Annotated in this window: 47 protein-coding genes and 12 pseudogenes; 32 read left to right on the top strand and 27 right to left on the bottom strand. The window is 59.6% G+C overall.

Annotated elements, in window-relative coordinates; translation table 11 throughout:
* On the bottom strand, positions 1-1,118 hold a 1,118-nt coding region (locus tag WS45_RS01915), incomplete at its 3' end, for an IS256 family transposase (protein WP_257140252.1).
* Positions 1,119-1,309: 191 nt separating this feature from the next.
* Between WS45_RS01915 and WS45_RS32855 the strand changes: the two are divergent.
* Positions 1,310-1,591: pseudogene (locus WS45_RS32855) on the top strand (IS66 family transposase zinc-finger binding domain-containing protein); the annotation flags it as partial.
* A 588-nt stretch (positions 1,592-2,179) separates the two neighbouring features.
* Here WS45_RS32855 and WS45_RS32860 read toward each other — a convergent pair.
* The 9 genes and pseudogenes from WS45_RS32860 to WS45_RS34655 all read right to left on the bottom strand — a co-directional run bounded on the left by WS45_RS32860 (position 2,180) and on the right by WS45_RS34655 (position 9,020).
* Entirely contained in the window at positions 2,180-3,067 is an 888-nt protein-coding gene (locus WS45_RS32860) for an aminoglycoside phosphotransferase family protein (protein ID WP_082721806.1), read from the bottom strand.
* 377 nt (positions 3,068-3,444) lie between these two features.
* Positions 3,445-4,401 carry a nucleotidyl transferase AbiEii/AbiGii toxin family protein gene (locus tag WS45_RS01930; RefSeq protein ID WP_059534700.1) on the bottom strand — a complete coding sequence of 319 codons (957 nt, stop codon included), beginning with the start codon at positions 4,399-4,401 and terminating at the stop codon, positions 3,445-3,447.
* Positions 4,349-4,789 carry a DUF6088 family protein gene (locus WS45_RS32870; protein ID WP_082721808.1) on the bottom strand — a complete coding sequence of 147 codons (441 nt, stop codon included), beginning with the start codon at positions 4,787-4,789 and terminating at the stop codon, positions 4,349-4,351. The genes WS45_RS01930 and WS45_RS32870 overlap by 53 nt, the downstream gene beginning before the upstream one ends.
* A 367-nt stretch (positions 4,790-5,156) precedes the next feature.
* Positions 5,157-5,324 (bottom strand): annotated as a pseudogene (locus WS45_RS01935) (UDP-N-acetylglucosamine 1-carboxyvinyltransferase); the annotation flags it as partial.
* Positions 5,325-5,385: 61 nt separating this feature from the next.
* A complete protein-coding gene (locus tag WS45_RS01940) occupies positions 5,386-6,117 on the bottom strand; it encodes a hypothetical protein (protein ID WP_257127706.1) in 732 nt (243 codons plus the stop codon).
* A 123-nt stretch (positions 6,118-6,240) separates the two neighbouring features.
* Positions 6,241-6,663: an NUDIX hydrolase gene (locus WS45_RS01945; RefSeq protein WP_244139241.1), complete on the bottom strand. Its 423-nt coding sequence runs from the start codon at positions 6,661-6,663 to the stop codon at positions 6,241-6,243.
* Between the two features lie 61 nt (positions 6,664-6,724).
* Entirely contained in the window at positions 6,725-7,204 is a 480-nt protein-coding gene (locus WS45_RS34650) for a hypothetical protein (protein ID WP_156436996.1), read from the bottom strand.
* Between the two features lie 325 nt (positions 7,205-7,529).
* Positions 7,530-8,687 carry an IS5/IS1182 family transposase gene (locus tag WS45_RS01950; RefSeq protein WP_059534704.1) on the bottom strand — a complete coding sequence of 386 codons (1,158 nt, stop codon included), beginning with the start codon at positions 8,685-8,687 and terminating at the stop codon, positions 7,530-7,532.
* Between the two features lie 111 nt (positions 8,688-8,798).
* Positions 8,799-9,020, bottom strand: coding sequence for a hypothetical protein (locus WS45_RS34655; RefSeq protein WP_156436997.1), 222 nt, complete (start codon positions 9,018-9,020; stop codon positions 8,799-8,801).
* Positions 9,021-9,606: 586 nt separating this feature from the next.
* Between WS45_RS34655 and WS45_RS01955 the strand changes: the two genes are divergently transcribed.
* The 14 genes and pseudogenes from WS45_RS01955 to WS45_RS32885 form a co-directional block, all read left to right on the top strand.
* Positions 9,607-10,011: a hypothetical protein gene (locus WS45_RS01955; protein ID WP_373557206.1), complete on the top strand. Its 405-nt coding sequence runs from the start codon at positions 9,607-9,609 to the stop codon at positions 10,009-10,011.
* A gap of 537 nt (positions 10,012-10,548) precedes the next feature.
* Positions 10,549-11,370: pseudogene (tnpC, locus tag WS45_RS32880) on the top strand (IS66 family transposase); the annotation flags it as partial.
* Positions 11,371-12,009: 639 nt separating this feature from the next.
* Positions 12,010-13,176: a 4Fe-4S dicluster domain-containing protein gene (locus tag WS45_RS01960; protein ID WP_156436999.1), complete on the top strand. Its 1,167-nt coding sequence runs from the start codon at positions 12,010-12,012 to the stop codon at positions 13,174-13,176.
* Entirely contained in the window at positions 13,163-13,621 is a 459-nt protein-coding gene (locus WS45_RS01965) for a cyclic nucleotide-binding domain-containing protein (protein WP_059534706.1), read from the top strand. Before WS45_RS01960 ends, WS45_RS01965 begins: the two co-directional genes overlap by 14 nt.
* Entirely contained in the window at positions 13,602-14,462 is an 861-nt protein-coding gene (locus tag WS45_RS01970; RefSeq protein ID WP_208456498.1) for an FAD/NAD(P)-binding protein, read from the top strand. The genes WS45_RS01965 and WS45_RS01970 overlap by 20 nt, the downstream gene beginning before the upstream one ends.
* A gap of 1 nt (position 14,463) precedes the next feature.
* Positions 14,464-15,240: an oxidoreductase gene (locus WS45_RS01975; protein ID WP_059534710.1), complete on the top strand. Its 777-nt coding sequence runs from the start codon at positions 14,464-14,466 to the stop codon at positions 15,238-15,240.
* Positions 15,230-16,525, top strand: coding sequence for a Ni/Fe hydrogenase subunit alpha (locus WS45_RS01980; protein WP_059534712.1), 1,296 nt, complete (start codon positions 15,230-15,232; stop codon positions 16,523-16,525). The genes WS45_RS01975 and WS45_RS01980 overlap by 11 nt, the downstream gene beginning before the upstream one ends.
* Positions 16,522-17,049: a hydrogenase maturation protease gene (locus WS45_RS01985; protein WP_059534714.1), complete on the top strand. Its 528-nt coding sequence runs from the start codon at positions 16,522-16,524 to the stop codon at positions 17,047-17,049. The genes WS45_RS01980 and WS45_RS01985 overlap by 4 nt, the downstream gene beginning before the upstream one ends.
* Positions 17,042-17,329, top strand: coding sequence for a hydrogenase/urease maturation nickel metallochaperone HypA (locus tag WS45_RS01990; RefSeq protein ID WP_059534717.1), 288 nt, complete (start codon positions 17,042-17,044; stop codon positions 17,327-17,329). The genes WS45_RS01985 and WS45_RS01990 overlap by 8 nt, the downstream gene beginning before the upstream one ends.
* On the top strand, positions 17,326-19,659 hold the full coding sequence (gene hypF / locus WS45_RS01995) for a carbamoyltransferase HypF (protein ID WP_208456496.1): 2,334 nt from the start codon (positions 17,326-17,328) through the stop codon (positions 19,657-19,659). The genes WS45_RS01990 and hypF overlap by 4 nt, the downstream gene beginning before the upstream one ends.
* Positions 19,659-19,901, top strand: coding sequence for a HypC/HybG/HupF family hydrogenase formation chaperone (locus WS45_RS02000; RefSeq protein ID WP_059534793.1), 243 nt, complete (start codon positions 19,659-19,661; stop codon positions 19,899-19,901). Before hypF ends, WS45_RS02000 begins: the two co-directional genes overlap by 1 nt.
* A complete protein-coding gene (hypD, locus tag WS45_RS02005) occupies positions 19,898-21,043 on the top strand; it encodes a hydrogenase formation protein HypD (protein WP_059534795.1) in 1,146 nt (381 codons plus the stop codon). Before WS45_RS02000 ends, hypD begins: the two co-directional genes overlap by 4 nt.
* Positions 21,040-22,092: a hydrogenase expression/formation protein HypE gene (gene hypE, locus WS45_RS02010; protein ID WP_059534718.1), complete on the top strand. Its 1,053-nt coding sequence runs from the start codon at positions 21,040-21,042 to the stop codon at positions 22,090-22,092. The genes hypD and hypE overlap by 4 nt, the downstream gene beginning before the upstream one ends.
* A 374-nt stretch (positions 22,093-22,466) precedes the next feature.
* Positions 22,467-23,027: pseudogene (locus tag WS45_RS32885) on the top strand (transposase); the annotation flags it as partial.
* 286 nt (positions 23,028-23,313) lie between these two features.
* Here the strand turns inward: WS45_RS32885 and WS45_RS02015 are convergent.
* Genes WS45_RS02015 through WS45_RS02025 form a run of 3 tightly spaced genes read right to left on the bottom strand, consistent with a single transcriptional unit; the run spans position 23,314 to position 24,165 of the window.
* The gene (locus tag WS45_RS02015) at positions 23,314-23,517 is read right to left on the bottom strand and encodes a hypothetical protein (protein WP_059534720.1); all 204 of its coding nucleotides are present in this window, start codon (positions 23,515-23,517) and stop codon (positions 23,314-23,316) included.
* Between the two features lie 12 nt (positions 23,518-23,529).
* On the bottom strand, positions 23,530-23,754 hold the full coding sequence (locus WS45_RS02020; RefSeq protein WP_059534722.1) for a hypothetical protein: 225 nt from the start codon (positions 23,752-23,754) through the stop codon (positions 23,530-23,532).
* 12 nt (positions 23,755-23,766) lie between these two features.
* Complete coding sequence (locus WS45_RS02025; protein WP_059534724.1) at positions 23,767-24,165, bottom strand: GIY-YIG nuclease family protein; 399 nt, start codon at positions 24,163-24,165, stop codon at positions 23,767-23,769.
* Between the two features lie 202 nt (positions 24,166-24,367).
* On the opposite strand from WS45_RS02025, the gene WS45_RS35955 reads away from it, so the two are divergent.
* The 4 genes and pseudogenes from WS45_RS35955 to WS45_RS32895 all read left to right on the top strand — a co-directional run.
* On the top strand, positions 24,368-24,694 hold the full coding sequence (locus WS45_RS35955; protein ID WP_059534726.1) for a hypothetical protein: 327 nt from the start codon (positions 24,368-24,370) through the stop codon (positions 24,692-24,694).
* A gap of 29 nt (positions 24,695-24,723) precedes the next feature.
* Positions 24,724-25,065: a hypothetical protein gene (locus WS45_RS35960; protein ID WP_244139237.1), complete on the top strand. Its 342-nt coding sequence runs from the start codon at positions 24,724-24,726 to the stop codon at positions 25,063-25,065.
* Positions 25,066-25,077: 12 nt separating this feature from the next.
* A pseudogene (locus tag WS45_RS02035) lies at positions 25,078-25,440 on the top strand (ATP-binding protein); the annotation flags it as partial.
* Positions 25,425-25,682 (top strand): annotated as a pseudogene (locus tag WS45_RS32895) (PDDEXK nuclease domain-containing protein); the annotation flags it as partial. The pseudogenes WS45_RS02035 and WS45_RS32895, both read left to right, overlap by 16 nt.
* 617 nt (positions 25,683-26,299) lie before the next feature.
* Here the strand turns inward: WS45_RS32895 and speB are convergent.
* The 8 genes from speB to WS45_RS02075 are packed head-to-tail and all read right to left on the bottom strand — an operon-like array spanning position 26,300 to position 32,993.
* A complete protein-coding gene (speB, locus tag WS45_RS02040; RefSeq protein ID WP_156437003.1) occupies positions 26,300-27,250 on the bottom strand; it encodes an agmatinase in 951 nt (316 codons plus the stop codon).
* Positions 27,251-27,261: 11 nt separating this feature from the next.
* A complete protein-coding gene (locus tag WS45_RS02045; protein WP_257127707.1) occupies positions 27,262-27,897 on the bottom strand; it encodes a cupin domain-containing protein in 636 nt (211 codons plus the stop codon).
* 32 nt (positions 27,898-27,929) lie between these two features.
* The gene (locus WS45_RS02050; RefSeq protein WP_059534734.1) at positions 27,930-28,628 is read right to left on the bottom strand and encodes a DUF1989 domain-containing protein; all 699 of its coding nucleotides are present in this window, start codon (positions 28,626-28,628) and stop codon (positions 27,930-27,932) included.
* A 13-nt stretch (positions 28,629-28,641) separates the two neighbouring features.
* On the bottom strand, positions 28,642-29,901 hold the full coding sequence (locus tag WS45_RS02055) for a M20 family metallo-hydrolase (RefSeq protein ID WP_059534737.1): 1,260 nt from the start codon (positions 29,899-29,901) through the stop codon (positions 28,642-28,644).
* Positions 29,898-30,764 carry an amino acid ABC transporter ATP-binding protein gene (locus WS45_RS02060; protein WP_082721810.1) on the bottom strand — a complete coding sequence of 289 codons (867 nt, stop codon included), beginning with the start codon at positions 30,762-30,764 and terminating at the stop codon, positions 29,898-29,900. The genes WS45_RS02055 and WS45_RS02060 overlap by 4 nt, the downstream gene beginning before the upstream one ends.
* Positions 30,761-31,414, bottom strand: coding sequence for an amino acid ABC transporter permease (locus WS45_RS02065; RefSeq protein WP_059534739.1), 654 nt, complete (start codon positions 31,412-31,414; stop codon positions 30,761-30,763). The genes WS45_RS02060 and WS45_RS02065 overlap by 4 nt, the downstream gene beginning before the upstream one ends.
* A 22-nt stretch (positions 31,415-31,436) precedes the next feature.
* Entirely contained in the window at positions 31,437-32,099 is a 663-nt protein-coding gene (locus tag WS45_RS02070) for an amino acid ABC transporter permease (RefSeq protein WP_059534741.1), read from the bottom strand.
* Between the two features lie 36 nt (positions 32,100-32,135).
* The gene (locus tag WS45_RS02075) at positions 32,136-32,993 is read right to left on the bottom strand and encodes a transporter substrate-binding domain-containing protein (protein WP_059534743.1); all 858 of its coding nucleotides are present in this window, start codon (positions 32,991-32,993) and stop codon (positions 32,136-32,138) included.
* A 79-nt stretch (positions 32,994-33,072) separates the two neighbouring features.
* Here WS45_RS02075 and WS45_RS35965 point away from each other — a divergent pair.
* Positions 33,073-33,264 (top strand): annotated as a pseudogene (locus tag WS45_RS35965) (hypothetical protein); the annotation flags it as partial.
* Here WS45_RS35965 and WS45_RS35970 read toward each other — a convergent pair.
* The gene (locus WS45_RS35970; RefSeq protein ID WP_257127708.1) at positions 33,175-33,393 is read right to left on the bottom strand and encodes a hypothetical protein; all 219 of its coding nucleotides are present in this window, start codon (positions 33,391-33,393) and stop codon (positions 33,175-33,177) included. The pseudogene WS45_RS35965 and the gene WS45_RS35970 sit on opposite strands and share 90 nt — an antisense overlap.
* On the opposite strand from WS45_RS35970, the pseudogene WS45_RS02080 reads away from it, so the two are divergent.
* Positions 33,392-33,888: pseudogene (locus tag WS45_RS02080) on the top strand (GNAT family N-acetyltransferase). The gene WS45_RS35970 and the pseudogene WS45_RS02080 sit on opposite strands and share 2 nt — an antisense overlap.
* Positions 33,889-34,061: 173 nt before the next feature.
* Positions 34,062-34,381, top strand: a pseudogene (locus tag WS45_RS02085) (DDE-type integrase/transposase/recombinase); the annotation flags it as partial.
* On the opposite strand, the gene WS45_RS34665 reads toward WS45_RS02085, so the two are convergent.
* The gene (locus tag WS45_RS34665) at positions 34,365-34,616 is read right to left on the bottom strand and encodes a hypothetical protein (protein ID WP_156437005.1); all 252 of its coding nucleotides are present in this window, start codon (positions 34,614-34,616) and stop codon (positions 34,365-34,367) included. The pseudogene WS45_RS02085 and the gene WS45_RS34665 overlap by 17 nt on opposite strands.
* Positions 34,617-35,004: 388 nt before the next feature.
* Positions 35,005-35,549: pseudogene (locus tag WS45_RS02095) on the bottom strand (IS5 family transposase); the annotation flags it as partial.
* An 845-nt stretch (positions 35,550-36,394) separates the two neighbouring features.
* On the opposite strand from WS45_RS02095, the gene WS45_RS32905 reads away from it, so the two are divergent.
* The 4 genes from WS45_RS32905 (at position 36,395) to WS45_RS36500 (ending at position 38,283) form a co-directional block, all read left to right on the top strand.
* Positions 36,395-36,883, top strand: a complete 489-nt coding sequence (locus tag WS45_RS32905) for a fimbrial protein (protein ID WP_059596270.1) — start codon at positions 36,395-36,397, stop codon at positions 36,881-36,883.
* Between the two features lie 256 nt (positions 36,884-37,139).
* Positions 37,140-37,337 (top strand): GNAT family N-acetyltransferase, encoded by a 198-nt coding sequence (locus WS45_RS36495; protein WP_179949110.1) that lies wholly within the window; start codon positions 37,140-37,142, stop codon positions 37,335-37,337.
* A gap of 30 nt (positions 37,338-37,367) precedes the next feature.
* Positions 37,368-37,841: a GNAT family N-acetyltransferase gene (locus tag WS45_RS02105; protein WP_059534749.1), complete on the top strand. Its 474-nt coding sequence runs from the start codon at positions 37,368-37,370 to the stop codon at positions 37,839-37,841.
* 151 nt (positions 37,842-37,992) lie between these two features.
* Entirely contained in the window at positions 37,993-38,283 is a 291-nt protein-coding gene (locus WS45_RS36500) for a GNAT family N-acetyltransferase (protein WP_082721813.1), read from the top strand.
* Positions 38,284-38,414: 131 nt separating this feature from the next.
* Here the strand turns inward: WS45_RS36500 and WS45_RS35975 are convergent.
* Positions 38,415-38,641 (bottom strand): annotated as a pseudogene (locus WS45_RS35975) (transposase); the annotation flags it as partial.
* A gap of 206 nt (positions 38,642-38,847) precedes the next feature.
* On the bottom strand, positions 38,848-39,930 hold the full coding sequence (locus WS45_RS34670; protein ID WP_156437007.1) for a hypothetical protein: 1,083 nt from the start codon (positions 39,928-39,930) through the stop codon (positions 38,848-38,850).
* A 459-nt stretch (positions 39,931-40,389) separates the two neighbouring features.
* Between WS45_RS34670 and WS45_RS02115 the strand changes: the two genes are divergently transcribed.
* Together WS45_RS02115 and WS45_RS02120 are read left to right on the top strand one after the other, a co-directional pair.
* Positions 40,390-41,367 carry a hypothetical protein gene (locus WS45_RS02115; protein ID WP_257127709.1) on the top strand — a complete coding sequence of 326 codons (978 nt, stop codon included), beginning with the start codon at positions 40,390-40,392 and terminating at the stop codon, positions 41,365-41,367.
* A 166-nt stretch (positions 41,368-41,533) separates the two neighbouring features.
* The gene (locus WS45_RS02120) at positions 41,534-42,544 is read left to right on the top strand and encodes an IS110 family transposase (RefSeq protein WP_059534753.1); all 1,011 of its coding nucleotides are present in this window, start codon (positions 41,534-41,536) and stop codon (positions 42,542-42,544) included.
* A 541-nt stretch (positions 42,545-43,085) separates the two neighbouring features.
* Here WS45_RS02120 and WS45_RS02125 read toward each other — a convergent pair.
* A pseudogene (locus tag WS45_RS02125) lies at positions 43,086-44,027 on the bottom strand (IS110 family transposase); the annotation flags it as partial.
* A gap of 86 nt (positions 44,028-44,113) precedes the next feature.
* Between WS45_RS02125 and WS45_RS32925 the strand changes: the two are divergent.
* From WS45_RS32925 to WS45_RS36360, 4 genes are all read left to right on the top strand, one after another.
* Positions 44,114-44,602: a transposase gene (locus tag WS45_RS32925; RefSeq protein WP_179949210.1), complete on the top strand. Its 489-nt coding sequence runs from the start codon at positions 44,114-44,116 to the stop codon at positions 44,600-44,602.
* The gene (gene tnpB, locus WS45_RS02135; RefSeq protein WP_059534759.1) at positions 44,578-44,931 is read left to right on the top strand and encodes an IS66 family insertion sequence element accessory protein TnpB; all 354 of its coding nucleotides are present in this window, start codon (positions 44,578-44,580) and stop codon (positions 44,929-44,931) included. The genes WS45_RS32925 and tnpB overlap by 25 nt, the downstream gene beginning before the upstream one ends.
* A gap of 13 nt (positions 44,932-44,944) precedes the next feature.
* Positions 44,945-46,525 carry an IS66 family transposase gene (gene tnpC / locus WS45_RS02140; protein WP_059534761.1) on the top strand — a complete coding sequence of 527 codons (1,581 nt, stop codon included), beginning with the start codon at positions 44,945-44,947 and terminating at the stop codon, positions 46,523-46,525.
* 1,169 nt (positions 46,526-47,694) lie between these two features.
* Positions 47,695-47,844, top strand: coding sequence for a tetratricopeptide repeat protein (locus WS45_RS36360; protein ID WP_306459382.1), 150 nt, complete (start codon positions 47,695-47,697; stop codon positions 47,842-47,844).
* Positions 47,845-47,923: the final 79 nt, after the last annotated feature.

Raw genomic sequence — 47,923 nt, forward strand, 5'->3', positions numbered from 1 at the left:
GCGCCGATACGGTGGCCGGAAGCGCGGACATAGCGAACGAGCGAAGTACGGCGTGGGGGCTTGTGTATTTCATCCGTAGTGTAGATAACCTTGCGAACCGCCGGCGGAAACGCGAAGAATGGAATCACACGATCCCAGGCGTTGCGCCACGCCGCGCTGACCGTCGGGAATCTCTGGCCCCATGGCCCGTCGGCAAAGGCATCGAGTTCTGCCCGAGCCGCTTCGGCGCTCGGCGCGGTGTAGATCGGGCGAATCACGGCGGCTAATCCTCGACGGTCTTTCCAACTGGCGTAATCGAGACTGTTGCGGATCAGATGAACGATGCAGGTTTGCAGCGTGGTCGCCGGAAACACGGCGGCCAGCGCCTCGGGCATGCCTTTGAGGCCATCGGTCACGGCGATCAGGATGTCGTGGACGCCACGCGTTTTGAGGTCGTTGAACACCTTCATCCAGAACTTGGCGCCTTCGGTGCCTTCGATCCACAAACCTAGAATATCGCGCGTGCCGTCGGGCAGAATGCCCAGTGCAAGGTAGATCGCCTTGTTGCGGACCACGGCGTCTTCGCGAATCTTGACCCGCAGCGCATCAAAGAACACCACCGGATACATCGGTTCGAGCGGCCGTGCTTGCCAGGCGGTCACTTCGGCCATGACCTCGTCGGTGACCGAGCTGATGAAATCGGGCGAAACCTCGGTGCCGTATTGCTCCTGCAAAAATCCCTGAATCTCGCGCACGGTCATGCCCCGGGCGTACATGGCGACGATCTTGTCGTCGAAGCCCGTGAAGCGTCTATCGTGTTTGGGAATCAGCAGCGGTTCAAAGCTGCCGTCGCGGTCGCGAGGCACCTCGATACGGATCGGGCCGTCCTCGGTCAGGACTGTCTTGGCGCCCGTGCCATTGCGCTGGTTGGTCACGGCGCTCGGCTTGGCAGCGCCTGGCGGGTAGCCGAGATGGTGACTCATCTCGCCGCCCAGCGCCCGCTCGATCAGCGCCTTCTTGAGGGCCAGCGTCGCGGCATTGATCGCGTCTGCGGTCATCGGGCCGTTGCCGAATTGCTCAAGCAACTCGGCGGGAATGGCCGGCAGGTCTACCGGCTTGGCTTTCGGTTTGCGAGGCATACATCCTCCTTCGGAGCATCATATGCCTTGAACACGAAATTACTGACAGGCCCGCTTGTCGCTCGAGGGACACGAGTTTGAGTAACAACAGTATGTCTTGACTTTTCACCGGTCGCCCATGATTTCCGTTCACGGTCCACGGACGGACATCTTCCGCCCCTTACTAGGTCTGTCAACACATTTGAAGAAGCAAACTGCTCCCCGAGCATCTGCCAAGCGAGATCCTGACGTACTGGCCGGAATCGGGTGAAACCTGCGCGGCGTGCGGCGGCCCCGTGAAGCAACTCGGCGAGGACATCTCCGAGCAGCTGGAATATGTACCGGCCAGCTTCCGCGTGATCCGCCATCTGCGCCCGAAACTGACATGCACGTGCTGCGACCACATTACACAAGTTGCTGCGCCGAGCCGCCCCATCGAGCGCGGCCTGGCCGGTCCGGGCTTGCTGGCTCATGTGCTGGTCTCGAAGTTCGCGGAGAGAGGCGTCATTGATGGACCGCATACGATTCGACTTGCCCGACAAACTGCCGCGCCACCAAGTCGTGCGCTTTGCCGCGACGCTTCGATCAAAGGTGGAGGTGGGCCCTCCGAGGGAGTTACCCTCGTACCGCTCCCGGAACGCCAATTCTAGAGGAGGTTGAGGACCCGTGATGAACAAGACGCCACCACGAGAGACCTCGTGGGGGGGGAGTGTGAACAGGAAAACCAAACTACCGACCAATCATGGCAAACAGCTCGTGCCGGTGGAATCGGAATTGGCTGATTTTAAATCGGACTGTTCGGTATTCGACAGGGTCCTCGATGTACATGGAAAGCCGGCTGTCATCTGCGATGAGCGCGTCGCGCCACGCGTACACGCCGGTCGTGACCCTGCCGACCGAGTAGTAGCTCGAGGGGGCAATCATGGCAAACGGGCGGAGCCCACGTGATACGGCCGCAGGTATGCAGTCCCAATACCGACGCCCTTATCTAGGAATCGCTGCATTTGGCTGTTCCAGCGTCTCGCACTGACGAAGACCGTGGACGATTACGACACGCTGTCGCCATGGAAGACGCCCGTCAACTAACGAGAGTCGTTTAGTACTTCGTTGATGACAGTCCAAGACCTTTCCGTCTCGCGTTGATTGCCATCGTGCTGTGCCGCGACAATACACGCTTTCCATAAAGCCCAACCACGTGCACGATTCCACGTGTCTTCGTCAAAAGATAGCTTGTTCTGGAACACTGCACGGCTTGTTCCGGAAAATTGAGTCCAGGCGATTACAAGGTCGCACGCGGGGTCGCCCACTGCCGAGCTACCAAAGTCAATGACTGCACTCAGCCGCCCATCGGTGACAAGCAGATTGCTGAACGCGACGTCTCCGTGAACCCATGCCGGAGTGGCTCGCCACTCAGACTGCAAGGCAACGTTCCACAATTGCTCGACTGCTCTTGTGTCGATATTGCCCTCAAGTTCAGTAAGGGCTGCTCGAATTTCCTGATCGTAAACTGCTAACCGTCCGCCTCGATGAAAATTGTGCGGCCCGGCCAGCGGCCCGCCCTCAACATCGATTTGGTGCAGTGCGTGGAGAAACTCTGCAAGGGAGCTGGCGAATTGATTCATGTCTTCGATCAATTCTGCCTTGGCCGGCACACCCTCGATCCATTTATAAACAGACCATGGCCATGGATAGGTACTGCCGGGCATTCCCTTAACTAGGGGTGTTGGAATCTGGAGAGGCAAATGTGGCGCCAACTTAGGAAGCCACCAATGTTCCTTCTCGACTTGTGCAACGTATGCAGGGCCACTCGGCATCCTGACCACCATATCATTGCCCAAACGGAAGGTCCGATTGTCCCAGCCTCCAGGCTCGATCATTTCTACCGGCAGGCCCTCCCATTCGGGAAACTGCTCCTGGATCAATCGATGAACCAGCTGGTTGTCGATTTGTACGCGATTTGTATTCTGCATCCTGCCTCGGAGTCGTGGTAACAGCAAGCGCTGAAGGTTACCACTCATCCTAACCAATACTCTGAAGGACGTCGTTCGCGGACCGCTTACGTTCAAACCTGAAGTGCGTTTCAGCGTAAGAGGCGTTGCAGCGCCAGACTTCCTTCCCATCCCGATCGAAGATCGCAAGCCCCTTTGTTATCGTGCACCGCACCTGTGGAAACACGGCACTGTGTCCATTCATTGCGGCAGATAGAGCGTTCCGCTCCTTACAGCTTGCCAAGCATTTGCCGTCGCGCAGAGCCATCACCGCTACCAAATCTCTCGAAAATAGCCTTATCTTACCCTGTCAACACGTCAGTCAAGCAGCGCTTACGTAAGGCCACGAGAGCATTGGACTACAGCGTGGCCAAGAGTCGCTCGGCAGTCGCCTTGAACACTGCGAACGCGTCTTTAAAGACAGGGCGATCGGCCCCATAAATCAGTGGGATGAGCTTGTTGGCATACTCGCTCTGAGTTTGCCTATCGTGCTCGATTTCAGCGAGCGCGTCCTTCATGCACTTTGCCGGATCTGCTTCGAACGCCGCATGTTTTGCAAATTCGGCACGGTCAAACTCGACCAAATCTGCGAAATGCGTTGTAGCGCGCTCAACAGCATCTTTGTCGACGGACACGATACGCCAAGTATCGTAGATGTGTCGAACGAGTGCCTCATCCCAATCGTCGCGAACCCTCGCTCGATGCTCTGCGAACCGCCTCATGAACGAAATGACTTTCTCGGCAAGTGTTTCCTCTACTGAGACACAGCACATTGTGAACGGCGCGTTGTCCTGGCCCACCAATCGATAGACCAGATAGTCGAGCGGCTCATCCGAGATGTCAAAGTAGGGTGTGCGCACCGTGAACTCCACGCTCAGATGAGTGCGGAGACTATGGTGCGTCGGATAGACCGATGCGTATCGCCAACTGCTCCCAAAATAGCGGTTTGAATTCCTTGCGATCGCCATATCTTTGATCTCTTCGAATCCTAACCCCTCTAAGACCGTCGCCACCTTACCCTTGAGCGAGGAAAAATGATTCTTCAACTGGTTTTGACTGAGACCGTGCTCAGGTGCAAGGATGATCTTGAGATCGATGTCCTCCGACATTCGTTCGATGAGGTCATGCGCCTTTGAGAGACTCGTACCACCACAGAACACGAGCCGCACGTGCTCGTGTTCGATGGTGGTCAGAGAACGCAAAGCGTCTGTTACATGGATGTCTTTTTCGAGGATTGCGGCTGAAATGTCGCCAAGCGTTTGCTCAGCGAGTAGCTCGTCGATCAAGTCCCGTTGATTGTCTGTAATTGTTTTCATATTTGACGGTTCTGCTACCAAAACCAAGCTTCCGCGAAATGCGCCGGTTACCCGTATTGATCACTACGCCAGCGGGGATCTGTGTCGTCCTCCCAGTGTTGTATTCTGCCGTCAATCGACTCGGGTAAATCTTCACGCCCAGTTTTTCGAGAGCTTGCGAGGCCAGGAACTCGACTGGCATAACCGGAATAGGTTTGCCGCTCAGCTTGCTGCGTTTGGCTTTTGCATATACTCCGACCCCAATTTTTACGACCGTTCCCTCGTCGATCAACTTCCGCAATGCTCTGCTAAGTTGAGCATCACTCCCCATTTTTGCGAAGTCAGCCCGCAGAAAGACATCGGCCTTTCGCCGGCTGACCACATTCCTGAGTTTATCTTCCAGGATCATGACAATCTCCCGCGCACAATAAACTGTAAGGCATTGATTTAAATGCATAAAATACGTCAAACAACACTCATTGAGTATATCACGGCGAGCTTCAGCCGCCACGACGATCCGGGATTTAACAACGGGTCGGTGACGCTCGTGCAGGCGTGGCGAACGCGGTCGGCACGTTGCGGACTCATTTCGGTGCAGCACACGGTTCATCGTGTGGCGCTTGCCAGTGCGATCTCGCGCGAATTCGTCGACGTAGTTCCCATAGAAGGGTATGCAGATAGCCTGCCGGGCTCGTCGCCGCGTCGGAATCGCTGCAACGATCAGGTCATGCTGTGGTTACTGTTGCATCCCGCCGATGAACCTGTGCGCGGCTGGATATCCGAATCATCTTCTGGACGTCGGTGATGTCGGGAACGTGCTGCAACAGCACCGGTTGCTCGGTCAGGAGAGTTGCGCAAAGAATCGGGAGCACCGCGTTCTTGTTTGCCGAGGGTTGTACAACCCCGCGAAGCGGCACCCCACCGTGAATCAACAGATCCGCCATGACAACACCTTTCCATTCGATAATCTCGTTCAGGCGGGTAAGCCTGACTGGATTGCCACCGTCAGAGACAAAGCACATGCAACGAGGCCGCGTCGTCACGTGGTTTCATGCCGTCCGGTGTATGTTGCCGTTCATATCCTCTTAATCGAGCGAACAGCGTTCCCAGTCCCTCGGTGGCGACAAAATCGATCACATCACCGTGGCTCATCAGCCCGTAATGCTCCCACGCACGCGATAAGCCATCGGTGCCAATCAGCATGTGGCACGGTGTGACGACGGTATGGCGCCGGTGAGTGGCGTCGGCCGCGCTGCAAGGATTGAGCGTCAGCGCCGTCGTGCCCTGATTGTGCTGCTGCTCGATTCGCCTCTGGCGCAACGCCTGCAACTTCTCGCCAGAAAATCCCGAACACGGTTGCCACATGGCCTGCGGCTCGAGTGACGACCATGAGCGATCACCGGAAATCGCTCCTCTTCGCTCATGCGGTGCCAATATCGCGAAACAATCCGCGTACTGGTAGACGTCCACCACAATGTGATCCCGCATGTGATGCACATCGGCAATCGTGCAGGCCGCGACGGGATAGGCCCAAAGCGGCGTATTCGGCGCGAGCGACATATATTGGCGCCGGAGCTCCGCGAGCGCCAGCCGCAGCAGGCCAGTATCAAAGCCACCTTGACGCAAGTCGTTCGCCAGAAAGTCGGAAAGTGCAACCGCAAACCAATGCGCATCGGAGCATTGATCGAACGTCGTGAACGGACGTTGCGTCAGATGGGAGCCCCATCGATCACCCATGCCTTGAAGCGCGATTCGGACAGTACATAGCCGACAACATCTTCTGACGGTGTGCATGACGCCGAATCCGATTGCATGGAAAGAATCTGAAACATGTCGTGCAAGATGTGCCTCCGATTGTCATCAAGACAGTTCGTTCCAGCAAAGCTTCCAGTAAAACAATGGGAGATTCATCGGACGGGGTTTCTCGAAGTCGATCCAGGCGGAGTCATCATGCTCGTCGCTGAGCGAAACGTCGCAATCAGCGAATTCGCATTCAAAACATGCAACCAGAACGAATTTTCCGGGAATCACTTCGAACGAGCCGCTACCGACGTAATGCGCGCGCGATACGGTGAGCATGCACTCCTCCTGAACTTCACGCGTCAGCGCCTGTTCAAGCGACTCGCCCATTTCCGGCCGCCCCCCGGGAAGCTCCCACTCTCCGCGTGGGTTTCGTAAAAACAGGACCGACTGCTTCCTGCGGATGATCGCCTTGACGCTGACCGGAACCATATATGAGTCAACCCTGTTCAAAAAATTCGTAGAATCCTGTTCATACACCATCACAAAGGCGATTTTCCTCGCGCATATGCTGGCTCCATTACCAAGCGCCTTTGCCGCTTGGTCAATTTATCTCGATCGATACGTTGCACCAGCGACCTCGAGTGATTTGGTGTCGGTAGCAGCAACGATAGATCGGCATGTTCGGCAGGTCTTCGATAATAGGAATATGAGTTAGTGTAGCGCACGAATATCGCCCGGCGCGGCTCGCTGCTTTCGACATGGTAGGTACCATGTACCAGCGCCTCGAAAAAATTAGCGCATCGCCCGTGGTCAGGAATATATGCTTGATCAGCGGATTGGAATTAGGATTTCGATATTCATCGGGAACTGAAAAATTCGCTCGATGCGATGCGGGAATGCAGCAGAGATGGCTGGCGCCGGAGTTCATGTCGGAGAGTGCGTACAGGACGCCCGTCAAACCGTTAAATATCTTGCCACTCTTCACAAAATAAAACACCCCATCTTCAAACATGTCCGCTTGGTGATGCATCTTCCCGCCAGCGCTAATGAAATTTTCGTCGGCACAGAAGATATGATCCAATCGGAGCCTCGAGGAAAACAAGCGAGCGAGTATTGTGTAAACTGACTCAATATCTATCAGCGATCGCCAATTTTTCGACCAATTTAAATTTACATCATGCAAATAGTGAACAAGGAGATTTTTTCGCCAGAAATCATTGATTTCATCGGTTGGCATTTAATTTGGCGCATTTTTTACAACAATACAGTCATTGACATCGAGCTCGTATGTAAGTCTTTTAATATATTTCATTGTGCCCCTCATTTGAATGATTTCCATGCTTCAAGGAAATTACCCTGACTTTGTGTTTCGGTACCGCCCCAGATGTCATTTCATTTGCTTGGCATTAGGTAAGTATGCTAAATAATGCGTTTTGCACTGCGTTGGCGTCATGCCGCGCTGGTGAAGCATCTCCACGATTGAGCAGGACGGCGAGAATCCAGGCATAAAGAAGCCGCAGCTTCGTGAGGATCATCCGCAGGTTGTGGCCGGCGCCGTATAACGCCGCATGAATTGCATTGCCCAGCGCGCCCTGGAGCCAGTTGCTACCCAGCTTGCCGTCGGCCTTCATGTCTCTGACGGCTGGCTCATTCGCGCTGCGTCGCCGAATCATCGCGCGTGGACCGCAGGTGATGCCGCGTCGCAATCCTGGGTGATAGATCGTCACTCCGTCGATGGCGACGCCTTTGTAACCACGATCGATGTTGGCTATTTCCGGTTGTATATCGCTCAGGATTGCCGCCTGTTCCAGTGCTTCGGCCAGCATATGTCTGTCGTAGGGATTACCCGGCATCGAGCGAGCCCCCACCACCAAGTCTTCCTCGTGCGTCGTTGTGATCGTCTCCTTCACGCCGAACTTGTAAGGCTTGCGTGCCTTGCCCTCCGCCGGGTACTCGACTTGGGGCGCATGCAGCGCGTAAAGCTTGTTTTTGTCCTTCTGCTTTTGCGTCAGAATCCGTTTCGTGCGGTCAATCAGGTTTTCCAACGCCGTGCGGCTTTGCTCAGCGACGGAATCGAGTTGCCATTTGACGTCGCGCATCGCGTGCCCCACCCGCGAACGCAAGGTCTGCAGCGACTTTTTCATGAACTCGTATTGCTTTGCATGTGCGTAGCGGCAGATCTGACTCGCCACGCGGGGTGCCCCGCGGTTGTAGTTCTGCCACAACTCCAGGCCGCGCCGGGCTGCAGCCTTCGCCAGATGCGTGCGACACTGCTCAAGCAACCGCGAATCGGTCGGATGCGCGATCTCCTTCTCGACCCATTGCCAGACGACCTCTTCATTGGACAGGTCGAATCCGTGCTGCAAATAGAGCAAGCCAGCAATCAGGCGCGGCGAACTCGCCGACCACCCACGGCGCGACACGAAGCTTTCGCTCATCGACACGCTTAACCGATTCCAGTCGATTAACTCGACCAAGCGCACCAACGGGTGCGTCAAGTTGATCTGTTCGCGTAGCGGATGCCGGAACAAATTTCCTTCCGGTACGGGCGTCTTGGGACCCATCCACACCCCATCGAAATTAGCGGGATTCGCGCGCCCATATGCCGGCTTCCTGCAATTCTCACAGTCATATATCGAGCTCAACGCCGCGCCGAGCAAGGCTTGCCGGATTATTCAGGGGCGACTATTGAGTTGAGCTGCCGCATTTCGTCGATCTTCGATCCGCATCGGCGTTGAGCTCTGTTGGCCGGAGACTTCAAGGATCTGTCGTCGAATCGATAAAATATCGTCAAGCGCAGTGCCACCTCGAATTGTCGCGGCAGCACTCACTGGCGCAGCCTGCGCAATAGGGCCCATACCTGCCTCCCGCGAAAATTTAACTTTCTCGAAATTCATGAAGCATTGCTGGTCAAATTCGATCATGGCCAGCAGATAAAGCAGTCCACATTCGTCGGGATAACATAGCCTGTTACAGGCCCAACCAGGACAATCAGCACATCGATCTGCGTTTCGAGGCGGCCTACATCCAGGCTGCCGCGAACGTCACAGGCGGGGAGGCGAATGCGCAGGCGACCATCACGATGTCATGCGAGTAGGACGGCGTGCAGTCCTGCCACGCGTGGATGACACGGAGGATTGCGTGCGTCCATGCGTTGGCGGTAGTTCTGACCCTGCCTCGTTTTCACGTTCAGAATTGAAATGAACGCGTCTGTGCGCCGGTCAAAACCGGCAAGGTGTTGCGTAAATGAAAGTGGAGTTTCCAATCGCCACCATGATGCGATTGTTGCCCACACCCGTGACATGAATGCCGATCAGGCCACAGCTCTCGACTGGTCAGTCAGTTGGTATGGCTCTTCACATACACGCGCGCAAGAACACGAGCCCTGCATGTCCGCCGTGGGTCCGAGCGGCTTGCAGAAACAGAATTACGAAGTGGCGATAAGTTTATTGGCTACGTGGCGATGTCGAAGCGGCTGACTGGGTGACGCAGTGGTTCGGAACGCCTTGGCTCAAAGATGCCCCGGTTCATCCGCTGCAACATGCTTTGAAGAACCTGGGGCGGGCATACAGGAATTTCTTTGCAAAGCGTGCAGCGTTCCCGAAGCTTGCCAAGCGCGGCCAGCGCGACAGCTTTCGTTATCCAGATCCGAAGCAATTCAAGCTCGATCTGGCCAATGGTCGGATTTTTCTGCCCAAGCTGGGCTGGATGCGGTTGTCGCGCCAAGTGCCGGGCGTGCTGCGCGATGGCACGGTAAGCCTGTCGGGCGGCAAGTGGTTCGTCAGCATCCAGACCGAGCGAGAGGTTGAGCAGCCGATGCCGCATGCCGAGATACGCCAGTCGTCCATCGATTGCAGTCTCGCGCGAAATACGGACTGTGCAGCGTAGCGAGAAATTGATGAGCGGGCGATTGCGATCCGAACATCTCGCTCACCCGAATGGGACAAAAAGAGGCGACACCTCTGCTGGACGTAGAGGGCGTCTATGGCGAGCGTCTTGCCGCTTTCGGACCAGTTTGAGGGGGCAACGTGCTGATTCGCTATGAGAGGGTGTGCTCTCCGTGGACGCGCTCCACTGGCTTCCCTGTCTGGCATCTTGGAGGTGCACGAGCGAGGGCCCGCAGTTGGTGGGACGGTAGTGCCGCCCGATGTTCCGGGCGGCAGGTTCCAAGCCCCATGAGTTGTAGACAGACAAGCAACTGCCTACAGCGCAATATTGCCCGGCGACGGGAGTGTCGGCTATCGGACGGGGCCGCAATCGGAGTCGGAATGGGCTGATTCAGCGGGCAGTAGCAGTTTAGGATGAGATATCCGCCCGGTACGGGGAGCATGGTGTACCAATTTTGCTGGTCTGTTTGCCGGGGCGCGTGGCCGACCATGACCGTGGCTGCGCTTTGGGAGATGCAGTTCGGCCGATATGGCCACGGCTCCTGCAGTGAAGCGGCCGAGTCGCGAAGGCGCGGGCCGCAAGCTGTTGCCGGATCACCTTGAGCGTGAAGAGCGCATCCATCTGCCGGCCGACGAAGACTGCCCTGATTGCGGCGGGCAACTCAAGCCGCTAGGCGAAGACGTCGCGGAACAGCTCGAACACGTGAGGGCGCACTTCCGCGTGATTCGTCACAGCCGTCCGACGCTGGCCTGCGCGTGCCGCGATCGCATCGTGCCGACTGCGGCACCGGGTCGGCCGATTGATCGTCGCAGCCCGGGTCCGGCACTGCTCGCACACATCGCCGTGTCGAAGTTCGCGTACCACATTCCGCTGTACCGCCAGGCAGCTATGTACTCGCGTGAGGGCGTCGAGATCGATCCGGGCGCAATGGGGGTATTGGACGGACAGCATCACGATGCTGTTCGCACCGCAGGTCGACGCCGTGCGCCGCTACGCGCTGGCTGGCGGGAAGGTTCATGCGGACGACACGCCGCTGCCAGTGCTGGCGCTTGGCAATGGCCGCACGAAGACAGGACGTCTGTGGGTCTATGTGAGTGATGATCGGCGAGTGCCTCCGAAGATCCGGCGGCGGTCTGGTTCGCCTGCACGCCCGATCGACGGGGCGAGCATCCATAGCGCGGAATCTTGCAGACTTCGCCGGCGTGCTGCAAGCCGACGCGTTTGCGGGCTACGCCGCGCTGTATCGCGGCGGCACCATTCAGGAAGCATGCCTGCATGGCCCACGCTCGCCGAGAGATCCATGATCTACATGCCGTCCGTCCCAATGCGGTAACGGAGGAAGCTCTGCGGGGTGTGGGGCACTGCAACTTGGCGGCTGCGCGCATCGCTTTACCGCAAACAGCTTCCGAACGCTTTGCGATCTGGCGAAAATTCACCAGTGACTCCCAGAATCCGTCTGCAGTACGAGAGAATCATTTACGTTCCCACCGAGCGCTCCTTGCAGCCGCCAAGTTGACAGTCCCAGTGGGACTGGTACCGTTCCGGCTCGCGCGTTTCGTGCCGCTGGTGTCAACGGCCGGGCCATCGCGCTGGTGGCTTTGAAGCGCACGCGCGCCGTGCTTCGCGACTACCGCGTCGGCACGCGATCGATTTGAGCTTCGGCGGGTCGATCCGGCTCTACTGTGCGAACTTTTGGCTAATGGTGCGCCCCCACGGGCGATGCGATTCTAGCGTCCTGTGACGAAATCGATTTCGGGGCTGTTGGTACGGGTGAGGCAGCATAGAAATTGCGATGTCAACGCCCCCGACCCGGTGCACATTGAGGGTTGATGCATGTCAAGAAGCTCAGGCACATTCGACTTAACCTCCATACCAGCGAGGTGTTCGACACTTCATAGGAATTCGTCCAGTTGAGGACGAAGACCCTGTCCGGCTGATAGCCGGAGCGGGCCGCCACCATCAGCCATTCAGCCTCCTCGGCGTCATTCTCGGCGTGTCATGATGAAAGCGCATTCGTCTACGCAAGTGCACCCGGTGGCGGTCGATCGGGCAGGGATTCAGACGCTGATCGACGTGCTCGCCGGAATCGGCTACCGGGTAATCGGGCCGACTGTTCGGGATGGGGCGATCATCTATGACGACGTGGCTTCCGTCGGCGATCTTCCCGTTGGCTGGACCGACCGACAGGATGCAGGACACTATCGCATCGAGCGGCGCGATGACGAAGCACTGTTCGGATTTGCGGTCGGGCCGCATTCGTGGAAGCGCTTTCTTCATCCGCCGATCGAGCGTCTGTTTGCGGCCGTCGATACCGATATCGGCGTCGCCATCGTGCCCGGCGCACACGAATCGCGCAAGCTCGCGCTCATCGGCGTAAGAGCGTGCGAGTTGCACGCCATCGCCATTCAGGATCGCGTTTTTTGTGAAGGCCGCTACATCGATCGGCGCTACGCACAGCGACGGCGCGATGTGTTCATCGTCGCGGTCAACTGCGGCCAAGCGGGCGGGACGTGCTTTTGCACGTCTATGCAAACCGGACCGGCGGTCAATTCGGGTTTCGACCTGGCACTGACGGAACTGCCGCCCGGCGAGGGTGGGGCCATTGTCGTCGAAGTCGGCAGCGATGCCGGAGCGGCGCTCGTCGAGCGCATCCCGCATCGCCCGGCAACCGACGCAGAGTGCGACGCGGCGAGGGCAGTGGTCGAGCACACGTCCGGCCAGATGGGACGTACGATGCAAACCGACGGGATCCGGTCGCTTCTCCAGAACAACCCGAATCATCCGCGCTGGACTGACGTCGCAGGGCGATGCCTGAGCTGCGGCAATTGCACGATGGTCTGCCCGACCTGCTTCTGCACGACCGTGGAGGATCATGGCGACCTCGCGGGGTCGAAGGCCGAGCGCGTGCGCAAATGGGACTCGTGTTTCACGCTGGATTTCTCCCATCTGCATGGGGGCAGTGTGCGCAACACAGCGGCCGCCCGGTACCGTCAATGGCTGACGCACAAGCTTGCGAGCTGGATCGACCAGTTCGGCACATCGGGTTGTGTCGGTTGCGGACGTTGCATCACCTGGTGTCCGGTCGGTATCGACATCACGGAAGAGGTTGCGGCAATCCGGGGCACATCTGGAAACGCGCAGGAGCAAACGGATGGAAGGGCTTGAGCACATTCTTGCAGAGCATCCGTTCTTTGCCGGATTCGACGCGCGGCATCTTGAAATCGTTCAAGGCTGCGTGTCCAACCGCCGATGCGAGGTGGACCAATATGTCTTGCGCGAGGGTGAGCCTGCGGACGAATTCTACCTAATTCGCCACGGTCGCATTGCGCTGGAGATTTCCTCTCCCGGACGAAAGCCCGTCGTGGTCGAAACCATCGGCGCAGGCGAGATCGTCGGGGCCTCATGGCTCATTTCTCCCTATCGGTGGATGTTCGATGCGCGGGCATTGGAGTTGACCCGGTTGATCGGCATCGACGCCGCATGCTTGCGCGAAAAGTGCAAGCGCGACCACGATTTCGGCTATCAGATGATGAAGCGCTTCTTGCCGATCCTCGCGAAGCGCTTACATGCCACCCGGATGCAGATTCTCGATGTCTATGGAAAGCACTGATACGGCCGGCGCGCCGTCCTACGATCCGCTCGTGCCACGTATTTGCCGTGTCGCGCGCCGGCATCGGGAGCTTCGGGACACCGCCACGCTCGAGATCGTGCCGTTGTCGGGCGCGCGAGCGCTGATCGGCTCCGGCCAGTTCAACATGCTGTACGTGTTTGGTGTAGGCGAAGTTCCGATCAGCACGAGTGGCGATCCGGCCGACGATGCGGCGTTCGTGCATACGATCCGAGAGGTCGGCGCGGTCAGCCGGGCGCTCGCGCGGCTCTCGCCGGGCGCGACGCTCGGCGTGCGCGGCCCGTTCGGCGTCGGCTGGCCGATTGCCGCTGCCGCCGGCACGGACGTCGTGATCGTTGCGGGCGGACTCGGACTCGCTCCGCTGCGGCCGGCGATTTACGAAATCATAGCCCGCCGCAGCCGGTTTGGCCGGGTCGCGATTCTGTTCGGCTGCCGCCATCCTGACGAAATCCTCTATCGTCGCGAGCTCGAACGATGGGGCCGGTATCTGGACATCGACGTCGACGTGACCGTGGACCATGCGGATGCCGACTGGCACGGCAACGTCGGCGTCGTGCCTGCGTTGATTGCCCGCACGGCGTTCGATCCGCGCGAGGCAACGGCCTTGGTCTGCGGACCGGAGGTGATGATGCGCTTTGCAGTCGCCGCGCTGAAGGAAAGAGGCGTGCCCGACGATCGCATTTACCTGTCGATGGAGCGCAACATGAAGTGCGCGGTCGGCCACTGCGGTCACTGCCAGTTCGGCTCGACGTTCGTTTGCAAGGATGGGCCCGTCATGCGATACGACGCGATTGCCCGCATCTTCGCGGTTCGGGAGATCTGACATGCATGAACGACATCATCCGAGGCTTGCCGTCTGGAAATTCGCGTCATGCGACGGTTGTCAGCTGTCGCTGCTCGACTGCGAAGACGAGCTGCTGGGCCTGGCGGATACCGTCGACATCGCAAGTTTCCCCGAGGCCTCGAGCGCCGTTGCCCGCGGCCCCTACGATCTTTCGCTCGTCGAAGGTTCGATCACGACCGCGCACGACGCGCAACGCATTCGGCAGGTGCGGCGGCAATCGAGGTATCTCGTCACGATCGGCGCGTGCGCCACGGCGGGCGGGATTCAGGCCCTGCGCAATTTCGCCGACGTGAATGCGTTCGTTTCCATGGTCTATGCGTCGCCGCAGTACATCGAGACGCTGGCGACATCCACGCCGATTTCCGAACACGTTCCGGTCGATTACGAACTGCAAGGCTGCCCGATCGACAAGGGACAGCTTCTCGACGTGATTGCCGCGTTCATCGCTGGCCGCAAGCCCGCGATTCCCACCCACAGCGTCTGCATCGAATGCAAGGCGCACGGCGCCGTCTGCGTTCTGGTGCAGGGCACCCCTTGCCTCGGCCCCGTCACGCACGCCGGCTGCGGCGCGCTTTGTCCGTCGTTCCGGCGGGGCTGCTATGGCTGCTACGGTCCGATGGAGACACCCAACACGACGGCGCTGGCGAACGAATGGCAGGCGCGCGGCGCCGCGCCGCGCGACATCCGCCGGGCGTTTCGGACATTCTATGCAGCAGTGGAGCCCTTCACGAGCGAGAGCGAGCGCCATGCCGAATAAGACGCGGACGATTCACGTCGATTATCTCGCGCGCGTTGAAGGGGAAGGTGCGCTCGACCTGCGCATTCGCGGCGATCGTGTCACGTCGGCTCGGTTACGCATCTTCGAGCCGCCCCGTCTGTTCGAGGCGCTACTCAGAGGGCGCGGCTACGCCGAAGTGCCCGATATCGTCACGCGAATTTGCGGAATCTGCCCGATTGCGTACCAGATGAGCGCGGTTCACGCGATCGAGCGCGCGTTCGGCGTCGAGGTCGGCGGGCAATTGCGCGCGCTGCGACGGCTGATCTATTGCGGCGAGTGGATCGAGAGCCACGCATTGCACGTCGTCATGCTGCACGCGCCGGACTTTCTCGGGTTCCCGGACGCGATCGCGATGGCCCGCGTGCACGGCGACGCGGTCCGGCGCGGCCTCGCGTTGAAAAAGGCCGGCAATGCGATGCTGCGCGTGCTGGGCGGCCGCGAGATTCATCCCGTCAACGTCAGGGTTGGCGGTTTTCATCGTGCGCCCGGGCGTTCCGACCTCGCGCCGCTTGCGGCGATCCTCGAGGAGGCGCGCGAAACGGCCGTCGACCTCGTTCGGTGGGTCGCGGCGTTCCCGTTCCCCGATTTTGAGCGCGACTACGAGTTTGTCGCGATGCGCCATCCCGACGAATACCCGCTCAATGAAGGCCGTCTGATGTCGAGTCGCGATATCGACATCGACGCCAGCGCGTTCGAAACCGAATTCGAGGAACGGCATGTTGCCCATTCGACGGCACTGCACGCGCATGTCAAGCGACGCGGTGCGTATCTGGTTGGGCCGCTCGCGCGCTATGCGCTGAACTTCGACCGTCTGCCCGTTTCAGTGCGCGAGTTCGCGCGCGACGCCGGGCTCGGCCCGATGTGCCGGAATCCATTCCGGAGCATCGTCGTGCGGGCACTCGAAATCGTTTATGCGTGCGAGGAGGCACTCAGGCTGATCGCGGCATACGATCCGCCCGAGCCAGCCGCGCTGCCTGTCGAGCCGGTCGCAGGAGTCGGTTTCGGGTGCACTGAGGCGCCACGCGGCATCTGCTGGCACCGGTACGCGTTCGACGCTGAAGGGACGATTCGCGAAGCGCGCATCGTCCCACCGACGTCGCAAAACCAGCCGAGCATCGAAGCGGATCTCGCCGCGCTTGCGGCGCCGCTCGTCGATGCGACCGACGACGTCATCCGCGAGCATTGCGAGCGCGGGATCCGGAATCACGATCCGTGCATCTCGTGTTCCGCGCATTTCCTCAACTTGAATGTGAGACGAACATGACAGGCACGACCGAACGGCAGGTTCGGCGACCTGCAATCCGCAGCGTGCGCGTTATCGGGGTAGGCAATCCGGACCGCGGCGACGATGGCGTCGGTTGTCTCGTCGCGAAGCGGCTCGCCGGCCGCTTGCCGGCCGACGTCTCGCTGCTGGCGCGAGGCGGCGACGTGATGGATATCGGTGAGGACATGACCGATATCGACGCATTGGTCTGCATCGACGCTGCCGCTCCAACGGGTTCGCCCGGCCGGGTCAGCCGGATCGATCTGACAAAGCAGACGATCGAGCAGGGCGCGTCGTTCGCGTCCAGTCACGGGCTTGGCCTCGCGGAGGCGATCGCGCTTGCTGAAGCGCTTGGTACCGCGTCGCGGGACATCGTGATCTATGCGATCGAGGGTGTGTCGTTCGACCCCGGCGCGGCGATGACGCCTGAAGTGGCCGCCGCTGTGGGCGAGGTCGCGGATCGGGTCGTCACGGAGGTGGGCAGGCTCAGGCGGCGCGTGAAGGAGGGTTCAGACGATGCATGAAACAGGACTGGTTCGCGAACTCGTGCGCAGAATCGCCCATGCGGTCCACGAGGCAGGCGCCAACGGAGTGAGCGACGTTCACGTCTGGATGGGTGCGCTGGTGCCATTTTCCCTGGAGCATTTTCGCGAGCATTTCGAAGAGGAAGTGCGCGGAACGCCCGTTGAGGGTGCGGCGCTCCATATCGAATCGTCCGACGATATCGACGACACGAACGCGCAGCACGTGATTCTGAAGCGAATTAGTCTGCGCGTACCACCTGACGAGCAGGACGGGCCATGATGAAGGGCATCTTGCGCTCGGCCAGCGAGGGCGGTGCTCTCCAGCGGTTGCGCGTCACGGTGACCGGTGAGGTGCAGGGCGTCGGATTCCGGCCGTTCGTGTATCGGCTTGCGGCAAGCGAAGGGCTCGCGGGCTTTGTGCGCAATACCGGCGATGGCGTGCTGCTCGAGGTCGAAGGCTCGCGTGTCGCGCTCGCGCGCTTTGTCGAGCGCCTCGATACGGAGGCTGCTGGGCCCATGCACATCCGCGAGCGGCAGATCTGCGAGATTGCATTGCAAGGTGGAAACGTCTTCCAGATCGCACCCAGCACGCGTGAGGCCGGACACTTGCCGGTGATACTGCCCGACCTTGCCGTCTGCGCGGATTGCCTTGCTGAGATGGCCGATCCGGACAACCGGCGTTATCGCTACCCGTTCACGACCTGCATGCATTGCGGCCCGCGCTTTTCCATCATTGAAGGGGTTCCGTACGATCGGGCGCGCACTACGATGCGGCAATTCGCGATGTGCGCCGCGTGCCGCGCCGAGTACGACGACTCTGGCTCGCGGCGCTTTCATGCTGAGACCAATGCCTGCCCGCGCTGCGGGCCGGGGCTGATGCTGTGGGATGCCGACGGACGGGGGAGGGCGACCGGGCAACAGGCGCTGCGCGAAGCGGCAAATGCGCTGCGCAGAGGTGAAATCGTCGCGATGAAGGGCCTGGGGGGCTTCCAGTTGCTCGTCGATGCGCGCGACGAACCGGCGGTGCGCCGTCTGCGCATGCGAAAGAACCGACCGACGAAGCCGTTAGCGATCATGGCACCGTCGGGCGTGGCAGTCATGGCACTCGCCGACACAGACGCCGTGGAGCAACGGTTACTGTCTTGCGCTGCTGCTCCGATCGTGCTGCTGCGCTCGCATGCGCACGCCGGGCTGGTCGCGCCAAACGTTGCACCCGGCAACGCGTGGCTCGGTGTCATGCTGCCTTACACGCCTTTGCATCATCTTTTGATGGGCGAACTGGGCTTTCCGATCGTTGCGACGAGCGGTAATCGCGGCCGCGAACCGATCGTCGCCAGCGAGCACGAAGCTCTCGAGCGCCTTGGCGGCCTGGCGGACTGCTTTCTCGTGCATGACCGGCCGATCGCGCACCCGATTGATGATTCGGTCGTCCGGGTAATCGCAGGCGAGTCGGTCGTGTTGCGGCATGCACGGGGCTATGCGCCGCTTGACCTTGCACTGAGCGATCCGGAAGGGAGCGATGCGGCCGGTTGCATCGCGCTTGGCGGACACGGAAAGAGTGCCGTCGCTGTCTCGTCGGCGGGCCGGGTCGTGCTCGGCCCTTATATCGGCGACCTCGATGCAAGCGCCGTGCGCGAGGCCTTCGCGCGATCGGTCGACGCCATGACGGCGCTGTACGGCGTCGCGCCGGGGACCGCGGCTTGCGACATGCATCCCGACTACCACAGCACGCGGTTCGCCGAGCGTGATCCGACTCGGGTACTGCACGTTCCCCATCACGTGGCGCACGTGCTCGCCGGAATGGTCGATAACGGTCTTGACGAGCCGGTGCTCGGCGTAGCGTGGGACGGCAGCGGCGTTGACGGCGACGGGACGGTCTGGGGCGGCGAATTTCTTGCGATCGACCACCGGCGCTACCGGCGCGTCGCACACTTGCAACCGTTCCGATTGCTCGGCGGTGACGCCGCTGCACGAGAGCCGAACCGTTCTGCACTTGGCGCGTTGCATGCAATATATGGCGGCGCGGCGTTGTCGATGACAAGTCTGCGCCCGGTTGCGGCTTTTGCGGCCCGCGAGCGTCAGTTGTTCGCGGCTATGCTCGGACAAGGCGTCCATTCGCCCTGGACGTCGAGCGCCGGGCGATTGTTTGATGCCGCCGCAGCCATCGTGGGGTTATGCGCGCAATCGAGCTTTGAAGGAGAGGCCGCCATCGCCCTGGAAGGGGCAGCGATGCGCGCAGCGCGTGCGCACCCGCTCGACGCGCCTGTGCTGCGCGAGGAGGGGGGGGCATGGATTGCAGACTGGCGTCCGATGTTTGCGTCGCTCACGGAGGCCACCGGCGAATGTGTTCCCGCGGAGGCGCTCGCGCGCGCATTCCACGATGCCTTCGCATGCCTTGTCGTCGCTGTCGCGCGCCGGATCGGTATTCGTTGCGTGTTGCTGACCGGCGGATGCTTTCAGAATGCAGTGCTCGCGGGCACTACCCTTTCGCAGCTTCGGGCCGAAGGATTCGACGCAAGGTGTCATTGCCGCGTGCCGCCTAATGACGGCGGGTTGGCCGTCGGACAGGCGGCATTCGCCGCGCGGCGCCTGATCGAGGAGAAATGCTGATGTGTCTTGCTGTTCCAGGAGAACTTCTCGGTATCGACGATGACGACGCGCTGACGCGTCACGGACGTGTTGCGTTCGGCGGCATCGTCAAGCAGGTGAACCTTGCCTACGTTCCGGACGCTCGCCCCAGAGACTATGTGCTGGTTCACGCAGGTTTCGCGATCGCCGTGATCGATGAAATCGAGGCATCGAGGATGCTTGACGCGCTCGGCGCTCTCGATCCCGAGGAGCCATGCCCGTGAAGCACATCGACGAATGGCGCAGCCCCCCCGCGGCACACTGCTGGGCGGAGGCCATCGCGCGAATGACCACACGTCCATGGACCATCATGGAGATCTGTGGCGGCCAGACACACTCGATCATACGCTACGGAATCGACCGCATGCTTCCCGATGGCATATCGCTGCTGCATGGACCGGGATGCCCCGTCTGCGTAACGCCGTCAGGTGTCATCGATGCCGCCATCGCCATCGCGAGCCGGCCCGGCGTCACATTGTGCTCGTTCGGCGACATGGTGCGCGTGCCGGGCGGGCGTGGCAGCCTGCAGAGTTCCCGTGCGCTCGGCGCGGACGTCAGGATCGTCTATTCGCCACTGGATGCCCTGACCGTCGCGCGAAAGGAGCCTGATCGCGACGTCGTGTTCTTCGCGATCGGATTCGAAACTACTGCGCCTGCTACCGCGATGGCTGTCCTGCAAGCCGAGCGTGAAGACATCGGGAATTTTTTCCTGCTGGCGTCGCACGTGCTTGTGCCGCCGGCGATCGAAGCGATACTCGGCGACTCGACGAGCGGCGTGCAGGGATTTCTCGCGGCCGGACACGTTTGTACTGTCATGGGATATACGGAATACGAGTCCATTGCCCGACGTCATCACGTTCCTATCGTCGTGACCGGCTTCGAGCCCGTCGATCTGCTACAGGGTCTTTACCTGTGCATTCGCCAGCTGGAGGCCGGCAGAACTGAGGTCGAGAATCAGTACAGCCGCGCGGTGCGGCGCGACGGCAATCGCGTCGCCCGCGACGCCATCTCGACGGTGTTTGTACCACAGTCGCAATACTGGCGCGGCATGAGCAGCATCCCCGAGAGCGGACTTGGACTTGCGCCTGCGTATCGTCGCTACGACGCACTCGATCGATTTGGCGACGGCGTGTCACAGCCCGAGCACGACGGGGAATGCATGTCGGCCGAGCTCCTGCGCGGCCGCAAGAAGCCGGGAGAGTGTCCCGCGTTCGGCACGCGTTGTACGCCGGAACATCCGCTTGGCGCAACCATGGTGTCGTCGGAAGGGGTTTGTGCCGCCTATTATCGCTACCGGCGCGCAGAGCCGACGCCCTCCGCAGGCACGATCGGAGATATGCATCGCGACGTGAGGAAATCGACATGAACGAGCCCCCCGGTTTCACCCCAGCCTGCCCGGCACCCGTCGGTGCCCGTGACATCGTCGAGATCGGACATGGTGGCGGCGGGCGGCTCATGCATCGCCTCATCGACGACGTGTTTCGCCCGGCGTTCGCATCGGATCCGCTTGATCTCACGCACGACGGCGCGAGGCTTGAGTTCGGGCGCGACGTCGGGTTCCTGGCGTTCACGACCGATTCGTACGTCGTGCGTCCGCTGTTCTTCCCAGGCGGCAATATCGGCTCCCTGGCTGTCAACGGCACGGTCAATGATCTGGCGATGTGCGGTGCCGAGCCATGCTATCTGAGCGCGGGATTCGTCATCGAAGAAGGTTTTGGCGTGGACGAGCTGCGCAGAATCGTCGAATCGATGCGTAATGCAGCGGCGAGGGCAGGGGTGCGAATCGTGACGGGCGACACGAAGGTCGTCGAGCGCGGCAAGGGTGACGGACTTTACATCAATACGTCGGGCGTGGGTGTAATTCGCTCCCTCGCCCCGATTGCGCCGCGCAATGTCCAGCCTGGGGACGCGGTGATCGTGAGCGGCGATATAGGACGGCATGGCATCGCGGTCCTCGCAGTGCGAGAGGGCCTTGAGTTCGAGACGGAGATCACGAGCGATTGCGCGCCGCTTGCGGACGCCGTACGCTCACTGATCGCTGCGGGGATCGAGATTCATTGCATGCGCGATCTGACACGAGGCGGACTGGCAACCGCGCTGATCGAGATTGCGGAAGCTGCGAATTTCCTGATCGAGCTCGACGAGTCTGCGATCCCCGTCAGTGACGCGGTCCGGGGCGCCTGTGAAATTCTGGGCCTGGATCCTCTCTATGTGGCAAACGAGGGCCGATTCATTGCACTCGTACCGACCGCGCATGCGGAATTAGCGCTGGCGTGCCTCAGGTTCTTCAGTCGCGACGCTGTCATCATCGGGCGTGCCGATCGCGCTCGACAGTCTGAAGTGCGTCTGCGCACGATAGGTGGAGCGCGCATTCTGGACATGCACAGCGGAGAACAGCTTCCGCGAATATGCTGACCGTCCTGCACGCCGTTCGCGCGGGTCTGCGTACCCGGTTTGACGAAGCGCCATCGGCTTGCGCGCCAGGGTATGCGCGAGCAAATGGCGCTTGGATTGTCCATTGACAGTCGTGTGGTGTCGATGATCACGCGGATGGGGCCGGGCGGGTGGGCTGCCAACACCGGCGCTCGAGCCGATTCAACGGCAATTGAGCCGATTCTAAGTCCTTGGCGTTACAGTTACAGGAGCGAATGTCTGGCATGATCTATCGAGTCTCATTTGGAAAGGAAGAGACGGATTGCCCTTAGAAGATGTTTCAAGAAGAGCGAAAAGGGCTGTCACTTCGACCCGAACCTGTTAACTTCGAGCGTTGTGACCGACGGATCGAGGAGATGGGCAAACCAATCATCGACGACGAACCGAGGGCATTGATCGAACCACTACTGCCACCAGCAAAGCCGAGGCGCTTCCGGTATCCTGGGCGCAGGCCTGTTCCAGATCGGGTTGCGCTCACGGGAATCCTGTTCGTGCGCAAGACCGGCATACGCTGGAACGAACTGCCTGCCGAGATGGGCTGTGGATCAGGCATCAGTTGCTGGCGCCGCTTGCGCAACCCGGCTCCAAACACCACACGCCACCGACGCTAACGGTACGACGATCGCGGTCATCCTGACCGGCGCCAACCGCAACGACATCACGCAACTGCTGACGCTGGTGGAAGCGAGTCCGCCGATTCGCGGTGTGCGTGGCAGGCCGCTTCGCAAGCCAGGCCGGATCTATGCCAATCGCGCTTACGATTACGACAAGTATCGCCGGCCACTGCACGCGGCAGGCACCCGACTTCGATTTCCCGACGTGGTGAGCCTCTCGGTAGCGGCCTCGGCAAAGTGCGCTGGGTGGTCGAACGCACTCACGCATGGCTGCGTGGTTTTCGCCGTTTGCGTACCCGGTTTGCAGCGAACGTACTTTCAGTCGAAGAGGCAGACCACCTTTGGACCCAATTGAAAGCGATCGTGCGCACATTGAAGCGAGCAGGGCATACGCGGCCACGGGTTGCTCGCCGCCCACCGGCAGCGCCTCCCTGTCAACGAGATTTCTTCGGTGAGATCGAAGCGATCAAGAAACGGGCGGAGCAACGCGAGCCTGCCGAGCTCGAGTAGACACGTCAGGCAACCCTGTCGCTTGGCCGGTGAAGTTAAGCTGTTTTTTTCGGCTCAGACCAGAGCATTCCTCGGCGATCTACACCAACGACATTTGGTTCGACAGGCCTTCGGGAACGGCGTAGTCCTTTTCCGTTGCGATCCTGTCCCGCCGTCCACTGGGGAGCGCATCACCGCTTCGCTCTGCGTTTCCGTAGTCCGGAAGATGCTTGCGCAGCCACGCGGCCCCAAGCACATCGGACGAGAACACGACCCCCGGGGCAATCTGAACAAGCTGAGTCATTGGAGAATTCTCCTAAACGGATTGAACGTCAAAGTGCGCAGTGGCGTAGCGAGCGCTGCAGTCCCACACTTCGACGCCGTCGCGGGTGAACGTTGCCCAGCCGTCCTTCACCGTCATCCGCGCGGTGGGGAACACGGTGCCATAGCCATTGGCGGTTGCGGCGAATATGGTGCGTTCCCGGCAACGAACGACGTATTCACCATCGTCGAGGACGTGGACCTCCTGCTTGCTATCCAATCCGGCGGCGCCTTATCTTCCGTTCTGCTGCGACCAGTAGTCTGGTCGGGGCGCCGGTAGGACCCGTTGGCGCTTTTTCGGCGCCCACTTCGCAAAGTCGAATTCGATCCCGTGTCGCGCGAATACGATCTTCGCCCGCGCGGTGCTCTTTCTTTTCCAAGCATTCCGTCGACGAACGTCAACCTTCAGAAGGGCTTCATACGCAAACGCCTCTTGGCGGGTCTCGAAGCGCTTTGCGGCCAAAAGGCGCCATTTGCGGCCCTTGGTCCATCCTGAATTGTTATCAGAATTGTGCGCATGCAGCCTGCGCTTCAGGTTAGAGGTTGAACCCAAGTAGGTCAGGCCTTCGGAGCATACAAGCAGATAGGTCCACGCGGCAGACATATGGGCATCCTCTTCCTTCAGGAGCATTCAGCGGCAAGTCGATCGTGACTAGGCATCGCGTCGATCGAGGCTGCGAAACTCCGGGCGATTGCAGTTCATAAACTCATCGTAGTTTAACCCGGTAAGACTTGTTCTCCAGCGTTTCCTCCAACTGCAGCGAGTCCTGCCGCGTAAAGGGTGGGCGGGAAGCCCTTCCGCTTTGAGGCCGGGATGGCAAGCGACCCATACCGTGTCGCTCTCCTCCGCGAGAAAGTGGGCGGGCGCATCGTTCGGCGAACATGGCACCTGGGTGCTCGATGCACCGGATATTTTGCTCTCCGGCGCCGCGACGGCCGACAACCTGCGCGATTCCGTATCCCGCCATGCCCGTGAGGGTCGTCGGGTGCTGCTGCTTGCACATTCCGACCTGCCGCTCGCCGATGACGCGCTGCCGCAGGCATTGACGCCCGTCGCGCTCAGCTATCTTCACGGCACGCTCGACCAGGCGCGAACCGCGGCAACCGTAACGCTGTGCGCCTCGCCCTTTGGATCCTCGCGCAACTTGCTCGACCGTTGAGCGCTGCGCCACTGGGCATCGTTGTCGGGATGGCCACCGCGTTCGCCGCCGTTATCGTCGTTGCACGGTTGCGGATCTTCTTTGCGATCGAGGCGCTACTCGTCCCGATATGGCTGGGTGTGGCCAGCATCGCAGTGCTGGCCTGTTCCGGCAAGGTACTCGTCAACCTGCGCGGTGCGCAGGGAATCATCCGGCTGCGACAGAAAGTCGGCGATCAGCGGCTGGAAGCACCTGCGAGCGCGCGCTCGCGTTCAGCCGCGCGAAGTACAGCACCATCAAGGGCATCCTCGAAAAGGGCCAGCGAACCCGTGCCCCGACCGGCGCTTACCAGAACGGCGGCCGCTTCGGCCGTGATCTCCAATCCCTGCTGATCCACTGACACCATGAATCCGAGTCCCGAACTGAATTCCATCCTCAAGCAACTCCGCCTGTCCGGCATCCTCGACTCGCTTGAGCAGCGCAACCGTCAGGCGATCGACGCGCAGCTCGCCTATACCGAGTGCCTTGGCATGCTGCTGCGCGCCGGCTTCGCGATGGGCAAGACACTCGAGACGTTCGACTTCGACCGGCTGTCTACGTTGAACCGCTCACACGTTCATGATCTCGCGACGGGCCGGTATCTCGATGAGAAGGTTGCGATCCTGATCGCCAGGCCGACCGGCACCGGCAGAAGCCACTTGGCGCAGGCGCTGGGCCACTGCGCCGCCCGCCAAGGCCGCGATGTGCTGTTAGCTATGCGGACGCAGGGCAGATGCACCTCTACCTCAACTACGCGCATGAACACTGGATGAAGCCAGGAGAGAACCCCCCAGTCGGCTTGATTCTGTGAGCGGGAAAAGGCGCAGCTGAGGCACATTACGCATTGGACAACCTGCCGAACAAGGTACTCGCGGCCGAGTATCAGACAGTCCTGCCGGATGAGGCGACGTTTGCCCGAGAATTGGAACGCACCAGGATCGAATTGGAGCGCCGTGGCCGCAGTACGTGACTTTGCGCCCGAAGCACGGAGATACGCCGATGCGCGATGTCGGCGAGGACACTGAATCGATCGTCCGGTCATTTCTGAGATGCCGGGACTGGCGATAAAGCAATGCGAAAACACTCTACTTTGCGCCGTCGGCCGCTGACGAAGGCGCAATTGCTGCCACTTCCTACGGATTAGGTCCGTCGTCTTTCGCTCAAGCACCATCTCGCACTTGCGGCGCTATGTGGCGGACGTGGCGACGTTGATTCGATCGTCACGCTGTCCAATGTGCGGGCCCTCGCATTCAATTTACGTGCGGATGGAAGAGAGGAGCCGTATCGCAGTGCATTGCGCGGGCAGAGCGCGGTGATCAGTGGACCTTGACGGATTCCGAGCGTACTTCACTCGAAGCGTCGCTTCTTGTCCATGATGAGCGACGTGCTGTAATGCCAGTCCATCGCTACCTCGACGCGCTGGAGCACATGCAGCGTGTTAGCACACCAGACTTTGGTTTGCCGATCGACCTGGACTGAGACATGAGCGTTGGTCACCCGAATGGCGGTTCCGCCACAGACAGCGGACGCTGGCCTGCCGAACAGGGTCTTCGCATTGCATTGCGGTAGCCCCGTCAACCGTCACCCTCAGGCGCCGGTGGAGTCGCAGCGTCTCGCAAAAAGACAGAGCATTTCATACATCAATGTCGCCGCGATCAGTGCGGTATTGCCACTGGGATCGTATGGAGGCGAGACCTCGACGACATCGCCACCTACCCAGTTCAGTCCTTCGAGACCCCGTAGCAGCGCAAGTGTCTCGCGGGTCGTCAAGCCGCCGATCTCCGGTGTTCCGGTGCCGGGCGTGAATACCGGATCCAGTCCATCCACGTCGAGCGACAGGTAGACCGGTGCGTCGCCGACCACGCGCCGTGCTTCCTCCGCGATCGCCGCGGGACCGCGCGCGTCGAACTCTTCGATGAACACGACGCGCATGCCGCTCTCGATCGAGTAGCGCCAGCCTTCGTCGGAATTTTGCGCACCCCTGATACCGATCTGGATCGTGCGTTCCGGATTCAGTAGTCCGGCCTCCACTGCGCGGCGAAATGGTGCGCCGTGCGTGAATTTCGAACCCTTGAAACAGTCCCACGTGTCCGTATGCGCGTCGATGTGCACGAGCGAGATGGGTTCCTTCGGCGCCATTGCCTGAAAGATCGGGTACGTGATCGAATGGTCGCCGCCTGCTGTCAGCGGGATCTTGCCGGCAGCGAAGATCGGTTCGAAGAAACGGCGGATGTCTTCATGCGCGCGCTCGAGGTGATAAAGATCCGTGAACGGCACGTCGCCGATATCGCCGACCCGACATGCCGTGAACGGGTCGAAGCGCGTCACGTGGTGAGTGGTGCGTGTCATCGTCGACATGTTACGGATCTCCCGCGGACCGTAGCGCGCGCCGGGCCGCGCGGTGACGCCACCGTCGAAGGGCACACCGGCGAGGACAATGTCCAGTTGATCGAGATCCGTGCATGGCGGCACGCGCATGAAGGTTGGGATGCCGCTAAAACGCGGCAATTGCATCGCCGTGAGGTCGGTACCTGGCACGTTGACGGTTCCTAGAAGGTAGGCGGCGTATTGATCCACAGCACGCGGGTCACGGTCCTGGCCGGGTTGCGGTAGCTGTGCGGTACGCTGCTTGGAAAATAGAACGAATCGCCCGTTTGCAGCACGTAGCGCTCGTCGCCGAGAGTCAGTTCCAATTCGCCTTCGATCACATAACCTAGCTCTTCACCGGCGTGGGAAATCTGCTCGTCGCTGCTTGTGTGCGGTTCGATCACGTGGATGTCGCCTTGCAGTAACTGGCCGGGGCCTGGCACCACCACGCGCTCCAGCACGATCGAACCGCGGTTGCGGGCAGTCGGAAAGCTGACGGACGGCCGCGCGTTCGCGCGCTGCACCGGCGACGTGTTGATGTCTGGCCCGGACACGAGGGCTGCGATGTTGGTCGACAGCGCCTGCGCCAGTCGGTGAAGCGTGGCAAGCGACGGTGTCGCATGACCGCCTTCGACTTTTGACAGCAGGCTTTCCGAACAGCCGGCCTGCTCGGCGAGAGCCTTGAGCGTGAGTTTCCGCACCATGCGCGCATGCTTCAGACGCACACCGAGTGAATCGCCCGGCGTGGCTTGCGACGGTGCTGAGCCTTTGCTGGCCGAGGCGCGGCCAGTTTGGGATGAGGTTTTTCTGGTTGCCACCGTTGCAATATCGGAAAGGTTGAAAGAGCGGATTACGCTATCACCGTGAACTCGACGTTGACTGGATTGAGCGCGTTGATCGGAATAATATCCTGTGGGCACGCGGACATCACGACCACACAGTCCAGTACGGCCTTGATGTCAACATGGTCGCCGGCCTTCGATACGGGCGGCAGCCAGTCGATCGTATAGTCGGGCTTGATCGGAATGTTCATCCACAGGTTGAACGGTTGTGGCACTTCCCGCGCGCGCAGGCCGATTGCCTTCAGCGCGAGGCGCATGTTGTCGGCGCAGTTGTCATGATAGCCCTCGACGCCGAGATTCTTGTAGCGGTAAAGATCACATGCGGCGATCAGCGTATCGTGTACGCCCGGCGACGTGTCGACGGCGAGTTCCGCGATGGGCCGCCGATGGTTTGTGACGAGTGGGTCGCCAGGCTGCGGAACGACCTTGTCCAGATAGGCGCGTGTATGTTCGAACGACAGGAATTCGTTGAGATGCGCCGCGTTGAAAATCCATGTATCGCAGACCTGGGTGCCGTGCGGGTTCGCAATGCGGATGGTCTGACCCGCCTTCAGGCGCACCGCGCGGCCGCAACGGGCAGGAACGGTATACGTCTTGCCCAGTTCCGGTGTGCCGTCTGCCGAAATCGGTTCGTGCAGCGTCGCATTCAGGCCCTGTTCGGTGCCGTTGTCGTGCATATGCAGTTCTTCGGTATGAGTCGTGCTCATTGAGACTCCTTCATCAAGGTTCGTTGCAGAGAGTGGCAAGGCAATGCGCGAGAGCGCGCGTGCCCAGCACGAGGTGATCGTCGTCGGTTGATTCGAGCGGGTTGTGACTGATCCCGCCGCGGCTTGGCACGAACAGCATGGCGGTCGGGCAGTGGCGTGCCAGATACATGGCGTCGTGGAAAGCGCCCGATGTCAGCGTGAGCGTTGGAGCGGCGAGTGCGGCGCATGCGTCGGCAAGGCGTGCAACCAATGCGTCGTCGAAGCAGACCGGCGCATGCGAGAACAGCGGCTCGACCGCGACGCGATGCAGTTCTGCGCATTGCGCGAGCTGCTCATCGAAGGCCGTGAGCACATCGGTATCGGGATGGCGAAAATCGACGGTGAAGGTGACAGCCGATGCAATCGTATTGATCGAATTCGGCGCCACCGACCAGCGCCCGAACGTCACGCGCGTATGTTCCTGACCGAGCGCGGTTGAGAATGCTTCGATTTCAGCGCGCACGGCGATCGCCAGTGTCATCGCGTCATGGCGTGCATGCATCGGCGTGGTGCCGGCGTGCGCCGCGACACCCTCACAGGTGATTGCATGCCAGCGCACGCCCTGAATGCCGCAGACAACACCCAGCGGAACGCTTGCCAGTTCGAGTTGCGGCCCCTGCTCGATATGCAGTTCGATGAACGCGCGCGTGGGCTGCTGCGCGTCGTGCTTGCCGAGCGTCGGGAAGGTCTTTCGATGCGCGTCCAGTGCAGAGGCGAGCGTGGTGCCAGACGCATCTCTCGCGTCGCGATAGCGTTCGAGGAGCGCCGGGTCGACAAATGCACTCGAACCCATCGCGCCGGGCTGAAAACGGGTGCCTTCCTCGTTGGTCCAGATCGCCACGTCGAGTGGACGCCGGGTCCGGATGCCGGCATCGTTCAGCGCCGCGATGCATTCGATGCCGGCCAGCACTCCATAGCAGCCGTCGAGTTTGCCGCCGGTAGGTTGCGTGTCGATATGGCTGCCGGTCATGACCGGCGCGATATCTTCTGTGCCGGCGCGGCGAATGAAGAGATTCGCGCAGTCGTCAGTCGTGACGGTGCAGCCGAGCGCGTGTGCGCGTTCGATCAAATGGCGGCGCGCCTCGATATCGCACGCCGACAGTGCCGGGCGATCTACACCGCCGTCGGTGCGTGCACCGAATGCAGCCAGGGCGTCGATCGAACCGAGCAGGCGTGAGGGATCGACGTGTGCGCTCGCAGCCTGAGCAGCATGATCGGGGCGATGCGGCGTCATGCGGCGGCCCCCCGGGACGCGCCGTTTTCCGGCGCGTCCATGCCGAGCGTAGCGCAGGCCCCGGCAGCGTTGCCTGCAATCGGCAGGCTCCGGTCGAACCAAGGCTTCAGGAACTGCTGCAAGCGCGGTGTGCGGGTGTTGCCGAAAAGCTGTGCAGGCGGTCCGGCTTCGACGATGCGCCCCGCTTCCATGAACACCACCTTGTCAGATATTTTCGCGGCGAAGCTCATTTCGTGCGTGACCATCACCATTGTCATGCCGTCCTGCGCGAGGGAACGGATCACGCTCAGCACTTCTTCGACCAGCTCGGGGTCGAGTGCGGAGGTCGGTTCGTCGAGCAGCATCACTTCGGGCTCAATCGCAAGGGCACGCGCGATGCCAACGCGCTGTTGCTGGCCGCCGCTCAGCCGCGACGGGTAAGCGTCCGCCCGGTGCTCGAGGCCGACGCGCTGGAGCGCTGCCAGCGCTTTGCGCCGCGCTTCGTCCTTGCGGATTTTCTTTGACAGGACGAGTGGCGCAGCCACGTTGGCGAGCACGGTCATATGCGGCCACAGGTTGAACTGCTGAAACACCATCGCGACGGGCCGGCGCACCTCGGCGAGGCTGGCGTCGCTGTCGCGATCGCGCTCCGTGCGGCCGGCTGAGCGATAGCCGAGAAGTTGCCCCTTGATCCACACCTCGCCCTCGTCGTACGCCTCGAGGAAGTTGATGCAGCGCAAAGCAGTGGTTTTTCCGGAGCCGGATGGACCGATCAACGTCACGATTTCTCCGCGCATCACGTCGAGATCGATGCCTTTGAGCACGCGGGTGGCGCCATACGACTTGCCGACCGCGCGGAGTTGAAGAATGGGGAGAGCGCTCATGAGGTCTTCTGCAAAAAGCTAATCAAGGTCGCGGCCCGTCCGGCAAGTAGCGCGACGGCCTGGGTCAGGAGCCAGTAGCTGACGATCAGCATGGCGTACGGCCCGATATATGCATAGGTGGAGGCAACGATGTCGCTTGCGGTCATGGTCAGTTCAGGCACCGTGATGATCGATGCGACTGCGCTTTCCTTGATCACGAGAATGACCTGATTGGCGAGCAGCGGCAGCGCGAAGGCGACGGCCTGCGGCAGCTCGATTGCACGAAACGCCGCCCACCGGTCAATGCCGAATGCACGTGCCGCCTCGATCTGGCCGCGCGGAATGCTGGCCCATCCAGCGCGGAAAATTTCGGCAAAGTACGCGGCCGAATACAGCGACAGCGAGAGAATGGTGGCCTGCACGGCGCTCATCGTCAGGCCTAGCATCGGCAGGCCGAAATAGACGATCACCAGTTGCGATAGATATGGTGTTCCGCGCACGAGCCACACATACGCTTGATAAGGGTAGGCCAGCGTCTGCGGAAAACGCATCCGCAGCACGTTCAACAGGAAGCCGCCCACCATGCCCGGCAGCGCTGCGAGCAGGCTGACTTCGAGCGTCACGAGCATGGCGGCGGTAAAGCGCGGCACGAGGGAGAGGAATGCATTCATGGGATGGCACCGTTTCCTGGCATCAGGCGCGCTTTGCGACACGCCGCTCGTAGCCGTGCGCGACGAGCGATAGCAGTGACGTAATCGCCAGGTAGAAGCACGCCGCGAGCGTATAGACCTCCAGCGGCCGATAACTGGCTGAGGCGAGCTGCTGGCCGACGCGCATCAGGTCGGTGACAGCGATCACCGAGATGACCGCCGAAGCCTTGACGATGTCGATCGTCTCCGACACCAGCGCCGGCAGCGTCGCCGCCAGCACCTGGGGCACCTCGATATGCCATAGCGTCTGTCGCTGCGTGAGATTGAAGGTGCGCGCCGCTTCGATCTGGCCGCGCGGAATTGACCGGAAGCCGGCGCCCAGAATCTGCGACTGGTACGCAGCCGTGTTCAGAGACAGCCCGATCGCAGCCGCAACCACGCCGGGCAACGTCAGCCCGATCGCCGAGGGCACGTAGTAGAACACCAGCAGTTGCGCGAGCACCGGCGTGCCGCGGAACAGACTGACATAGACCCGCGCCGCGCCGGACATCAGCGTGCTGTCACTTGCCGACATCGTGTAGATGAAAATACCGGCGAAGAAACCACAGACGATCGCCGCAGCGGACAGGCACAGCGTGGTCAGTGCGCCGTCCATCAATTGGGGCAGATAGCTGAGGCAGCGGGCGAGCAGGTCAGGAGTGTTCATGTCGTTTCGATGACCGGAAAACAAGCCACGCTGCTGTTACATCGTCGGTTCGGGCAGCGCGTCGGAAGGTACATCCATCGTCGTGCCGAACCATTTCTGCTGAAGCTTCTTCATCGTGCCGTCCTTGTTCGCGCGTGCGATGCCCTCGCTGAACAGTTTGGCGAGCGCGGCGCTATCCGCATCTTTGCGCGCCACCCAGGCAAAGTAGCTCTTCGGGCCGATCGTTTGCGACATGACCATGAACACGCCCGGGCGCGCTTTCATCAGCGGGCCGAGGTTGGCGACCGACTGTGCCACGGCGTCGAGGCGTCCCACTGCCAGGTCGCCATAGGCCTCGTCGAAGGCGACGTACTGCTTGATCTGCTTGATACCGGGACCGCCTGCGTCCTTGAGTTTCTTGTCGAGCGCAATCAGTGCCTGCAGTTGGGCAGAACCGGTTTGAGAGCCGACGATCTTTCCGTTCAGATCGTTAGGAGATTTGATCGATGTTTCGTTGGTGCGCAGCAGGACGCCGGTGGTGGCGTCCGCTATGGGCAGTGTGAATGCGAAATGGCTTGCGCGGTCCTTGTTGACTGTGACAGCGGTCACGACCATATCGAAGCGCTTTGCGTCAAGGCCCGGCAGCAGGCCCTGGAATGGCAGGTCGAGCTGCTTGACCTTCACATCGGGTAGTGACTTCAACACGTACTGCATGAGGTCGGCGTCATAGCCAACGATCTTGCCGTTATCGATGTATTCGAATGGCGCGTAGCGCGCCTCGGTGGCGATTGTGATTTCCTTGTTCGCCTTGATTCGGGACAGCAGATCGTTGTCTTGCGACCAGCCTGGAACGGATGCGCACAACGCTAGCGCGCCAGCCAACGACAGTATCAGAGTGCGGAAAGACCTATGCATGATGCCCCCTTGCAGTGCGATGTCGTGAAAGAAACGTTAGTGAATCTCGCTCAAGTACATTGAATGTAATTCAACATGCATGAAGCGTGCCAGTACGGAAAGGCTGGTTTTGCGCAGCGGAGACTGGCTTGCGGAGCACCGTGTCTGGGAAACCGAGGGACGTGTGCACTTGCGGAGTGCTTCAGGCACCGGCTCGGGGAGCCTGATCGATCGCGCCGCAGCAGCGCTCGGCAAAACCCGCACCGATTCCATTCTCGACGCTGCGCGTTCGGCCGCCGAGCAGACGCTGCTGGATCAGGTTGTCTTGGTTGCTGCCCCGCACGCCTGGACGCACCAGCCCAGCCGAATGTCGCATTGCGTCGAACCATGCAGACGCCCGCGCCGTGGGATTCTGCCGCATGACGTGGATGGCTCCGCAGCCGCTCACAGCCGAGCACGCCCTGGACGCCTTCGAGTCCGGCGTCAGGAGCTTGGGACACGTGGCTCAAACGTCGCGCGCTCGCCAATCAGCGCAGCGGTGCGTCGCGTACCTTCGTCGCAACCCAAGCAAGATGGGCAGGTGCGTGCGTATTACGCACTCGCATCTGGTGCCGTCGCGGTCGAAGCTACGCCCGATCGATTCCGGCGCAATATGCCGGATCCAATCCCTGTTGTGGTGTTGGGTCGGCTCGCAGTCGATCGGACACAACAGGGCGGAGGCATTGGTCGTGCGCTGGTGCGTGATGCCGAATTGCGCGTGCTGCACGCGGCCGCTGCGATCTGGATTCGCGGCATGATCGTCCACGCGCTGTCCGATTCGGCCAAAGCGTTTTACGAACGGGTCGGGTTTGAGGCGTCGCCGCTCGATCCGATGCTGTCACTGATCACGCTGGCTGATCTCGCGGCGGCACAATGACGCTGCTTGTGGGGACGCGTCGATGTCCAGCGATGACGAAAAATTACTCCCCAAGCGCTCACTGCGCTTAGCATTGCGCGAGCTGTCCGTTGCGCAGCATTGCCAGTTGCTCAGCAACCTGCCGGTGATCGAGCTTCTGGCGTTCGCGCAGCAGCGCCACCTACTTGCTGTAGCGGGCGGTCGACGAGCATGGCGTCGAGCTGGACGTCTTGGTGCAGAAGCGCCGCGACAAGGCGGCTACCAAGCGCTTCTTCCAGCGGGTACCGCGCTCCTGCCCGACACCGCGAAAGATCGTCGCCGACCAACTGCGCAGCTACGCTACCGCGAAGGCCAACATGCCGGAGCTGGCCAATGTCAGCCTCGTGTTAACGCTTCGGCCCGGGTGAACAACCGTGCTGAGAACAGCCATTAGCCCACACGAGCGCGCGCGCAGCGCGTGCGAGGCTTCAGCGATCGGGCGCGCACCCAGGCTTTTCTCACGGCCTTCCCGCCGAGCGCTCCTTGCAGCCGCCAAGTTGACCATGCTCGGATAGGGCCACACCCCGGCGCTTTCCAGCACGGAGATGGAGATTGGCGCCGCCCGCTTCCGGCCGCGGCAGCAGCGTGCCCCATTGATCGAGCGCGGTGGCGCCGCCCGTTGCCTCGCGGCTGTCGATCAAGGCGGTCTCGACATGCTGCACCGTCTGCGGGCAGGGAGGGCATTCGTCCGCGAAATCATGATGGCGCATTGCTCAATCGTCAGAAATCGGAAATTTACAAAACTCAAAGGAATCGACTGATCTCAATGGACGGCGACTCGGCTTCGTTGCGGATTGAACTCAGATATTTCCCATACAAATTTCAGGAAACGGCGATTCGACTTGGGATGGGGCTGGTGTTGAATGATTGTTGATTTACTATAGAATTAATTTCAAATAGCTAACCTTAAAATCGGAAAATATCTTCTTACACCATCGGCTCTGCCCCCGAAGTGGGTACGCGTTTGCGAACACCTGGACAGTTAGGGAAGCGCTGATTAATAGGCGATCCCGCGAGGTGGTCGGCGACGGAACAACCGGTTTAATCACAACGGACAGCTCGTTGAGTTAGACAGAAATTCAAGCGACTTTCAGGTCGCACGTGCGCCTTCATGCCGAAGTGCCACTCGTTGCCTTTCTTCGTTTGATGCATGTCCGGATCGCGACGCTTCTCGGCGTTTTTGGTCGACGGCGGCGCTTCGATGATCGTCGCATCGACCAGCGTGCCTTCCTTCCTCATCAGCCCGCGTTCGCACAGCGAGATGCCAATCTCGTCGAACAGCTTGCGCGTCAGGTCATGTTCGAGAAGCAGGCGCCGGAACTTCAGCAGCGTGGTCGCATCCGGCACATTCTCGATGGCCAGATCAATCCCGGTAACGCCCGCATCGCGATGCTGTCGTACAGCGCATCCTCGAGCCCTTCGTCCGACAGGCTGTACCACTGCTGCAGAAAGTAGATTCGAAGCATCCGCTCCAAACCGATCGGCGGGCGGCCGCGAGTTCCTTTCGGGTAGTACGGCTCGATTGCCGTCAGCAATCGCGACCACGGCACGAGCTTCTCCATCTCGTCGAGGAAACGCTGACGCCGGGTCACGCGCTTCTTGCCTGCGCCTTCCGCTTCCGCAAAGCTCATTTGCCGTTTCATCGTCGTGGGTTCGTTCCGCGAACTATCTTCTACAACGTCCTCGGCTGCGTCAGCGATGACCACCGAGCCGGATAAATCGGTGCCTCCACAAGGATATTTCCTATACCAATATGAGCGGCCGACGATTCGGATTCGGATGGGGCTGATGCCGAATGGTCGATGTTTCATTATAAAATTGGTCTGAACTGAAGGCCATCGCTGGAGTAGCTATTTGCGTTGCCTTCAAAAATCCCGGCGACGCATCGCTTGCGAATTTCATGCGCAAACCTATCCGTCATGCAACTTAATTTAAGATAATTAATTTCGGGTCGACAAGATAACGTCCATCAAGAGTGAAGTTATGCATAGATATTTTCGTATCGTCGTATCAATATTGTTTTTTTTGCTCGAATGCGTGGAGCGGCGAGTCCGTTGATGAGCCGCTTCCATTTCCATCATCCGTCACCCTGTACTCAAATCAACTTGCGCCATATACTGTGATATCTCAATGGTATAGTACGACACCAGTTCAAAAATCTCTTCATGCGATCGGATTCTATGGTCTAAGTTTGAAGTACCATAATTCCAAACAAATCTCGGTAATACATGGTCCGGATGGGGAGCCCGTGCCCGTTATGCCACTACCAGGGACAAAAGGAATTGGGTTGGCGTTGGGCGTACGGATTAAGAAAGCGGGGGAGGGTTGGGAGCCATGGGTGCCTCCCTCCGCAAGTGATTTTAATACGAACTTTGCCAGCGGATGGCCTAACGGCCAAAAATTCTCTGTACAATTTAGGGCTGCCCTAGTTAGACTTAATGGTCCTATTAATCCTGGGGACATCGATCTAGGACAGAATGGTGTCGAGTTGAGTCAACTTAATGGTATTGCTTTCCATGCGATCGGTCACGTCCTCATCCGCCAACCCACCTGCGAAATCCTAACCAAGCAGATCGGTGTGTCTATGGGTAACGACATTTCGCTGTCGAAGTTCACGGGGCCCGGCACGACATCCGATTTCAAGCCGTTTACGGTATCGATGACGTGCCCGACGGGGATTAACAAATTGTCGTACCTGATGAATGGGGCGGGTGGTTCGAAAATTGATCCATCTCAGCCTGGAGCGCTGTCGTTATCGAATGCAAATGGCGCATCGGGTGTGAGCGTGCAGGTGAAGGACGACGACAACAAGGCCTTCGTGAATTTAGGACACGCCATGCCGGTCGGCCAATACCAGCCTGACCAGGACAATCAGCACATCGATCTGAAATTCGAGGCGGCCTACATCCAGACTGGCGCGAAGGTCACTGGCGGCGAAGCGGATGCGCAGGCGACCATCACGATGTCCTACGAATAGGTCGGCGTGTAGTTCTATCACGCATGGAAAACGAGGCAGGGTCAGAAATGTTTGCTCGGCGCTATCGAACTAGCCGATCTTGCTATCCGCCCCCTTTTTAGCGGTCTTCGCAGCTTAGCGTCAACGCGCTCATCAACCCCGTCAATCAACAAGACTTGCCGCAGTCCCAAAATGGGACTGCACTTGACCCAAGCGAATCATTTCGAAAAAGGTCCTGCTGGCATTCTGCGAGAAGCATCCAGTTACGCGCCAGTCGTTGCTCGCATTGCCCGAATTTCGCGACAAGGGCATCGGCAGTCATTTGCTGACTGAGGCGCGGCGTTGGTCCCAGAAACAACGACTGGAGTTGCCTGCGGTATCGCCGAGCGACAGAAGTTCCCCGTTTTATGAACGCTCCGGTTTTCTCCGCGAGCGCGATCCGCTCGTGCTAAAGATTGCAGCCGGCAACTCGTAGCCGCATCCTGCAAATTGTCAAGGAGTTCAGATGAAGCTTGAATGCAAACGCCTCACAGAGGCGGACGTGAAAGAGGTCGTCGCACTGAACAGCAATCCCCTGGTCTTGCGTCACATGCCACTTGCTGAGAACACCTTTGACGAAAGGAAATGTCTCGCATGGATTCTGGAAAAGGACTCGCAGTGGGCACGCCACGGATACGGGCCTCTGGCTTTTTTCGTCGACGGAAAATTTGCCGGATGGGGAGGGTTGCAACATGAATCCGGTGATGCCGACCTGGCGTTGGTGCTCCTTCCGGAATACTGGGGAATGGGACACGTGATCTATCAACAAATTATCAGCATGGCGTTTTCCCAAATGGGTCTGGCTTCCATCACGGCACTGCTGCCGGACACAAGACGTCAGCGGAAAAGTATGCAGCGTCTTGGGTTCATCAATGATGGGGAAACTGAACTTTGCGGAAACCGTTTCATCCGCTATAGGCTGTACACCCAAGGAGAATGAATTGGCATCGATCAGGCTGGCCAAAATACAGGACATTCCGCAGATGTTTGACGTGCGCTTCGCAGTGCGGGAAAACCGGCTGGCGCCAGGAATCGTGATTCCAGAAGAAGACGTTTGACGTTCAATCGAAGATACCGGGTGAGGTTGGGTCATCGAGGTAGACGACAGAATTTGGGCCTTCGGTATTGCCGACGCCGTCAACGGAAGTATCTGGGCGCTCTTCGTGCATCCAGACGCGGAGGGACAAGGTTACGGACGGCGTCTGCACGACGAAATGGTGTCATGGTTGTGGTCGAGGGAACTGCAAATGGTTTGGTTGGCAACCACGCCTGGCACACGGGCTCAGACGTTCTACGAGCGCCTTGGCTGGCAGGTGGAAGGTCCCGCCGAAGCAGGGCAGATTCGCCTGGAACTTAAACGTGGAAGCGAGTCTTGCGTGTAGGGTGACATGATGTGCCAGAGCAAGTAACTGCCGGGTTCGACCGAGCGTTTGCGGCCGCGCCTATGCCCCCGGCTTCGAAGGCTCAATCGGCTTCCTCAACAACCTCGTCCCCTCGAACAAGGTGATCGGCAAGGCGCTGCGGCGGTTACGCCCGCCTTCCGGTATATCTCGGCCCATTTGCGTAGCTGGTTCGCGTTCACCCCGGCCTTGAGCGCCAGACCTGATAGTGAAGCGCCGGGTTGTAAACATGCCTCGCCAGGCGGCGTTTCCCATCAGGATCAAATGATCGCTTGCCGTTCGGGGAGACATGGGTCACCTTCAGGGGCAGGAAATCGAGGTCAATCGTGTCAGCTGTCATCGTGGATCGATTCAGCAGTGCCGGTTAGGTGCGGAGGATTTCGCGCTTACGGTCAACGACGCCGAATAGATTTAGGCAAATCACCATCACATCGAAGATTAGTGTTGCAAAAATGGGGTGGACCATAGATTACTTCGGCTGACGGCAGCGTGAGGGCGTCATCGAACGCCGCTTTTCGGTTGGAGTCGGAGCTGATATGACTCGTGTCAATAAGGCGGGTTTGTCAGCAACGCACGATAGCGATCGGCCGCCCCCTTTACGCGGATTGCGCCCCAATCGATATCGTTCAAAATGGTTTGCACCGGCCAATTGCGTTGTTGGGGGGGGAGGGTCTCGAGCGCCTTGAACATGTCATCCAACGCCGCTGATTGCTCACATCCTGGCCAAGGGATCACTCCGGCGAGGTTCGCCCGCACCTTGCCGCGTTGTTCGGCGGGCAGATCCTCGAGTGCTTTGAGAAAACCATCGACCGCCGCTCGTCGGCCAGATACGCCCGCCCAGATAACGTCATCGTATTCCCGGTTCAGCTTGCGGCATTGTTCGTTGGTCAAATCCGACGTTGCTTTGTCGATGGCCTTCCGAATTTCAACCACTACCTTTTCGTCGGCGCTCGACAGGCTAGAGACATTTATCGCTAGCGCTTCCATCATCGGACCATTAGTCCATTCCATCTTCTTATCGCGTTGTTCGGCGGGCAAATCCATAAGTTCCTTGAGGGCGCCATCGAACAGCATCTTTCTTTCGGACTGTGGACAACTGCTAATCACACAGATAAGTCTCATTAGAACCATGCCTCGCAGTTTGGGTGGCACAGCCCAAAATTCCTTAAGCAAGGCGGTCGCTACTCTCGGGTCGTGACTATCGAGTAATGCCGCGATTTGCTTTGGCACCTCTTCATCGCGTACCTTCAGGGAAGCGTCTCGCATCGGCGCAAGTGCATCGCGTAACCTTTTATTGGCCCCGGCCAGCGCAAGCCGATCACCATGAGGCAGATATTCGGCAATCTGATGAACGAGTTCGGTGGGGAGGCCGTGTAGCGCTGCCGACGGCTTGACTCGTCCATTGGCCTCGCTGCTTTCGCGGGGGCCGGCCCAGTTGGATGGCGCTTGTTGAAAATCCGATTTCGGAAATTGATCTCTATTCTGGGAGTTCGTTACGTTAACCACGCGATCCCGTAGGACGATGTTATCTACTGCCGTAGAAGACCCTGCTTCACGCATTATAGAAGGCCGATGCGATCGTTGACTCAGAATGGTAGCGTTAATCCAGATTTTGACAGAATTAATCATGATTTTGATTCAGGAAAATTTTAAAAAAAGAGGTGGAAATGCGTGTTTTTATTGATTCGCGTTGAAGCATCACGCGATTTTTAAATAACACTCTTGTGTTTCATGGGTCCTATAATTATTAATGTCTGGATCGGTGGATTTCGTAACGCTGAAAAAGCGTATCTCGAAGACGTTAACCCCGCTTGCATAAAACTGTCGTCTTGCCAGTGAGCTGTCTCGAAAAAATCGGGGGCGTCAACTCTGGATTGCAGCCTGAAAATTTAAATTTGGGGGCGCGACAAGCTGGCACTACGCACCTCCGATCGGCTCACGGATATCAACAGCATCCGCCACGATGTCGATGTCGATGGCGAGGAACAGGTCCCCCGCAGCGACGCTGAAAAGGGCGTGGTCCGGGTCTTCATCGCGCCCTAGGCAGGCGCCGACCCCTTCGCCATTGAAGCGGCAGTACGTCAGCGTATGGCGACGATTGCTGGTGACCAGGCCTGGCAGAACTCTGACACGGTGAAGACGCTCGCCCTTGAGAACCTGATGTCTGCCAGGCGATTCGGTTTCGCGGAATTCTTCGAGCCGCTTTGGGCGATCGACAACCTCAGGACGAGCCTGCTTCAAGGCGCCGGAGCAGGTCTTGGATTCTTCGTCAGGGACGTGTTGCCGCTGGTCAAGGAGTTTCGTGCCAACGACCGCATCGGGGCTACTGCGATCATCAAGGCGTCGTCGCCCCTTCTGGATCGCGCAGCGCTTCAAGAGGCTGGATCGAATCAGGTCGCGCAGCTCGGCAAGGCTAAGGCAGCGTGCGACGGGCTTCTGGCGCTGATCGCGGAACCGCCTGAGATCAATGCTCCGGCTGTGCTCGAGTTTGTTGTGCAGACGGGTCTGTTTTCCATCCTGGACACACTGGCTCCCTTCGTTTCCGGTGACGCCAAGGCCGTAGCGGCCGAGGACAGCTCAGGGCAGGGCGATCAGGTCGAGCGCACCGAGGACGGGGAAGCCGAAGACACCAGTCCTGAGCTGAGCGCATGGAGCAAAGCGCTTGAGGCACCACTGAGCCAGATCGAGCGCTACGACTTGTACGCGCGAGGACAGTCGCAATTCGGGACGCATCAGGGCGTCAAGGGGCTTGAGTTCCCACGCGTACTGGTCGTGATCAATGACGACGCGGCGCGAGGTTTTCTTTTTGCCTACGTCAAATTCTTCGGTACCAAGGAGAAGTCAAAGGCGGACCTTGAAAATGAAGCTGCCGGCCGAGAGACCGGTTCGGACCGCACCCGCCGCTTGTTCTACGTGACCTGCAGCCGGGCCGAGAAGAGCTTAGTCATCGTCTACTACTCGCCGGATCCAGCACTGGCTCGCAGTGCCAGCCGAGAACGGTTAGAGAATTTGACGCCGCGTGCAAATATGCCGGAAGGTTCCATGGGATCGCTCTCAGGTTCATAAGTATTCCCGGTTACTTGACATAAGTATATCTATCAATATTTTTGGTGTAACGGTCATTTAGATGGAATGGTCGCCTCCCGCCTTAACGGGCCGTCCGGCGCCGCAATCTCGCGTCCAGAGCATGCGACATTGCTGGTTCGGCAGCCCAGCCGCCAAGGAGAACCAAATGGAACCCACGACCATTGCCATCGATCTGGCCAAGCGCGTTTTCCAGATTCATTATGTCGAGCCTGAAACCGGCGCGATTCACAGCAAGGTACTCAAACGTGCCCAGCTCGCGCCGTTCTTCGCCAACCGGCCGGCGAGTCGCGTCGTTATGGAGGCCAGTGGCAGCGCTCATCATTGGGCCCGGGTCCTGGCACGGCTTGGCCACGACGTGCGGCTCATCGCAGCTCAGTTCGTGCGGCCGTTCGTGAAGTCTAACAAGAATGATGAGGCTGACGCCGCGGCGATCTGGGAAGCTGCCCAGCGTCCCGGCATGCGGTTCGTGGCCGTTAAGACCGAAGACCAGCAAGCCATGCTGGCGATGCACCGGATACGCCAGCAACTGGTCCGGATTCGCGTCATGCAGGTCAACCAACTTCGCGGATTGCTCTACGAGTTCGGCGTCGTGTTGCCTCAAGGCCGTCGTGCATCGATCGACGCCGCCAAAGCCGCGCTGGCGTCACTGGCCGACGAGTTGCCGGCCATGTTGCTAGACAGCCTGCAGGATCAGCTTTCGCGACTCCGTGCGCTCGATGAGCAGATTGCTCGGATCGAGCAACGCATTCTCAATTGGCGGCGCAATGACGATGCATGCCTGCGCATCTCGGAGATTCCGGGCGTGGGCGTACTCACGGCAACTGCCGCGGTTTCGGTCATTGGACAGGCAAGAACGTTTCGCTCGGGGCGGGAGTTTGCCGCCTATCTCGGTCTCGTGCCGCGGCAGAACGGCTCGGGAGGCAAGATCAAGCTCGGTGGGATCAGCAAACGCGGTGACGTTTATCTGCGGACGCTGCTGATCCACGGCGCGCGATCGGTCATCTCGAGCTCAAAGCACTTGCCGGAGCGTTTGCGTCAGATGCTGTCCCGACGACCAACGAACGTCGTTGCTGTTGCACTCGCAAACAAGATGGCGCGAACAATCTGGGCGCTGCTGGCGCATGGCCGAACGTATGAGGCAGCACCGTCGCAGTAGTCAAGCTTCAATTCCTTTATCCCATCCACGGTTGCACAGGTGATGTTGAAAGATGGCAAGACAGGTTGGACCGCGCAAGGGCAAGCCTGAGACATTTCTCGGACCTCGAGTCCGCTATTTAGATTAGGAACCTTGCGGCGAAATCCATCGGGGCCGGCAGGCACGTCCTGCGATCGAGTCCGGATATAAGTCCGCAACCACCCTCCTCGCCACGATCAAAATTGCCTTGCAAATGGGAGGCGACCATATAAGTAATGTCCGGACCGGACATTTGAATCTGGCTTTGACATTGTGTGTAAGAGCAAAGTTGTAATCTATGGCCAGCCCGAATTTTGCAACCCCTGGTTCTGACGTTTTTGGCTTGCGCAAATCTATCCGGAATCTGAGGTTACGCCTCGTTCCACGATGAAAACCGCACCGGTCGATCCTCAAAATGTCGGCAGCTGCTGGGAGCTGTACAACTTGTCAGGTTCTTCGTCCGGTCGCTGTGCCGTTGGATCATCAGAGTTACCGCAGTCGCAAAACCTGGTGGGACAAAATTTCAAGCACGACACCCGAGCGATGGATCGTACGCGGCGTGCTTGGTCAGTACAGCCCAAGCGATTCGAGCGAGCTTGTTGGCGACCGCGCACGCCACCACGTTCGAATGGCGTCGTGTGAGCATCGATCGAATCCACTCGCCAAGCCCATCGGTTCGCAGCGCCACTCGCTGGATGACGGCTCGCGCACATTGGACCAACAGGTGACGCAGATGCTTGTCACCTCGCTTGCTGATTCCATACAAAACGTTGCGGCCTCCGGTGCTGTGTTGCTTGGGAACTAGGCCGATCGACGCGGCAAAGTTGCGCCCGCCTTCATACTGACTAACGTTCCCGATCTCGGACGCGAGAAGACTTGCCGTGACGACACCGATCCCGGGAATCGACAGTAGCCGGGCCGCATTTTCGTCCTCGCGTAACTGCAACTTCAGATCCTTGTCGATGTCATGGACCTGCTGATCCAGATATCGGTAGTGTTCGTGCAATCGGTGCAGCAGCTCGGCCAGTCGAGATGGCAACTCATTGGCGCCCAAGGCATCGGATATGCGATTCAATACAGCTTTGGATGTTGGCAGAGTGATGCCGAATTCCAGAAGAATGCCGTGAATTCGATTGATGGTGGCCGTGCGCTCAACGACGAGTCCCTCTCGAACCCGATGCAACGCAGCAAGTGTTTGCTGTGCCTCTGAGCGAGGTGCTACAAAGCGCATGGAGGGTCGCGCCGCAGCCTCGCAGATCGCTTCGGCGTCGATGTAGTCGTTTTTGTTGCTCTTCACAAAGGGGCGGACAATCTGAGGCGAAATGAGCTTGGCTGCATGTCCCATGGCGATCAATTGACGTGCCAGCCAATGGGATCCCGCGCAGGCTTCCATGACAACCGTCACGGCCTTCAGATTTCCGAAGAACGGCAGGAGCTGGGCGCGCGTCAGCCTCTTGCGAAATACGTATGCGATTCATTACCGACGCCCTTGTCTAGAAATCGCTGCACTCTGATGCTACGTGTCCACGTGGACAGCTGGCATCAGAGGGTATGACAGAAAAACGAGACTTGCGTAGCCGACTGGTGGTCGGTCGGAAACGGGATGGCCGCCGTGAATACGACGATGCTGCCCGAGACGAATTAGTGCAGTTGTGCCTGCAGCCCGGCGTTTCGATTGCGCGGACGGCTATGGAGCATGACCTCAATCCCAACCTGCTGCGCAGTTGGGTCGCACGACATCAAAAGATCCAAGCCCAGGTCGAGCATGAGCGGATGGCCCGGACACCTGTTGTTGCCGATGGCGTTTCAATCGATATTCCAAACTCACCGCCGGCATTCGTGCCAGTCGTGTCGGTGACCACTCCACGGATGGCGCTTTCACCGAAGCCGTTACCTCCAGCTTCTTCGATGGCACTCTCGCTGCACGTACGTCTGTCGAATGGCGTCGAGTTCGATCTCGGTGAGGCGAGCATCGACGAACTGACCACTGTCATCCACATGCTCGGGAGGCTTCCGTGTTCCGGTTCGACGAAGACCTGAAGGTGTATCTGCACCGCGATCCTGTCGACTTCCGCTACGGCATGAACAGCCTGTCGATTCTCGTCGAACAGTCGATGCGACTGAACCCGATGGATGCCTCGCTCTACGTGTTCGGCAATCGGCGTCGTGATCGCATCAAGATCCTCGGCTGGGATGGGAACGGCTTCTGGCTGCTGATGAAACGCCTCGAGGCCGATCGCTTCACTTGGCCAGACAAGAAAACCGAAGTCGTGTCGATGACGACGGACCTGCTGCACGCGTTGCTCGACGGTGATGACATTACCACGATCCAGCGGCATCCGAGACGCGAATATCGTCGCGTCAGTTGAACTCGGGATCGGCATGCCGATCCAGGTCGCCATCACCGCCGACGAACTTGCCGCGCTGCTCGCGATACGCGAAGCGTATGGTTTGCTTCAGCACGAGCATGAAGAAGTTCGCGGCACGCTGCGTCTCGTGACGGCGGAACGCGATCTCGCCGAGGAGCGGCTGCGCGCCTATCGACACGAATTGTTCGGCGCCAAAAGCGAGGCACGAACCTCGGGAAAGCTCGGTCTGTTCAATGAAGCCGAAGCGTTGGGCACGAACGCAACGCCGGCGCAGGAAGACACTCCGGAATTGACGGTCACTGCGCATACGCGCAAGAAACGCGGCCACCGCAAACCGCTCGATCCCACCCTGCCGCGCGACGTCGTGCGACACGAACTGCCCGAAGCTGAACGCTTCTGCGCAAACGATGGGCACGCGCTCGTCGAGTTCGGCGTGGAGATCAGCGAGCAGCTCGATGTGATCCCCGAGCAGCTTCGTGTGATCCAGCACCAGCGCGTCAAATACGCGTGTCCGTGCTGCGATCTCGGCATCAAGGTCACGCCGGCGCCGCCGCGCATCATCCCGCGCGGACTGTTGAGCGAATCGGCACTCGCGTGGATCGCTACCGGCAAGTACCAGTTCGGCATGCCGCTGTATCGCCAGGCTGGCCTACTGCGTCGCTTCGGCGGCGACATCTCGTCGAACACGATTGCTGCCAGCATGGTCCGCGTCGGCCTCTCGACGCAGCCCGTGATCAACCTGATGCGCGATGCGCTGCTCGATTCCGAGCTCATCTACTGCGACGAGGCGACGCTCCAAGTGCTGAAGGAAGAAGGCCGTCGACCGCAATCGACGAGTTACCTCTGGGCGCAGATGACCGGTTCGGGCGTTCCCATTCGTTGCTTCACCTATACCCCGGGACGCGGTGCCAAGCTGGCCGACAAGCTGTTCACCGGGATCCGCGCGGGTGCGGTCATGATGACCGATAGCTACGAGCCCTACAACGACATCGCTCAACGTCACCAGTTCGTGCATCTTGGATGCTGGGTTCACGTGAGACGGTACTTCGTCAAAGCGGAGGACAGCGTCCCGAAGGCTGCTCGAACGCCCAATCTGCTCGCGACGCGCTTCATCAAGCTGATCGGAAAGTTGTTCGCTGCCGAGACACGTAGTGAAATGTGGCCGGCGCAGCGACGACAGCGATTGCGACGACGATACAGCGTACGCGTACTCGACGCCATCCACGCGTTGATGCTCGAGCAGTCATCTGGCATCGTACCGAAGAGCCTGCTTGGTAAGGGATTGACTTACCTGCGCGCGCAGTGGCCAAAGCTCATCCGTTACGTCGAGAACGGCGACTGGCCCATCTCGAACAATCCCTGCGAAAACGCGATTCGTCCGTTCTGCGTCGGGCGCCGCGGGTGGCTGTTCTCGGACACCGTCGACGGCGCAAACGCAAGCGCCAATCTATATACGCTCGTCGAGACCTGCAAGGCGAGCGGCATCGATCCCTATCACTATCTCACCTGGCTGTTCCAGCGTCTCCCGCTGGCAAAGACCGTCGACGATTACGACGCGCTGCTGCCGTGGAAGATGCCTACGGCCTCGCATTAACCAGCCATCTCACATTCAACGGAGGTAAACATGTCCGATCCAAAGCAAATCAAAGCGTACGTCCAGGACGCGTCAGGACAGTTGGTACCCCTTACCGCAGACTCGCTCGTTCTGGAATTCCCATCAGGTGACTCTCTAGAGGTCTCCTGGGAAACGCAGCATCCTGATGACCCTCGTCCAGCATGTCTGGCAGTATGGGGTGGACGTCGTGTTTCAAAACCCCTGTCGGAAGAAGAAATCAACGCTCAAACTCGTGCGACATCGGTTGCGATTTTACCCTCAGCCTCGAACCTCGTACTCGTTCATCCGTACTCGCACCCCATCCGCAAGCGTACCTAAAAATCGGCACCGTTCCGGAACGACGCCTCCCCATCAACCTCCCTGAGAGGCGTCAATGATGGATCGCTTACCGAAATACCTCGTGACCTTTCACGTCTTGCCCATGCAGATGAAACACATGCTTGCCCAAATCGATACCGATCAGCGTGATCTTGTTCATGGCGCTCTCCTCTACCGTGGACCGAACTTCCTATCGCAGAACGGTCGCGGGGATCGGGCTGGCCATTTCATTATGTCCGCGGACATTTGAGAATGTCTTTGACAGACAGACAGACAGACAGACAGGCAGACAGACAGACAGACAGACAGACAGACAGACAGACAGGCAGACAGACAGGCAGACAGACAGACAGATAGATAGATAGATAGATAGACCGCTCTCGGAATTCGATTCATCCAAGCCAACGTTTCTCGATTTTACGAAACGTTGACTTCCATTTTTCAGGTCGGCCCCAGTATTCGAGGTATTGAAGTGGCTGCGGGAGGTGGAGCGTGCGAACCTGCCGGACGTGGCGCCGGACGTGGCGCCGGACGTGGCGCCGGACGACAGCGCAGACGAGCGTGTGCGTCCGGATGCCGCAGAGGGTTGACAAATCAAACAATTGTATTTCGCATGATTTTTGAAAGTTGTTCCGTGGGGCGGAGCGTACAGTGAATCGTGTTGCATCGCCGCATCGATTGGCTAACCATTGACCGGTATGAGGATGTGGTCTGGCCCAAAAAACGCGTGACTCCGATGTAATTGAATTGGAAGAGATGACGCCGTCAATGCTTGAGGCAATTCAGGCTGGCGTGACCATCAAGGATATGCAGGGTACTCCCAGGACTTGATGGATGGCATCTATGCCTATGCGTATCGATTCTATCAGCGGGGGCGTCTGGACGAGGCGGAGGTGTTCTTCCGGTTTCTGTATATCTACGATTTTTACAACGTGGACTATGCGATGGGACTGGCCCACTCAACAATCATGAGGAAGTAGTTCCTATGGCTTCTATTCAACAAAGTCTTCAGAACATCAATCGGTATCAGCGGCACGCTACGCTGCCGATGCTGCGTCA

The organism is Burkholderia sp. RF2-non_BP3 (assembly GCF_001522185.1).
GTDB classification, from domain to species: Bacteria; Pseudomonadota; Gammaproteobacteria; order Burkholderiales; family Burkholderiaceae; genus Burkholderia; species Burkholderia diffusa.

Excerpts from the sequence above, each read along its gene's own strand:
- WS45_RS01950 (WP_059534704.1), bottom strand. The coding sequence starts at position 8,687 with ATGGGTCCCAAGACGCCCGTACCGGAAGGAAATTTGTTCCGGCATCCG.
- WS45_RS01975 (WP_059534710.1), top strand. The coding sequence starts at position 14,464 with ATGCATGAACGACATCATCCGAGGCTTGCCGTCTGGAAATTCGCGTCA.
- WS45_RS02015 (WP_059534720.1), bottom strand. The coding sequence starts at position 23,517 with ATGACTCAGCTTGTTCAGATTGCCCCGGGGGTCGTGTTCTCGTCCGAT.
- WS45_RS01985 (WP_059534714.1), top strand. The coding sequence starts at position 16,522 with ATGACAGGCACGACCGAACGGCAGGTTCGGCGACCTGCAATCCGCAGC.
- WS45_RS35970 (WP_257127708.1), bottom strand. The coding sequence starts at position 33,393 with ATGCGGCAGAATCCCACGGCGCGGGCGTCTGCATGGTTCGACGCAATG.
- WS45_RS32870 (WP_082721808.1), bottom strand. The coding sequence starts at position 4,789 with ATGATCCTGGAAGATAAACTCAGGAATGTGGTCAGCCGGCGAAAGGCC.
- WS45_RS02060 (WP_082721810.1), bottom strand. The coding sequence starts at position 30,764 with ATGAGCGCTCTCCCCATTCTTCAACTCCGCGCGGTCGGCAAGTCGTAT.
- WS45_RS02120 (WP_059534753.1), top strand. The coding sequence starts at position 41,534 with ATGGAACCCACGACCATTGCCATCGATCTGGCCAAGCGCGTTTTCCAG.
- WS45_RS01945 (WP_244139241.1), bottom strand. The coding sequence starts at position 6,663 with ATGGTGTATGAACAGGATTCTACGAATTTTTTGAACAGGGTTGACTCA.
- WS45_RS36360 (WP_306459382.1), top strand. The coding sequence starts at position 47,695 with ATGGATGGCATCTATGCCTATGCGTATCGATTCTATCAGCGGGGGCGT.
- WS45_RS01990 (WP_059534717.1), top strand. The coding sequence starts at position 17,042 with ATGCATGAAACAGGACTGGTTCGCGAACTCGTGCGCAGAATCGCCCAT.
- WS45_RS34670 (WP_156437007.1), bottom strand. The coding sequence starts at position 39,930 with ATGATTAATTCTGTCAAAATCTGGATTAACGCTACCATTCTGAGTCAA.
- WS45_RS34665 (WP_156437005.1), bottom strand. The coding sequence starts at position 34,616 with ATGCGCCATCATGATTTCGCGGACGAATGCCCTCCCTGCCCGCAGACG.
- WS45_RS01970 (WP_208456498.1), top strand. The coding sequence starts at position 13,602 with ATGTCTATGGAAAGCACTGATACGGCCGGCGCGCCGTCCTACGATCCG.
- WS45_RS02105 (WP_059534749.1), top strand. The coding sequence starts at position 37,368 with ATGAAGCTTGAATGCAAACGCCTCACAGAGGCGGACGTGAAAGAGGTC.
- WS45_RS35960 (WP_244139237.1), top strand. The coding sequence starts at position 24,724 with ATGGCCACCGCGTTCGCCGCCGTTATCGTCGTTGCACGGTTGCGGATC.
- WS45_RS02025 (WP_059534724.1), bottom strand. The coding sequence starts at position 24,165 with ATGCTCCTGAAGGAAGAGGATGCCCATATGTCTGCCGCGTGGACCTAT.
- WS45_RS34655 (WP_156436997.1), bottom strand. The coding sequence starts at position 9,020 with ATGAATTTCGAGAAAGTTAAATTTTCGCGGGAGGCAGGTATGGGCCCT.
- WS45_RS01960 (WP_156436999.1), top strand. The coding sequence starts at position 12,010 with ATGATGAAAGCGCATTCGTCTACGCAAGTGCACCCGGTGGCGGTCGAT.
- tnpC (WP_059534761.1), top strand. The coding sequence starts at position 44,945 with ATGCCGATCCAGGTCGCCATCACCGCCGACGAACTTGCCGCGCTGCTC.
- WS45_RS02050 (WP_059534734.1), bottom strand. The coding sequence starts at position 28,628 with ATGAGCACGACTCATACCGAAGAACTGCATATGCACGACAACGGCACC.
- WS45_RS02115 (WP_257127709.1), top strand. The coding sequence starts at position 40,390 with ATGGCGACGATTGCTGGTGACCAGGCCTGGCAGAACTCTGACACGGTG.
- WS45_RS02065 (WP_059534739.1), bottom strand. The coding sequence starts at position 31,414 with ATGAATGCATTCCTCTCCCTCGTGCCGCGCTTTACCGCCGCCATGCTC.
- WS45_RS01940 (WP_257127706.1), bottom strand. The coding sequence starts at position 6,117 with ATGGGTGATCGATGGGGCTCCCATCTGACGCAACGTCCGTTCACGACG.
- WS45_RS01930 (WP_059534700.1), bottom strand. The coding sequence starts at position 4,401 with ATGAAAACAATTACAGACAATCAACGGGACTTGATCGACGAGCTACTC.
- WS45_RS01980 (WP_059534712.1), top strand. The coding sequence starts at position 15,230 with ATGCCGAATAAGACGCGGACGATTCACGTCGATTATCTCGCGCGCGTT.
- WS45_RS02000 (WP_059534793.1), top strand. The coding sequence starts at position 19,659 with ATGTGTCTTGCTGTTCCAGGAGAACTTCTCGGTATCGACGATGACGAC.
- WS45_RS02075 (WP_059534743.1), bottom strand. The coding sequence starts at position 32,993 with ATGCATAGGTCTTTCCGCACTCTGATACTGTCGTTGGCTGGCGCGCTA.
- WS45_RS32860 (WP_082721806.1), bottom strand. The coding sequence starts at position 3,067 with ATGCAGAATACAAATCGCGTACAAATCGACAACCAGCTGGTTCATCGA.
- WS45_RS32925 (WP_179949210.1), top strand. The coding sequence starts at position 44,114 with ATGACAGAAAAACGAGACTTGCGTAGCCGACTGGTGGTCGGTCGGAAA.
- hypE (WP_059534718.1), top strand. The coding sequence starts at position 21,040 with ATGAACGAGCCCCCCGGTTTCACCCCAGCCTGCCCGGCACCCGTCGGT.
- WS45_RS02055 (WP_059534737.1), bottom strand. The coding sequence starts at position 29,901 with ATGACGCCGCATCGCCCCGATCATGCTGCTCAGGCTGCGAGCGCACAC.
- WS45_RS02070 (WP_059534741.1), bottom strand. The coding sequence starts at position 32,099 with ATGAACACTCCTGACCTGCTCGCCCGCTGCCTCAGCTATCTGCCCCAA.
- WS45_RS01965 (WP_059534706.1), top strand. The coding sequence starts at position 13,163 with ATGGAAGGGCTTGAGCACATTCTTGCAGAGCATCCGTTCTTTGCCGGA.
- hypF (WP_208456496.1), top strand. The coding sequence starts at position 17,326 with ATGATGAAGGGCATCTTGCGCTCGGCCAGCGAGGGCGGTGCTCTCCAG.